At 70.4% G+C, this 57,093-nt stretch carries 50 protein-coding genes and 1 rRNA gene (1 of these 51 only partly in view); 25 read left to right on the top strand and 26 right to left on the bottom strand.

All coding sequences use genetic code 11. The features are described from left to right. Positions 1-1,446, bottom strand: partial view of an ABC transporter permease subunit gene (locus tag KME78_RS58850; RefSeq protein WP_219538964.1) — the 5' portion only. It extends 1,203 nt beyond the left edge of the window; 1,446 of the gene's 2,649 nt are visible here — the first part of the coding sequence; its start codon is at positions 1,444-1,446; its stop codon lies beyond the left edge, outside the window. Continuing rightward, positions 1,443-2,687, bottom strand: coding sequence for an ABC transporter substrate-binding protein (locus KME78_RS58845; protein ID WP_219538962.1), 1,245 nt, complete (start codon positions 2,685-2,687; stop codon positions 1,443-1,445). The genes KME78_RS58850 and KME78_RS58845 overlap by 4 nt, the downstream gene beginning before the upstream one ends. 146 nt (positions 2,688-2,833) lie before the next feature. Here KME78_RS58845 and KME78_RS58840 point away from each other — a divergent pair, with 146 nt between their 5' ends. The 3 genes from KME78_RS58840 to KME78_RS58830 are packed head-to-tail and all read left to right on the top strand — an operon-like array spanning position 2,834 to position 4,842. Next, positions 2,834-3,922 (top strand): alcohol dehydrogenase catalytic domain-containing protein, encoded by a 1,089-nt coding sequence (locus tag KME78_RS58840; protein ID WP_219538960.1) that lies wholly within the window; start codon positions 2,834-2,836, stop codon positions 3,920-3,922. Positions 3,923-3,958: 36 nt separating this feature from the next. Beyond that, positions 3,959-4,471, top strand: coding sequence for a cupin domain-containing protein (locus KME78_RS58835; RefSeq protein ID WP_219538958.1), 513 nt, complete (start codon positions 3,959-3,961; stop codon positions 4,469-4,471). Next, entirely contained in the window at positions 4,468-4,842 is a 375-nt protein-coding gene (locus KME78_RS58830; RefSeq protein ID WP_219538956.1) for a VOC family protein, read from the top strand. The genes KME78_RS58835 and KME78_RS58830 overlap by 4 nt, the downstream gene beginning before the upstream one ends. 60 nt (positions 4,843-4,902) lie before the next feature. Here KME78_RS58830 and KME78_RS58825 read toward each other — a convergent pair whose 3' ends face one another. Then, on the bottom strand, positions 4,903-7,113 hold the full coding sequence (locus KME78_RS58825; RefSeq protein WP_219538954.1) for an MMPL family transporter: 2,211 nt from the start codon (positions 7,111-7,113) through the stop codon (positions 4,903-4,905). 96 nt (positions 7,114-7,209) lie between these two features. On the opposite strand from KME78_RS58825, the gene KME78_RS58820 reads away from it, so the two are divergent. After that, positions 7,210-7,737, top strand: a complete 528-nt coding sequence (locus KME78_RS58820) for a TetR/AcrR family transcriptional regulator (RefSeq protein WP_246654845.1) — start codon at positions 7,210-7,212, stop codon at positions 7,735-7,737. Positions 7,738-7,746: 9 nt separating this feature from the next. Here the strand turns inward: KME78_RS58820 and KME78_RS58815 are convergent, their stop codons facing one another. Next, positions 7,747-8,802: an ROK family transcriptional regulator gene (locus KME78_RS58815; RefSeq protein ID WP_308127562.1), complete on the bottom strand. Its 1,056-nt coding sequence runs from the start codon at positions 8,800-8,802 to the stop codon at positions 7,747-7,749. 142 nt (positions 8,803-8,944) lie between these two features. Here KME78_RS58815 and KME78_RS58810 point away from each other — a divergent pair, with 142 nt between their 5' ends. Continuing rightward, on the top strand, positions 8,945-10,171 hold the full coding sequence (locus KME78_RS58810; protein ID WP_219538951.1) for a Gfo/Idh/MocA family protein: 1,227 nt from the start codon (positions 8,945-8,947) through the stop codon (positions 10,169-10,171). An 18-nt stretch (positions 10,172-10,189) separates the two neighbouring features. Here KME78_RS58810 and KME78_RS58805 read toward each other — a convergent pair whose 3' ends face one another. The 3 genes from KME78_RS58805 to KME78_RS58795 all read right to left on the bottom strand — a co-directional run bounded on the left by KME78_RS58805 (position 10,190) and on the right by KME78_RS58795 (position 13,569). Next, a complete protein-coding gene (locus KME78_RS58805; protein WP_219538947.1) occupies positions 10,190-12,211 on the bottom strand; it encodes a serine/threonine-protein kinase in 2,022 nt (673 codons plus the stop codon). A 110-nt stretch (positions 12,212-12,321) separates the two neighbouring features. Beyond that, a complete protein-coding gene (locus KME78_RS58800) occupies positions 12,322-12,717 on the bottom strand; it encodes a hypothetical protein (RefSeq protein ID WP_219538945.1) in 396 nt (131 codons plus the stop codon). A gap of 42 nt (positions 12,718-12,759) precedes the next feature. Further along, positions 12,760-13,569: a TIGR03619 family F420-dependent LLM class oxidoreductase gene (locus tag KME78_RS58795; RefSeq protein WP_219538944.1), complete on the bottom strand. Its 810-nt coding sequence runs from the start codon at positions 13,567-13,569 to the stop codon at positions 12,760-12,762. A 95-nt stretch (positions 13,570-13,664) separates the two neighbouring features. Between KME78_RS58795 and KME78_RS58790 the strand changes: the two genes are divergently transcribed. After that, entirely contained in the window at positions 13,665-14,912 is a 1,248-nt protein-coding gene (locus KME78_RS58790) for an LLM class flavin-dependent oxidoreductase (RefSeq protein ID WP_219538942.1), read from the top strand. Beyond that, on the top strand, positions 14,909-15,778 hold the full coding sequence (locus KME78_RS58785; RefSeq protein ID WP_219538940.1) for a TIGR03619 family F420-dependent LLM class oxidoreductase: 870 nt from the start codon (positions 14,909-14,911) through the stop codon (positions 15,776-15,778). The genes KME78_RS58790 and KME78_RS58785 overlap by 4 nt, the downstream gene beginning before the upstream one ends. Before the next feature lie 23 nt (positions 15,779-15,801). On the opposite strand, the gene KME78_RS58780 is transcribed toward KME78_RS58785, so the two are convergent. Further along, positions 15,802-16,356 carry a TetR/AcrR family transcriptional regulator gene (locus KME78_RS58780; protein WP_219538938.1) on the bottom strand — a complete coding sequence of 185 codons (555 nt, stop codon included), beginning with the start codon at positions 16,354-16,356 and terminating at the stop codon, positions 15,802-15,804. 193 nt (positions 16,357-16,549) lie between these two features. Between KME78_RS58780 and KME78_RS58775 the strand changes: the two genes are divergently transcribed. From KME78_RS58775 to KME78_RS58765, 3 genes are all read left to right on the top strand, one after another. Next, on the top strand, positions 16,550-17,080 hold the full coding sequence (locus KME78_RS58775; RefSeq protein ID WP_219538936.1) for a hypothetical protein: 531 nt from the start codon (positions 16,550-16,552) through the stop codon (positions 17,078-17,080). A gap of 81 nt (positions 17,081-17,161) precedes the next feature. Continuing rightward, a complete protein-coding gene (locus KME78_RS58770) occupies positions 17,162-17,974 on the top strand; it encodes a HipA family kinase (protein ID WP_219538934.1) in 813 nt (270 codons plus the stop codon). Continuing rightward, the gene (locus tag KME78_RS58765) at positions 17,971-18,348 is read left to right on the top strand and encodes a DUF3037 domain-containing protein (protein WP_219538932.1); all 378 of its coding nucleotides are present in this window, start codon (positions 17,971-17,973) and stop codon (positions 18,346-18,348) included. The genes KME78_RS58770 and KME78_RS58765 overlap by 4 nt, the downstream gene beginning before the upstream one ends. A 70-nt stretch (positions 18,349-18,418) precedes the next feature. Here KME78_RS58765 and KME78_RS58760 read toward each other — a convergent pair whose 3' ends face one another. The 5 genes from KME78_RS58760 to dxr form a co-directional block, all read right to left on the bottom strand. Next, the gene (locus KME78_RS58760) at positions 18,419-20,170 is read right to left on the bottom strand and encodes a M14 family zinc carboxypeptidase (RefSeq protein ID WP_219538930.1); all 1,752 of its coding nucleotides are present in this window, start codon (positions 20,168-20,170) and stop codon (positions 18,419-18,421) included. Positions 20,171-20,188: 18 nt separating this feature from the next. Then, positions 20,189-21,031 (bottom strand): GNAT family N-acetyltransferase, encoded by an 843-nt coding sequence (locus KME78_RS58755; RefSeq protein WP_219538997.1) that lies wholly within the window; start codon positions 21,029-21,031, stop codon positions 20,189-20,191. A 36-nt stretch (positions 21,032-21,067) separates the two neighbouring features. Next, on the bottom strand, positions 21,068-22,696 hold the full coding sequence (locus tag KME78_RS58750; protein ID WP_308127561.1) for an alpha/beta hydrolase: 1,629 nt from the start codon (positions 22,694-22,696) through the stop codon (positions 21,068-21,070). A gap of 270 nt (positions 22,697-22,966) precedes the next feature. Then, complete coding sequence (ispG, locus tag KME78_RS58745) at positions 22,967-24,118, bottom strand: flavodoxin-dependent (E)-4-hydroxy-3-methylbut-2-enyl-diphosphate synthase (RefSeq protein ID WP_219538928.1); 1,152 nt, start codon at positions 24,116-24,118, stop codon at positions 22,967-22,969. A gap of 79 nt (positions 24,119-24,197) precedes the next feature. Next, positions 24,198-25,391, bottom strand: coding sequence for a 1-deoxy-D-xylulose-5-phosphate reductoisomerase (dxr, locus tag KME78_RS58740; RefSeq protein ID WP_308127560.1), 1,194 nt, complete (start codon positions 25,389-25,391; stop codon positions 24,198-24,200). Between the two features lie 335 nt (positions 25,392-25,726). On the opposite strand from dxr, the gene KME78_RS65665 reads away from it, so the two are divergent. Together KME78_RS65665 and KME78_RS58730 are read left to right on the top strand one after the other, a co-directional pair. Continuing rightward, entirely contained in the window at positions 25,727-26,011 is a 285-nt protein-coding gene (locus KME78_RS65665; protein ID WP_246654844.1) for a trypsin-like serine peptidase, read from the top strand. Positions 26,012-26,246: 235 nt separating this feature from the next. Then, positions 26,247-27,314 (top strand): trypsin-like serine peptidase, encoded by a 1,068-nt coding sequence (locus tag KME78_RS58730; protein WP_246654843.1) that lies wholly within the window; start codon positions 26,247-26,249, stop codon positions 27,312-27,314. Between the two features lie 2 nt (positions 27,315-27,316). On the opposite strand, the gene KME78_RS58725 is transcribed toward KME78_RS58730, so the two are convergent. Further along, positions 27,317-28,744 carry an aldehyde dehydrogenase family protein gene (locus KME78_RS58725; RefSeq protein WP_219538923.1) on the bottom strand — a complete coding sequence of 476 codons (1,428 nt, stop codon included), beginning with the start codon at positions 28,742-28,744 and terminating at the stop codon, positions 27,317-27,319. A gap of 231 nt (positions 28,745-28,975) precedes the next feature. On the opposite strand from KME78_RS58725, the gene KME78_RS58720 reads away from it, so the two are divergent. Then, complete coding sequence (locus KME78_RS58720) at positions 28,976-29,614, top strand: TetR/AcrR family transcriptional regulator (RefSeq protein WP_219538922.1); 639 nt, start codon at positions 28,976-28,978, stop codon at positions 29,612-29,614. Here the strand turns inward: KME78_RS58720 and KME78_RS65660 are convergent. Next, positions 29,559-31,454: a PucR family transcriptional regulator gene (locus KME78_RS65660; protein ID WP_246654842.1), complete on the bottom strand. Its 1,896-nt coding sequence runs from the start codon at positions 31,452-31,454 to the stop codon at positions 29,559-29,561. The two genes, KME78_RS58720 and KME78_RS65660, sit on opposite strands and share 56 nt — an antisense overlap. A 90-nt stretch (positions 31,455-31,544) precedes the next feature. On the opposite strand from KME78_RS65660, the gene gabT reads away from it, so the two are divergent. Both gabT and KME78_RS58700 read left to right on the top strand, forming a co-directional pair. Continuing rightward, positions 31,545-32,873 carry a 4-aminobutyrate--2-oxoglutarate transaminase gene (gene gabT / locus KME78_RS58705; RefSeq protein WP_219538921.1) on the top strand — a complete coding sequence of 443 codons (1,329 nt, stop codon included), beginning with the start codon at positions 31,545-31,547 and terminating at the stop codon, positions 32,871-32,873. 209 nt (positions 32,874-33,082) lie between these two features. Further along, the gene (locus tag KME78_RS58700; protein WP_219538920.1) at positions 33,083-33,283 is read left to right on the top strand and encodes a hypothetical protein; all 201 of its coding nucleotides are present in this window, start codon (positions 33,083-33,085) and stop codon (positions 33,281-33,283) included. 34 nt (positions 33,284-33,317) lie between these two features. Here the strand turns inward: KME78_RS58700 and KME78_RS58695 are convergent, their stop codons facing one another. The 4 genes from KME78_RS58695 to KME78_RS58680 form a co-directional block, all read right to left on the bottom strand. Beyond that, complete coding sequence (locus KME78_RS58695) at positions 33,318-34,526, bottom strand: saccharopine dehydrogenase family protein (protein ID WP_219538919.1); 1,209 nt, start codon at positions 34,524-34,526, stop codon at positions 33,318-33,320. A gap of 200 nt (positions 34,527-34,726) precedes the next feature. Further along, on the bottom strand, positions 34,727-35,821 hold the full coding sequence (locus KME78_RS58690) for an extracellular solute-binding protein (RefSeq protein ID WP_219538916.1): 1,095 nt from the start codon (positions 35,819-35,821) through the stop codon (positions 34,727-34,729). Positions 35,822-35,923: 102 nt separating this feature from the next. Then, positions 35,924-37,429 carry a CoA-acylating methylmalonate-semialdehyde dehydrogenase gene (locus KME78_RS58685; RefSeq protein ID WP_219538914.1) on the bottom strand — a complete coding sequence of 502 codons (1,506 nt, stop codon included), beginning with the start codon at positions 37,427-37,429 and terminating at the stop codon, positions 35,924-35,926. Then, complete coding sequence (locus tag KME78_RS58680) at positions 37,426-38,706, bottom strand: aspartate aminotransferase family protein (protein ID WP_219538913.1); 1,281 nt, start codon at positions 38,704-38,706, stop codon at positions 37,426-37,428. The genes KME78_RS58685 and KME78_RS58680 overlap by 4 nt, the downstream gene beginning before the upstream one ends. A 238-nt stretch (positions 38,707-38,944) precedes the next feature. On the opposite strand from KME78_RS58680, the gene KME78_RS58675 reads away from it, so the two are divergent. After that, positions 38,945-39,643, top strand: a complete 699-nt coding sequence (locus KME78_RS58675) for an alternative oxidase (RefSeq protein WP_219538911.1) — start codon at positions 38,945-38,947, stop codon at positions 39,641-39,643. On the opposite strand, the gene KME78_RS58670 is transcribed toward KME78_RS58675, so the two are convergent. Beyond that, complete coding sequence (locus KME78_RS58670; RefSeq protein WP_219538910.1) at positions 39,640-41,088, bottom strand: MFS transporter; 1,449 nt, start codon at positions 41,086-41,088, stop codon at positions 39,640-39,642. The genes KME78_RS58675 and KME78_RS58670 overlap by 4 nt on opposite strands. A gap of 55 nt (positions 41,089-41,143) precedes the next feature. Between KME78_RS58670 and KME78_RS58665 the strand changes: the two genes are divergently transcribed. Genes KME78_RS58665 through KME78_RS58650 form a run of 4 tightly spaced genes read left to right on the top strand, consistent with a single transcriptional unit; the run spans position 41,144 to position 46,215 of the window. Next, positions 41,144-41,845 (top strand): TetR/AcrR family transcriptional regulator, encoded by a 702-nt coding sequence (locus KME78_RS58665; RefSeq protein ID WP_308127559.1) that lies wholly within the window; start codon positions 41,144-41,146, stop codon positions 41,843-41,845. 13 nt (positions 41,846-41,858) lie between these two features. Further along, positions 41,859-43,481 (top strand): AMP-binding protein, encoded by a 1,623-nt coding sequence (locus KME78_RS58660; protein WP_219538907.1) that lies wholly within the window; start codon positions 41,859-41,861, stop codon positions 43,479-43,481. A 58-nt stretch (positions 43,482-43,539) separates the two neighbouring features. Further along, on the top strand, positions 43,540-45,156 hold the full coding sequence (locus tag KME78_RS58655) for a PucR family transcriptional regulator (protein ID WP_219538905.1): 1,617 nt from the start codon (positions 43,540-43,542) through the stop codon (positions 45,154-45,156). Between the two features lie 33 nt (positions 45,157-45,189). Then, positions 45,190-46,215 carry a methyltransferase gene (locus tag KME78_RS58650; protein WP_219538903.1) on the top strand — a complete coding sequence of 342 codons (1,026 nt, stop codon included), beginning with the start codon at positions 45,190-45,192 and terminating at the stop codon, positions 46,213-46,215. Between the two features lie 40 nt (positions 46,216-46,255). Here KME78_RS58650 and trpS read toward each other — a convergent pair whose 3' ends face one another. After that, positions 46,256-47,218, bottom strand: a complete 963-nt coding sequence (trpS, locus tag KME78_RS58645) for a tryptophan--tRNA ligase (RefSeq protein WP_219538901.1) — start codon at positions 47,216-47,218, stop codon at positions 46,256-46,258. A gap of 205 nt (positions 47,219-47,423) precedes the next feature. Next, the gene (locus tag KME78_RS58640) at positions 47,424-47,573 is read right to left on the bottom strand and encodes a hypothetical protein (RefSeq protein ID WP_219538900.1); all 150 of its coding nucleotides are present in this window, start codon (positions 47,571-47,573) and stop codon (positions 47,424-47,426) included. Between the two features lie 199 nt (positions 47,574-47,772). On the opposite strand from KME78_RS58640, the gene KME78_RS58635 reads away from it, so the two are divergent. Further along, the gene (locus tag KME78_RS58635) at positions 47,773-49,251 is read left to right on the top strand and encodes a phosphodiester glycosidase family protein (RefSeq protein ID WP_219538898.1); all 1,479 of its coding nucleotides are present in this window, start codon (positions 47,773-47,775) and stop codon (positions 49,249-49,251) included. A 27-nt stretch (positions 49,252-49,278) separates the two neighbouring features. Here the strand turns inward: KME78_RS58635 and KME78_RS58630 are convergent, their stop codons facing one another. Next, a complete protein-coding gene (locus KME78_RS58630; protein WP_219538896.1) occupies positions 49,279-50,217 on the bottom strand; it encodes a LysR family transcriptional regulator in 939 nt (312 codons plus the stop codon). A 72-nt stretch (positions 50,218-50,289) separates the two neighbouring features. On the opposite strand from KME78_RS58630, the gene KME78_RS58625 reads away from it, so the two are divergent. Beyond that, positions 50,290-50,688 (top strand): RidA family protein, encoded by a 399-nt coding sequence (locus tag KME78_RS58625; RefSeq protein WP_219538894.1) that lies wholly within the window; start codon positions 50,290-50,292, stop codon positions 50,686-50,688. A gap of 119 nt (positions 50,689-50,807) precedes the next feature. On the opposite strand, the gene KME78_RS58620 is transcribed toward KME78_RS58625, so the two are convergent. Continuing rightward, positions 50,808-50,987: a hypothetical protein gene (locus KME78_RS58620; RefSeq protein ID WP_246654841.1), complete on the bottom strand. Its 180-nt coding sequence runs from the start codon at positions 50,985-50,987 to the stop codon at positions 50,808-50,810. Between KME78_RS58620 and KME78_RS58615 the strand changes: the two genes are divergently transcribed. From KME78_RS58615 to KME78_RS58605, 3 genes are all read left to right on the top strand, one after another. After that, the gene (locus KME78_RS58615) at positions 50,977-51,156 is read left to right on the top strand and encodes a hypothetical protein (RefSeq protein WP_246654840.1); all 180 of its coding nucleotides are present in this window, start codon (positions 50,977-50,979) and stop codon (positions 51,154-51,156) included. The genes KME78_RS58620 and KME78_RS58615 overlap by 11 nt on opposite strands. Positions 51,157-51,343: 187 nt before the next feature. Then, a complete protein-coding gene (locus tag KME78_RS58610; RefSeq protein ID WP_219538892.1) occupies positions 51,344-52,048 on the top strand; it encodes a GNAT family N-acetyltransferase in 705 nt (234 codons plus the stop codon). 369 nt (positions 52,049-52,417) lie between these two features. Next, a complete protein-coding gene (locus KME78_RS58605; RefSeq protein WP_219538890.1) occupies positions 52,418-53,596 on the top strand; it encodes an amidohydrolase family protein in 1,179 nt (392 codons plus the stop codon). Here the strand turns inward: KME78_RS58605 and KME78_RS58600 are convergent. Together KME78_RS58600 and rrf are read right to left on the bottom strand one after the other, a co-directional pair. Next, on the bottom strand, positions 53,568-56,711 hold the full coding sequence (locus tag KME78_RS58600) for an NACHT and WD40 repeat domain-containing protein (protein WP_219538888.1): 3,144 nt from the start codon (positions 56,709-56,711) through the stop codon (positions 53,568-53,570). The two genes, KME78_RS58605 and KME78_RS58600, sit on opposite strands and share 29 nt — an antisense overlap. 308 nt (positions 56,712-57,019) lie before the next feature. Next, positions 57,020-57,093 (bottom strand): 5S ribosomal RNA (gene rrf / locus KME78_RS68485); the annotation flags it as partial.

The raw sequence follows: 57,093 nt of genomic DNA, 5'->3' as shown, positions 1-57,093 counted from the left end.
CCCGACCAGCCCGATCAGCGCGAGCAGCAGCACCACCCGCACCCGCGGATCCGAGGTGTCGGCGAACCCGAAGCCGAGCGCGGGCAGCGGCCAGCCGATCGTCCCGTTGCTGAACGCGTCCACCTGGAACAGCACCTGGTCCGCCAGCAGGGCCAGCGCCAGCGTGGCGAGCGTGAGCACCCGCCCGCCGAGCCGCAGCGCGGGCAGCGCCACCAGCATGCCCACCGCACTGGCCGCCAGCACCCCCACCACGATCGCCACGACCAGCGGCCACCCGGCCGAGAACGCCCACCCGCAGGTCAGCGCCGCCATCGAGGCGAAGGCGGCCTGCGCCAGGTTCACCATGCCGCCGATCCCGGTCACCACCACGAACGAGCAGAAGATCAGCGCCAGCACGAGCCCCTGCGCCGCGCGGTCCACGTAGTACTCGGGACCGGCGAAGGTGAAGACGAGCAATGCCACCAGCCCAAAAACCCACGGCAGCCGCCGTCGCCACGCGGGCACCCCGGCCAGGTGGTCGGGCGGCGGCGCGTCCTCGGCCGCGCTCCCGGCCACCCGGTCCCGCGACCTGTTCAGCAGCACCAGCCCGGCGAACAGCAGGATGACCGGGACCGCCGTCCGCAACCCGGTGATCTCCTCGAGGAAGTCGGTGTACCCGGCGACGAGGTTCTGCACCACGCCGAGTGCCAGCCCGGCGGCGAACGTCCACGGGATCGACCGCAGCCGCCCGAACACCGCGGCCGTCGCCGAGGCGAACAGCAGCACGGTGTAGGCGGTGGCGTCGAGCCCGAGCACCGGTACGGCCAGCACCCCGGCGAGCCCCGCCAGCCCCGACCCGAGCATCCAGGCCAGGGCCGAGGTGGCGTCCACGTCGATGCCGCGCAGCGTGGCCAGCCGCCGCCGGTCGACGGAGGCCCGCATACGCAGCCCGTACGGCGTGAGTCTCATGAACGCCCACAGCCCGGCGGCGACCACCACCGAGAAGCAGAACGTGATGAGCTGGTCGGTGTCCAGCCGCGCGCCGAGCACCTCGAACCCGAGCACCGGATGCGGCCCGAGACCGCGCGGCAGGGTGGTGCCGTCGGCCCTCGGCAGCCCGAGCAGGTCCACGACGAGCAGGCCGAGCGCGGGCAGCGCGATCGTCAGGCCGATCGTGCCGACGATCTGCGCGGTCTCCCCCGCCTGGGCGAGCCCCCTGAACATCAGCAGGTGCAGCAGGTAGCCCAGCGCGGGCGCGAACACCCCGGCGGCCAGCAGCGCCGCCAGCCAGGCGGGCAACCCCGCGGCCAGGTTGAGCTGGTAGAACAGCAGCGCGGTCAGGAACCCGACGGCGCCGTGGGCGAAGTTGAACACCCCGGTCGCCGCGTACGACAGGGTCAGGCCCGACCCCATGACGGCGAAGATCGCACCGGTGACCAGGCCGCTGAGCAGGTAACCAAGGATCATTGGAGCGGCACGTTGTCGAAGCACTTCATGCTCTTGGCCACCCGGAAGGCGCCGCCCTCCAGCTTGACCAGGGCGCCACAGCCGTTCGGCTCGCTGTGGTCCTTGGGGTACTGGACCCGGCCGAAGCCGGCGTTCTCGTAGGTGTACGAGCCGTTGCCGGTGGCCAGGAACTTCTCCCTGGTCAGGTCCTTGCCGGTCTTCTTCAGCATGTCGAGGAAGATGTCGGCCGCCCAGTAGCCGATGGCCATGTGCTGGGTGAGTGTGGCGCCGGGCGACACCTTCTCGACGTCGGCCTTGAACGCGGCGATCTCCGGCGCGTTCGACTCGAACGGCTCGAACATCGGCGCGGCCACCACGCCCTCCAGCGCCTGCGCGCTCGCCGGGTCCTTGAGTATGGCCGGGTCATAGCTGGTGGCGTCGGTCAGCACGCCCTTGTACCCGGCCCGTTTCAGCGCCGAGTAGAGGCCCACGTTGAACTTGGTGCCGGCGATGATCGACACCAGGACGTCGGGCGCCTTGCCGCCGTTGGATGTCATGATCTTGTTGACGTACGGCAGCCAGTCGGGCGGCGGCGCCGCGGCGGGCAGGCCGGAGTTGAGCCCGACCAGCTTGAACCCCGCCGCCTGGAACGACTGCGAGATCGTGGTGCCGCCGTACTTGCTGCCGCTGGAGTCGGTGGTCTGCACGTACACGGTCTTGCCGCTCGCACCGCCGAGCAGGTCGGCCATCTGGCTGCCCCACCAGGTCTGCGAGCCCGCGCCCTTCTTGGGCGCCAGGCAGCCGCTGTAGCCGAACCCGGTCTTCGTGCCGCACCACTGCGGCCCGGTCGCCCAGCCGAACCACGGCACGCCCTGCTGCTCCAGGAAGGCGGCGCCGCCGAAGTTGGGCGCGTGCACCGGCACCAGCGCGAACACCTGGTCCTTCTGCACGAGCTTCTTGGCCGCGGCGTCGCCCTTGGCCGCGTCCTGGTTGTCGTCCTCCGCGCCGACGAACTCGATCTTCCGCCCGTTGACGCCGCCTTCGGCGTTGGCCCGCTCGAACCTGGCCTTCGCCCCGATCTCGGCGTCCTTGGTGGAGTAGCCGCTGGCGCTGGTCTTCGTCAGCACCCCGCCGACCTTCACGCTCGTGTCGGTCACGCCCGCCGTGCCCCCGCCCGCGCTCTTCTGCTGGGCCGCGCACCCTGATAACAGCATTGCCGCCGCCAGGATCGCCGCACTCCGCCGCTGATGTCGTCGCACCATCGTTCTCACCTTTGTACGGCAAGGCGCACAGCTCTTTGGCCTAGCGCTCGCTTGGTTTTTGGTCAGCGTAAATTTGCCCGCCAGGGGTGTCAACGGTGCCGAGCAATCGCTTGCTCACAATCACCCGCCCGGCTAGCGTGAAGCGCATGCTCATGCGCGCGGCCGTACTGACCGGCTTCCACCAGCCCATGGAGATCCGCGAAGTGGAGATCGCCGACCCCGGCCCCGGAGAGGTGCGCGTACAGATCAAGGCGTCCGGCGTCTGCGGCTCCGACCTCAAGGCCATCGACGGCAAGAGCCCGGTCGTCCACAAGCTGCCGTTCATCCTCGGCCACGAGAGCGCCGGCATCGTCGAGAGCGTCGGCGCCGGGGTGACCGCCGTCAAGCCGGGCGACCACGTGATCGTCTCCATGAGCGGGCCCTGCGGCAAGTGCCGCAACTGCGGGGCCGGCCGCTTCCACCTGTGCTCCGGCCCGGCCAGGATGACCGCGATCATGGGCGGCGAGCCCAGGATCACGCTCGACGGCCAGGAGACCCGGCGCTTCATCGGCATCGGCGCGTTCGCCGAGTACGCCGTGGTCCGCGAGGCCACCTGCGTGAAGATCTCCGAGGACGCGCCCTTCGCCGCGATGTGCCTGCTGGCCTGCGGCGTCATCACCGGCGTCGGCGCCGTCCTGAACGTCGCCCAGGTCACGCCCGGCTCCAGCGTCCTCGTGGTGGGCTGCGGCGGCGTCGGCCTCAACGTCATCCAGGGCGCGGTACTGGCGGGCGCGACCACGATCGTCGCCGCCGACGTGGCCGACCAGAAGCTCAAGCTGGCCGAACGGTTCGGCGCCACCCACACCCTGGTCCCCGCCGACCTCCCCGCCCAGGTCGGTGAGCTGGTCAGGGGCGGCGTCGACTACGCCTTCGACGCCACGGGCGTCCCCGGCGTGCTGGCGAGCGCGTTCGCGGCGACCGCGCCGGGCGGCACCACGGTCATGGTCGGCAGCCCGCCCGCGGGTCATCCCGTCGAGCTCGACCCGGCCCTGCTGTTCTCCTCACGCCGCCTCATGGGCACCCAGGGCGGCGACGCCGCCCCGCACCGGGACCTGCCGATGCTGGCCGGCCAGTTCCTGCGCGGCCGCCTCGACCTCAACGGCCTGATCACCGAACGGGTGGCGTTGGAGCAGATCAACGAGGCCGTCGAGCAGGTACGGCAGGGCGCGGTGGCAAGAACGGTGGTCGTCTTCTAATCTCGCATTCCACAAGGAAAAGCGAGGAGTCACGAAATGTCCTACCCAGATGCCCGCTACTTCGGCGACGCCGGCGAGGCCAGCGGCATCCTGCGCGCGGCCGACACCCCTCCCGACCTCCGGATGTACGCGCCCGGCGCCAACCCCCGCGGCACCGACGTCCACTACCTGAGCACCGGCGCCACGACCAACGGCGCGTTCGGCCTGTACCGCTGGGAGATGGGCACCCGCCCCGGCGGCGCCGGAGCGCACTTCCACCGGACGATCACGGAGTCCTTCTACGTCCTGTCCGGCACCATCCAGCTCTACAACGGCAAGCAGTGGGCGGACGGCAACCCCGGCGACTTCCTGCACGTGCCGGAGGGCGGCGTGCACGGGTTCCGCAATGAGTCCGGCGCGCCCGTCTCGATGCTCATCCTGTTCACCCCGGGCGCGCCGCGCGAGGCGTACTTCGAGGAGCTCGCCGAGATCGTGAGCACCGGCCGGCAGCTCACCGACGAGGAGTGGACGGACCTGTACCTGCGCCACGACCAGTACATGGTCCCATGACGCCACATTTCGCGCTCTCCGCCACCGTGCTGGAATCCACGGACGCCAAGGCCCTGGCGGTCTTCTACCAGCGGCTCCTCGGCTGGCAGATCGACGATGACGAGCCCGGCTGGGTGACGCTCCGTCCCCCGCACGGCGGTGGCGCCGGGCTGTCGTTCAACACCGACCCGGACCACGTCCCGCCCGTCTGGCCCGCCGGCCCCGGCGACCAGCGGATGATGATGCACCTCGACATCGAGGTGGACGACCTCGACATCGCGGGCGCCCACGCGGTGGCGGCGGGCGCGACACTCGCCGAGTACCAGCCGCAGGATGACGTCCGGGTCTACCTCGACCCGGACGGCCACCCGTTCTGCCTGTGGATTCGCTAGCCCTCTCCCCCGAAGGACCCCAGCCACCACGGACCGTCACAGAGGCGGAGACCCGACGCTCTACCCAGCGGTGACGAGATCCTTGGCCGGCGCGGCGGCGGGCTCTTCCTCGTGCCCCTCCACCGACAGGTTGGGCAGCAGGCGGTCCAGCCAGCGGGGGCACCACCAGTTCGCGCGGCCGAGCAGCACCATGGTGGCCGGGACGAGGAAGCCGCGGATGATCGTGGCGTCCACGGCGACGGCCACGGCAAGCCCCACACCGAACGTCTTGACCATCGGATCCGGATAGGCGATGAAGGCGACGAACACCGCCACCATGATGAGCGCCGCCGAGGTGATCACCCGGCCCGTCGAGCCGAGCCCCTCGGCGACCGCGCGGCCGTTGTCGCCGTGCTTGAGGTAGGCCTGCCGTACGGAGGTCAGCAGGAAGACCTCGTAGTCCATCGACAGGCCGAACAGCACCGCGAACAGCATCAGCGGCACGAAGCTCTCGATCGGCACGCTGAAGAAGATCGTCTGGAGGTACGAGGCGCTCGACGGGGCGTCCATGCCGACCAGCCCGCTCCCCAGGCCGATGGAGAAGACCAGCGCCAGCGCGCCGAACGCGGCGCCCAGGGAGACGAGGTTCATCAGCGCCGCCTTGATCGCGAGCACCGGCGCGCGGAAGGCCAGCAGCAGCAACAGCGCGCTGAGCAGCACGACCACGCCGATGACCAGCGGGGTCCGCTCGGCCATCCGGTCGCCCGCGTCCACCATGGCGGCCACCTTGCCGCCCACGTTCAGCTCGACGCCCGGCACGGAGATGGCCCGGACGTCCCGCACCACCTCGGCGGAGCGGCTGTCGCTCGGCGCGTAGTCGGGAATGACCTGGATCATCACCGAGCGGCCGGAGGTGTTGAGCTTCGCCGCGGCCACGTGCGCGGTCCCGTCCACCGCGTCGATCTCCCGCGAGAGCCGGTCCACGATGGGGTCGGTGGCCTTGGCCACCTTGCCGGGGAGCGTAGCGACGACGATCAGCGGGCCGTTGCTGCCAGGTCCGAACCCGGTGGTCATGAGCTCGTACGCGCGCCGCGAGTCCGACTCCCGCGCCTCGTACCCCGCGTCGAGGGGCCCGAGCCGCAGCGCGAGGGCGGGCGCGGCTAGGGCGCCGAGCACGAGCACGCTCGCCAGCAGCACCCGCCACGGCCGCCGCGCCACCCACACCCCCAAACCGCCCCATCCTGACCCCTCGGCGCGCTTCCTGCCGAGGAACGGGATGCGCAGCGCGTTGATGCGATGCCCGAGCAGGCCCAGCAGGGCGGGCACCAAGGTGACGGAGGTGAGCACGGCGGAGACGACGGAGACGCCGGTGATCCACCCGAGCGTGCTCAGCAGCGGGAAGCCGCCGAACATCAGCGCGCTCAGCGCGATGATCACCGTGCCGCCGGCGAACACGACCGCGCCGCCCGAGCTCGCCACGGTACGCCGGACCGACTCCTCGACCGGCACGCCGGACTCCAGCAGCCGGCGATGCCGCGACAGCAGGAACAGCGCGTAGTCGATGCCCACGCCCAGCCCGATCATCGTGGCCATGATGCCCGCCTGCTTCGGCACGTCCACGACGTACCCGAGCAGGCCGATCACGCCCAGTCCTGTGACGACGCTGACCAGCGCGGTGAAGATCGGCACCAGCGCCGCCGTCAGCGTCCCGAACGCGAAGACCAGCACCAGCAGCGCGCACACCACGCCGATGATCTCGCTGGGCCCGGTCTTGATCTCCTTGTCGGCCGGGGTCGAGCCGTCCGCGGCCACGACCTCCAGCCCGGCGGCCCGTGCCGGGTCCGCGGCCTTGGACAGCGCCTGCGTGGTCTCGGCGAGCTTGGTGGTGTCGTTCCCCTGCAGGCGGATGGCGATGAGCCCGATGCTCAGGTTCGCGGCGATGCCGCCCCGCCGGTACGGCGAATCGACCGCCACCACGTGCGGCACCGTGCGGATGCGGTCCACGGCCTGCTCCACGGCCGCCTTCTTGGCCTTGTCGATGAGCAGGCCCTTGTCCGAGTAGACGACCAGCTGCACGGACCCGCCCGCGGCGAACCCGGGGCCGAAGCCCGTGAGCATCAGGTCGTGCGCCCGCTGCGCGTCGGTGCCAGGGATGGTCGCGTCGTTGCTCACTGGACTGCCGAGCGCCAGGCTGCCGCCCATCAGTCCGGCCGCCGCGATCACCCATAACGCCAGCACGATCACCCCATGCCGCGCGCACCAGCCGCCCAGTCGTCCCAGAAAGCGCGTCATCGCCAGCTCCCCCAACTCGACGGCCGTCCTGTACGGTCGTACAGAGATACGTTAAGACAGGAAATATCCGAAGGCTGTAGATCAGTGGGAAATGAGATGATGAACACAGCCGACGACACCCGCTCCCGGATCCTGGCCGCCGCCAGGGAGCTGTTCGCGGTCCACGGCTACGCGGCCACCTCGCTGGCCGACATCGCCGCCGCCGTGGGCCTGACCAAGACGGCCGTGGCCTACCACTTCCACCCCAAGGACCGGCTGGCCGCCGAACTCACCGCGCCGGCCGGCGACGACATGTGCGTCCTGCTGGACACGGACTTCGCGGGCGACCGGCAGGCCTTCGTCGAGGCGCTGGCGACCTTCGTGGTACGCCACCGCATGGTCATCCGCCTGCTGATGGAGGAGATCGTCGGCGCCGACGACGCGCTGCCGGGCTCGCCGGGCGAGGCCATCAGGCCGTTCAGGGACGAGATCTTCGCCAGGCTCGCCGGACCGGACCCCGACGCCGCGGCGCGGGTCCGCGGCTGGGCCGTGATCGGCGCCCTGCAGTGGGGCGTCGTGCAGACGATGGACCTGCCGGAGGAGACGGTACGCGAGCTGCTGGTCCGCACCGCGCTGGCCATCTAGAGGGGCCGTCTAGAGGCCGAGCACCTCGCGTTCGACGTGGTCGAGCGCCAGGCGTACCCCGCCCAAGGCGACGGACTCCGCACTGAACGTGGACGCGACCACCTCCGGCGCGCTCACGCAGAGCTCGGCCAGGTGCCGGCGGAGCGGGCCGAGCAGCACGTCGCCCGCCCGCGAGTAGCCGCCGCCGATCACCAGCAGCTCGGGGTCGAGGCTCAGCACCAGCGCCGAGGCGCCGATCGCCAGGTTCTCGGCGTAGTGGTCCACCCGGCGCAACGCCCCGGCGTCACCCGCCCGCGCCGCCGCGAACACCTCGGCCGCGCCGCCCTCCTTGACCAGCTCCCGCGCGGCGTCCTCCCAGCCGACCTGGCGCAGCGTGCCGATCTCGCCCGCGGCTCCCGACCGCCCGGCGTGCAGCCGTCCGCCGATGAGGATGCCGGCGCCCGGCCGATGGCCGACCAGGATGTAGACGACGTCGGAGGCGTGCTGGGCGCTGCCCCGCCAGTGCTCGGCGAGCGCCGCCAGGTTCGCGTCGTTGGCGGCCAGCGCCGGGCCGCCGAACCACCGCCCGGCCAGCCCCGCCAGATCCACGCCCGTCCACCCAGGCAGCGTGAGCGACAGCGACACCCGCCCCGAGCGGTCGACGATGCCCGGCGTGCCGGCCGACACGGCCAGCACCCGCGCCCGGGAGACGCCCGCGCCGTCCACGCAGGCCAGTGCGGTGCGGCGGGCGGCCTCCAGCCGTTCGGGCGCGGCGGCGTCCTCGGAGACGGCGACCTGTTCGCAGGCGACGACCTCGCCGTTGAGGTCGGCCACCGACACGACGATCTTCTCGCCGCCCACCTCGGCGCCCACCACGTAGCCGGCGTCCGCCCGGAACCCGAACCGGCGGGCGGGCCGCCCCATGACGCCCTCGTCCGGAGGGATCTCCCTGATCCAGCCCCGGTCCTTCAGCTCGTCGAGCACCGTCTCGACGGTCTGCCTGGACAGCCCGGTGATCCGGCCGAGCCGGGTCAGCGTGGACACGCCCTCGCGCCGCAGGGCCCTGAGCGTGGCCTGGGTGTTCACCTTGCGCAACAGTGAAGCGTCGCCCGGCCGGAGGTCGGTCAACTTTCGCGACCCTTTCCCATAACTTCCCTATTGACGGCTAACTGCCCGGATCCTAGCATCGGCCGGACATACGGTAACTAGTTACATAAGTGGAGGCGGAATGATCACGCTGGCCGTCGTCGGCGCGGGCTCCCGGGGGACCTCCTACGCTCGCCATGCCGTCGAGTCCGGCGGAGCGCGGGTGGTGGCGGTGGCCGATCCGGTCGAGAGCCGCCGGGCCAGGCACCCCGGCGCGGCGCAGTACGCGGACTGGCGCGAGCTGGCGGCGCTCCCCCGGCAGGCGGACGCCGTGATCATCGCGACGCAGGACGCCGATCATGTCGAGCCCGCGGTGCGGTTCGCCGAGCTGGGCTACGACATCCTGCTGGAGAAGCCGATGGCCGTCTCCGAGGACGACTGCCGGACGATCGTGGCCGCCGCCGAACGCTCCGACGCGATCTTCGCCGTCTGCCACGTGCTGCGCTACACCCCGTACACCCGCACGCTGAAGGCGCTGCTCGACTCCGGCCGGATCGGCGAAATCGTCAGCATCCAGCACCTGGAGCCGGTCGGCTGGTGGCACCAGGCGCACTCCTACGTACGCGGCAACTGGCGCAGGTCCGACGAGTCGACGTTCATGCTGCTCGCCAAGTCCTGCCACGACCTCGACTGGCTCGTACACCTCACCGGCAGGCAGGTCGCCAAGGTGTCGTCGTTCGGCGGCCTCAAGCACTTCAGGCCGGAGCACCGGCCCGAGGGCGCGGCCGACCGCTGCCTCGACTGCGCCGTCGAGGACACCTGCCCCTACTCGGCCAAGCGCGTCTACCTGCCGCTGGCGGGCAGGGACGTGTGGCCGCTGAACGTGGTCACCGACGACCTCTCCGAGCACGGCATCCTCCAAGCGCTCCGGACCGGCCCGTACGGCAGGTGCGTGTACGCCTGCGACAACGACGTGGTCGACCACCAGGTGGTGAACCTGGAGTTCGAGGGCGGTGTCACCGTCTCCTTCACCATGACCGCCTTCACCCCCGCCCTGCGCCGGCAGACCCGGATCTTCGGCACCCACGGCTCGATCGAGGGCGACGGCGATCGGCTCGACGTCACCGACTTCCGCACCGGCGAGCAGGAGACCGTCGACACTCGGCCGGTCGGTGACGGAACAGCGGCCGGCGGGCATGGGGGCGGCGACAAGGCGCTGGTCGACGCCTTCCTGACCGCGGTACGCACCCGCGACCGCGCGCCGATCCTCTCCTCGCCGAGCGAGAGCCTGCACAGCCATCTGATCGCCTGGGCGGCCGAGAGATCCCGCCTGGAGGGCGTGATCGTCACCCCCTCGGGAGAGAGCTAGCCATATGCGGGGCGGCTGTCACTCCGGGGGCTGAGAGGTTTCCGAGGTGGTGACCGTCGGTGTGGGCTCGGTGGGATCGGGGTCGCTCTGGCCCGCGACGCCGACGGTCACGACCACAGTGGCGCCCGGCTTGGCGCAGCTCCCCGCTGCCACGCTCTGCGCCAGCGCCACGTCCACCTGCTCGTCGTCCGTGACCACCTGCGTCTTGAAGCTCGCGGTGAACCCGGCCGCCTGGAGCGCGGTCCGAGCCGCCGCCTTGGACTCCCCGGCGACGGCCGGCACCGCGGCCCCGTGGCGGGCGAGAACCAGCGCCACTTTCGTACCACCGGAGACCCGGCTGCCCGCCCCCGGCCGGCTGGACAGCACCTGCCCGTCCGGCCGGTCGGAACAGGTGCTCGAGGTCTCGCCCACCACCAGCCCGGCACCGGTCAGCGCCGCCTCCGCCCGCTCGCTCCCCAGCCCGACGACCGCCGGAACCGCCAGCCCCGCCGACACCTGAAGCGAGACCGTGCTCCCCCGCGCCGCCGTGACCCCACCGGCGGGACTGCTGCTCACCACCTTGCCGATCTTCTCCCGCGAGTCGACCTGTGTGACCGCCCCCACCGCGAACCCGGCCCGCTTGATGGCCTTGATCGCCGTCGACTGCTCCATCCCGGCCAGCGCCGGCACCCGCACCACGGCGAGCCCGGCGGGCGGAGACTGCGTGGCCGGCAGATGGCCGCCCAGCGCCCGCTCTCCCCGCTTGGCCGGCGACCGGCCGAGTTCGGGCGCGGTCGCGGTCGAGGGCGGTCCGGTCGTCACGACGGACGGCCGCTCGACCGCCTGCGGACGTACCTGATTTTCGTCCCTGACCGTCGGCAGCAGTACGGCGACCAGCACGGCGCCACTCACCAGGAGCGCGGCGGTGACCGCCAGCGCCGCCCGGCCCACGGCCTGGCGCGTGCGCCTCCCTGGCTCACCCCAGGGTCCCCGGGAGGAGCCGGCGCCATCGTATGGCGGGCCAACGTCCTCGGCGCCGTCCCACCGCACGTCCGGCTCCCCGGAGTCCTGCCGGGGGACGATCGGCGGCCAGGAGGTGCCGTCGTCCGGCGAGGCGCCGCGCAGCCGGTAACCGGCCGGCGCCCCCGTCGCCTCGGGCTCGGCCATCGGCAACCGGTTCGCCGCTCCGTGCGCCACCGACGGAGCAGGCAGCGCCCGCAGGATGTGCGGCGGCGGCGAGCGCAGCACCTCCGGCGGCACGAAGTCGTTGTCGCCCAGTAACGCGAGCAGCAACTCCCGGCTGGCGGGCCGGTTCCTGGCGTCCTTGTCCAGGCACGCCATCACCAGCTCCCGCAGCCGCCCGTCCAGCCGCCCCAGCTCCGGCGGCGCGGTCAGGATGCGGTGCAGCACCGGCGCCACCGAGTCCTGCCCGAACGGCGCCGACGCGTTGGCCGCGAAGCACATCGTGGCGCCCCACGAGAAGACGTCCGCCGCCCCCGTGAGGGCCGAGGCGGTGATCTGCTCCGGCGCCATGTACGCGGGCGTGCCGACTCCCCGCCCGCTCACCGTGGCCGCCGCGTCCAGCGCCCTGGCCAGCCCGAAGTCGATCACCCGTGGCCCGTCCGGGCCGAGCAGCACGTTCTGCGGCTTGAAGTCGCGGTGCACGATGCCCGCGCGGTGGATCGCCGCCAGCGCGGTGATCGTGCTCACGGCGAGCCGTTCGAGCGCCGCGCCCCGGCGCGGACCGGTGATCGCCACCTCGCGCTGCAGCGACGGCCCGTCGACGTACTCGCTCACGATGTACGGCCGGCCCTCGTCGAACCCGGCGTCCACCACCTGGGCCGTACAGAACCGCGCCACCTGCTTGGCCAACTCCACCTCCCGCAGGAACGCCAGTTTCTCGTCCCCCACGGGTCCGTGCAGCAGCTTGACCGCGTAGACGTCCTCGATCCTCGTCCCGAGGTACACCACGCCCTGGCCGCCCTCACCCAGACGCCCGGACAGCTCGTAGGCGCCGAGCCGCCGCGGATCCCCCGTTCTGAGTGGCTGTGCCGTTGGCACGGGGCTGCCTCCCCTCGCCGCCACCCACCGTTTCCAAGTCCACTGAAGGCAACGGACGCGGGAGAGTCAACGGTGGCCGCCGCAATGCCGCCTGACCGTGACACATGCCGTCAGGAATGTCGCGAGAGCGTGCCTGAATAGGTGATGTCCGTGTCACCCTGACGTGTCATCTTGATGGCCACTTGGTCCAGCTCTTGCGTCGGGAACACCCTCAGCATCCCCGGAACGCACCCTTCGCCCTTGACCCGGTCGAGCGTGAACACGAGCCGGCTCCTGGTGGGCTCGAGCCGCCCCGAACACCGCAGCCCCACACCCCACTTCAGGGCCGAGCCCTCGTCCGACAGCTCCATGGCCACCGGGAAAACCGGCTCGGTGCCCGCCGACCCCGTCCACTGTCCCGCCAGCCCTGGGCTCTGCGCCCCCCGCAGCCAGAGCACGAACCCGGCCACCCCCATGACCAGCCCGGCACCGGCCACGACCACCTGCCACACCCGCGCCCGCCGCATCGCCTCGACCTTGTCTGGGAGGCCTCCGAGATTACGGCAGACTCAGATGAGCCGGGCGTACTCGTCGAGCAGCGGCAGGATCTCGTCGGCCGAGCCGCTGGGCAGGTTGGCCACCGACTCCTCGATGCCCAGCTCGGCGTAGTAGTCGAGCTTCTCCCTGGTCGGCAGCGTCCCGAACGGGATGACCTTGGCCATCGGCCGCTCCGCCTTGTCGCAGGCCTCGCGTAAGGCGGGCAGCGCGGCCTTGACGCCCTTGCCGCCGATCGGGATCCAGCCGTCGGCGTACTCGGCGACGTGCGCGAACAGCTTCGGGCCCGCCGCGCCGCCGATGTAGACGGGCGGCTCGGAGATCGGCTTGGGCCATGACCACGACGGCTCGAACCCCTCGAAACCGGCCACCTCGTCCCGCCACAGCTTCCGCATGGCCAGCACGTTGGCCCGCGCGACCACGCGCCGCCTGCCGTACTCCACGCCGTGGTTCTCGATCTCCTCCACGTTCCAGCCGAAGCCGACGCCGACCACCACACGCCCGCCGGAGAGGCGGTCGAGGGTGGCGATCGCCTTGGCGGTCACGATGGGGTCGCGCTGGGCGGCGAGCAGGATGCCGGTGCCGACCACCAGCCGTTCGGTGGCGGCGGCGGCGAACGAGAGCGCGACGAGCGGGTCCAGCGTCCGCTTGTACTCCTCGGGCAGTTCCTCCAGCCCCATCGGGTGCGGCGTACGCCGCGAGATCGGGATGTGGGTGTGCTCCGGGACGTAGAGGGAGTGGAATCCGCGCTCCTCGGCAGCCTTGGCCAGGTCCACGACCGGCATGGCCAGATCCGTGGTGAACATGGTGACACCAAGCCGCATACGACTCTCCTTGACGTCAACCAAGCGATTGCTCGGCTAAGATTTCTAGAGTAGCTTGCCGGACAGAGAAGCGCCCCGCGGAAAGAGGTCTCCTGGTGAAGTTTTCCATCTTCCTGAATCCGCAGATTCCAGGCTCCGGATACGCGGCCGAGGAGAACGCCAAGGCCAAGCGGCCCATCGGGCGTGACACGGAGTCGTACCAGAAGCTGCTGCACGAGGTGCGGGAGATCGCCGTCCACGCCGACCGGATCGGCTTCGACGCGCTGATGATGACCGAGCACCACTTCCACTCGGAAGGCATGGAGTTCTCGGTCAACCCGCTGATGTTCCTCACCGACCTCGCGGCCAGGACCGAACGCATCCTGCTCGCGCCGCTCGGCATGGTGCTGCCCGCCTGGGACCCCATCCGGGCGGCGGAGGACGTGGCGCTCCTGGACCAGTTCTGCAAGGGGCGGCTCCGGCTGGGCGTGGCCAGGGGCTACCAGAACCGGTGGATGAACGTGCTGGGCCAGCGCTGGCACGCGGCGGCCGCCCGCTCCGACGGCTCGGCCTCCGACACGCGGAACTTCGACGTCTTCGGCGAGGTCCTGAAGATCATGAAGATGGCCTGGACCCAGGAGACGCTCCGCTACAAGTCCGACGTGCTGGACTACGAGATCCCCTACCCGTTCGACGGCATCGAGGGCTGGCCGGCCCTGGAGTGGACAAAGACGTTCGGCGCTCCTGGTGAGATCTCGGACGACGACAAGGTGCAGGCCGTCTCGGTCTGCCCGAGGCCGTACCAGAACCCGCATCCGGAGTTGTGGCAGCCGTTCACGATCTCCGACCGCTCGGTCATCAGGGCCGCGCAGGAGAACATCCTGCCGTGGATGTTCACCCCGAACCCCGACGACCACGCCGCCAAGGCCAAGCTCTACCAGGAGGAGTCCGCCAGGCAGGGCCGCGACTACAAGCTGGGCGAGCACACCGGCATCCTCAAGATCGTCGGCATCGCGGAGACGACCGAGGAGGCGATCAACACCTTCGGCCGGAGCATCCCCAAGGACTTCGCCGCCTTCTTCGGCCCGTTCGGCTACCTGGAAGTGCTGCGGAAGAAGGAAGACGAGAAACACAAGCCCATCTCCCCCGAGAAGGGCGACGCCAAGCGGATGAACGACGTGGAGATGGCGCTGTTCGGCACCCCCGACGACGTCAAGCGCGGCATCCAGCGGATGCTCGACCGGATGCCCGACCTGGAGTGGTTCGGCCTCTACATGCAGGGACAGCAGGGCGTACTGCCGCTGGACACGGTCAAGCGCAACCTGGAACTGTTCGCCACCAAGGTCATCCCGGAGTTCCAGTGAAATTCTGGCTGGGCGCCTCGTTCGCCGACACCGACCAGTTCGTCGATCTGGCCAAGGCGGCTGAGAAGTGCGGGTTCGACACGCTCACCCTGTCGGACCACCTTTTCTACGCCGACTTCGCGACGCCGTACCCCTACTCGAAGTCGGGCAAGCCACGCTGGACCGCCGAGACGCACTGGCCGGACGTGTGGGTGACGATCGGCGCGATGTCCGCGGTGACCAACACGCTGCGCTTCGCGCCGAACGTCTACATCGCCCCGGCCCGCGATCTGTTCACCGTGGCCAAGCAGGTGTCCACGGCGGCGGTGCTGTCGCGGGACCGCGTCACCTTCGGGGTGGGCGTCGGGTGGTGCGCGGAGGAGTTCGCCGCCACCGGCCAGGACTTCCACACCCGCGGGCGGCGGCTCAACGAGATGATCCCGGCGCTACGGGAGCTCTGGAGCGGCCGGAACGTCACGATCGACGGGCTGCCCGAGCTGTCCATCTCGCCCACGCCCGCCGAGCCGATCCCGGTCCTGGTGGGCGGCGACAGCGAGGCGGCCCTGCGCCGGGCGGCCCGGCTGGGTGACGGCTGGATCGGCAACCGCATCTACACCGAGGAGCAGCTCGACACCGTCCTCGGCTCGTTACGGCAGCTGCTGGACGAGTACGGCAGGACCGGGCCGTTCGAGATCATCGCGCCGCTGGCCGTGCTGCCGGACGCCGACACCTTCCGGCACTTCGCCGCCAAGGGCGTCACCGGGACGATGGCCGCCCCGTGGTGGCTCGCCACCGCCGAGGAGAAGGCGCGGTACGGCGAAGGCAGCCTCGAACTCAAGGTCGCCACCATGGAACGGTTCGCTGAGGAGGTCATCGCGAAGATGTGACCCCGGCCGCGACGAGGCCGGGGCTATGAGGGGGCGGTCGCGGGCAGGCCCAGCTCGGCCATCGCCAGGTCGACCAGGGCGCCCGGCACCTCGTCCACCGCTCCGATGCGCATCAGGGCGGCCAGGCCGAGGTAGGTGCCGTAGGCCGCCAGCACCCGCCTGCGCGCCTCCTGCTCCGGCTGGCCGAGCTCGCGCAGGACGTCCCGCATGTACCTCAAGCGGCGGTCACTCACCCGCCGCACCACCTCGCCGACCAGCGGATCGTCCGCCTCGCTGATCAGCCGGAACGAGATCGCCGCATCCTGCTCGTCACCGAAGGCCAGGTCCAGCAGGGCCCGCATCCGCGCCACCGGCTCGTTGAGCGTGTCCAGCCGGGCGATGACCTGCTCGGTCTCGTCCTCCCAGCGGGCCAGCGCCGCCTCGACCAGCGACCGGCGGTTGGCGAAGTGCCAGTAGAAGCTGCCCTTGGAGACGCCGAGCCGTACCGCGACCGGCTCCACCGCCACGGCGCCCAGCCCGCCCTCCGCGAGCGCCACCAACGCGGCCCGCGCCCAGTCGTCCGGACCCAACCGCTCCACGACCCCACACCTTTCCTCGCTCGACCACGCCCGTCCAGGGACGCCCGTCCACCGCGCCGCACAGCCGCTCGCTCCGCACCGCATGAAACCTTCGCCCCGCTCTGACAGCCTGCCATACGGCGGCGTATAGTCGCTTCCATACGGAACCGTATGGCAGGCCGCGAAGAAGGTCGCCGAGACCGAGGAGCCCCCCATGCCGACGCTGGTCGACGACTTCATCCCCCGCCCGGACGCGGCGGAGCGGCACTCGATCGTGATCAACGCCTCCCGCGACCGCGTCTGGCAGGCGCTCACCCACCTCGGCCCGCAGGACATCCGCCTGGCCAAGCCGCTGTTCGCCGTCCGGCGCCTGTTCTCCCGCACCCCCTCCGACCAGCAGAAACAGGCCAGGCCCACCTTTACGCCGCTGGCCGAGGAGCCGATGCGGGAGATCGTCCTGGGCACGATCGGGCAGTGGTGGCGCCTGGGCCGCGCCGAGCACACCCCGACGATCGGTGACGCGGACGACTTCCGCGCCTTCGACCGGCCCGGTTACGCGAAGGGGACGTTCAGCTTCCTGCTCGACGACGCGGGGCCGGGGCGCATCCGGCTAGTCACCGAGACCAGGGTGATCGCCACCAGCCCCGACGCCCGCCGCGCCTTCCGCCGCTACTGGATCGTCATCCGCCTGGGCAGCGGCCTGATCCGGCGCATCATCCTGGCCGCCGTCCGGGCCCGCTCCTGACCGATCGGCGTAACGCTGTTCGCGCCGGTCGGGGCGCCGGGCTGGCGCGAAAGTGGTCTCAACGGACGATAATCTCGTGTCGTGCTTGATGAGATCGCGGCGACCCGCTACGTGACGCCGCTGCGCGAAGGCGGATCACTACCGGGCGTCGTCGAGGCCGATGATCTCGGCACGTACGTGGTGAAGTTCCGGGGCGCGGGCCAGGGCCGCCGGGTCCTGGTGGCGGAGATCATCTCTGGTGAGCTGGCCAGGCGGCTCGGACTCCGCACTCCCGAGCTCAAGCTGATCGACCTCGACCCGCAGATCGGCGTCCGGGAGCCCGACGAGGAGGTGCAGGACCTGCTCAAGGCCAGCACCGGCCTCAATCTGGCGATCGACTTCCTGCCCGGCGCCCTCGGGTTCGAGCCGCTGGCGTGGACGCCCGACTGGATGTTCGCCTCGCGGGTGGTCTGGTTCGACGGCCTGATCCACAACGTCGACCGCAGCTGGCGCAACCCCAACCTGCTCATCTGGCACCGCGACATGTGGCTGATCGACCACGGCGCGGCGCTCTGGTTCCATCACAACTGGCCGACGGCGGACCCGCGACGGCCGTTCGACGTGGGGGATCATGTGCTGGCGCCGTTCGCCACCGACCTCGAGAGCGCGGCGGCCGAGCTGTCCGCGAAGATCACTCCCGAGCTCCTCGAAACCGTGACCGCCCTGGTGCCCGACGAATGGCTCGACGACGAGCCGGGCTTCGACTCGGCGCAGGCCGTACGCGATGCCTATGTCGACCACCTGCTCCGCCGCGCGCAGGGACCGCACGAGTGGCTGAGACGGCCCGACACACCGACCGGCAGACCCGCGGGGCCGGGGTCCGTCGGCGAGTTCTGGCGGGGAGGCGACCGATGAGCCGGGACGTCTACGAGTACGCGGTGATCCGCGTGGTGCCACGGGTCGAGCGCGGCGAGCTGATCAACGTGGGCGTGCTGCTCTACTGCCAGCCGCGCGGCTACCTCTGCGCACGGGTCGCCCTCGACGCCGACCGGCTGCGCGCGCTCGACCCGGCCGCGGACGTCGACGGTGTCCGGCAGGCGCTCGGCGCGTACGAGCTGGCCTGCGGCGACGAGGCGGGACCGCTGACCGGGGAGTCGCTCGGCGGGAGGTTCCGCTGGCTGACGGCGCCGCGCAGCACGATCGTGCAGACCGGCCCGGTCCACGCCGGTCTCACCGCCAACCCCGACACCGAGCTGGCCAGACTCTTCGACAAACTGGTCCTGCTCTGACCGATCAGTTGCGCGCCCAGATCCCGGCATGCGTGAACTTCGCCACCAGCAATGCGAGAAGCGGTGGAGCTCAGGCCTGGATCGGAGCCTCGTGGATGCGCAGGATGGGATACATCGCGTACCGCGTGTCCCACGAGGTGTGCCGGCGTTCGAAGAATTCGCGGCGTGCCTGCGGGTCGGCCGCGAAGGCCGGGTCTTCGGCCAGTCTGCGCCGGAACTCATCGGCCAGTGCCGGGTCCTGCTCCAGGATCTGGTGGGCGAAGATTTCGGTGACGTAGGGCTCGACGTATTCCTTGAGCTCGTAGTGGCTGTTGAAGAATCCCCAGGCCGCGAGCGAGTCGGGCGCCTGCGGCTCCAGCAACGTCATCAGCAGTCGTGCTCCGGGCTGCGCGATCGGCACGAACAAGCCGCCGGCCGGTAGCGACTGCGGCTCGGCGCGCCACGCGCCCTGCAGCGCGAGCCGCGTCCGACCCTCGAACGGGACCGGCGAGAACCGCACGCCGGTGGCGCGGAACACCTCGGTGTCGAGGCGGTCGACGTTCCGCTCGAGGATTCGGCAGACCAACCCGTGCAGGGCGAGCTTGTCGGCGATCAGCGGCACGTACTCCCTGGGCACGAGGTAGCCGCCGCGCGGCGCGCGCACCACCAGCGACGGCAGCACGTCGCCGTAGTACGGGACGCGCCAGATCTGCGGGGTCGTGGGGTCGTAGACGGTGACCGGCTCGCCGGAGATCGGTGACAGGTCGCGGGTGTAGGCGTAGCCACGGAAGTCGAGGGTGGCCGTTTCGCGCTGATCGACCGCGACGTCCAGCACGATCTCCTGACCACCCAGGGCGCGCCGGTCCGCTTCGAGCGCGGCCGCGTGCCATGGGGCGCCGTGCGCGGCGAGGAGTTCGGTGAGGCCGATGATCGCGTTGCGGCTGACCCGGGTGCGGGTGGCGTAGTCCTTCCAGGAGTGGGTTTCCACCAGCACGGTGTACCGGTTGCGGGTGGGGAAGTAACCGGTGGAGTAGCGCGGTGAGTAAGCGGTGACGTGGAACCCCGAGGCGGGGTCGTCGGCTACGACGAGGTCGGGGTAGAACGGCAGCGCCAATGAGCCTTGCGCGTTCAGTTTGTCGATGAGCGCGGCGCGTAGTGCGATGCCGGTGGCGTGGAGTTGTGGATCGCCGAGCTGGATGGGTTCGACCTGGATGGAGACATCGGGTTCGAAGTCCGCGCCGTTGGTCACGTGCATGTCCACGGTGACCAGTGGATCCCAGTCGCGTACCAGCGCCAGCAGGGCTTGCATCTCGGGCGCGTCGGCTTTGGTGTAGTCGCGGTTGAGGTTGAGGTTGTGCGCGGTCGCGCGCCACCCGGTCTCCTCCGGGCCGATCTGGTTGGGGCGGTTCCAGCGGCCGGTCCGCTCGTGGCCGTCGGCGTTGAAGGCGGGCACGAACAGGATCGCGACGCGTGCCAGCGGATCGCCCTCGGGCGGGCGCATCTCGATGTGCGACCCGCCCTCCACTTCGGTCAGTGGGTCGCCGCCGAGCAGTTCGCGGAGCGCGGCGAAACCCGCGTCCTTGCCGTCGCTTTCGCCCGGGTGGATACCGGCCTGGACCAGCAGCAGCGGGATAGCGCGCTCCCGGAGCGTCTCAGGTGTGAACGCGCCGCCGCGCGAGACCAGCAGGGCCCGCAGGGGGCGTCCCTCGGCCGACTGCCCGTAGACGAAGCTGCGCACCGCTTCAGGCCAGCGTTCGGCGAAGGCCGCGCACAGCGCTTCCACTTCCTCCAGCCGCCCGGTCAGGCGGAACTGCGACTGCTCGGCGAGGGTCTGCAGGATCATCAATGGCTGGGCTCGCTGCTAGAACAGTACGGACATGAACGTGTCGACTTCGTGGAAGCCCACCTTCCGGTAGACCGCCCGCGCCGAGTGGTTGAAGTCGTTGACGTACAGCGAGACCACAGGCGCGAAGCAGTCCAGAGCGGCGTCCACGACCGCGGCCATGCCGGCCACCGCATGCCCCTGGCCGCGTAGCGCGGGATCGACCCACACGCCCTGGATCTGGCAGGCGTGCGGGGTGACCGCGCCGATCTCCGCCTTGAACACCACGCGCCCGTCGTCGATGCGCGCGTATGACCTGCCGATGCGGATCAGCTCGGCCACCCTGGTCCGGTAGAGGGCGCCACCGTCGCCGAGGTTGGGCGAGACGCCCACCTCCTCGGTGAACATCGCGACGCAGGCCGGCAGCAGGGTCTCGAACTGGTCCGGGCGTACCCGCCGGACCAGCGGATCGGCGGGGACGGGCGACCTGCGCGAGGTGGCCATGACCGGCTGCGCCCAGCGGATCGTGCGCGCCCGGCCCCAGTACGGCTCCAGCCGCTCCCACAGCAGCGAGACCGCGTCGGCGGGACCCACGATGGACGAGCAGCGGCGGCCCTGCTTGCGAGCGCGGTCGGCGAACGCGTGCACGGCTTCGGGACCGGCGTTGACCGGCACCATGTTTGCCCCGGCATAGCAGAGCGAGACGAGCCCGCCGCGCGGCCCGAACCCCCACATCTGCCCGCCCAGGCGCGCCGGATTGAGTCCGACGGTCCGCACCCGGGAGGAGACGAAGACGTTGGCGACCGGGTCGAGGTCGAGCAAGGCGAGGGCCTCGTCCCGGTCGCTGTCATCGAGCACACGCGACGCCGATGTACGCAGCATCACATGGTCAGACTACGCGAACGACCACCGAATAGCTCATCTGGACAGGAGCTCGGTGAGCCTTTCGTGACCAAGTGGACCAGCTGCCGCCATATGGGCCGTGGGCTTGGGCGCCGGCAGCTTCTGACACTCGGCTCCCTGCCGTGGCACCGTGCCGTCGAGCAGGTAGGCGACCAGGTGGCGGTCCACGCACTGGTTCCCGGCCAGCGAGGCCCCGTGGTTGCCGCCCGCGTCGACGACCATGCGGGCGCTCGGGAACAGCTTGCGCATGTTCAGGGCGCCCTGGTACGGCGTCGCGGCGTCGTCCTTCGACTGGATCATCAGGATCGGCGGCAGCTTCCGGGACGCGTGGATCGTGACCGGGGTGCCACCGGGCACGCTCCAGAACGCGCACGGCGCGTTGTACCAGGCGTTGGGCCAGGTCAGGAACGGCGCCTGCTTGTGCATCCGCGTCATGTCCGTCCGCCACTTGGTCCAGGACCTGGGCCATTGGACGTCGCGGCACTGCACGCTCAGGTAGATGGCGTAGCCGTTCTCGTCGTCGGCGTCCTGCTTGCCGTACTTGTTGAAGACGTCGACCAGCCCCTTCGGATCGCCCTGCCGCACGTACTTGGACCAGGCGGCGGAGAGCTCGGGCCAGATCCGGTCGGTGTAGCCGCCCACGGTGAAGGTGTCGTCGAGCTCGCTCGGGCCGACCACCCCGCCGGCCGGGCGGTCGTGCAGCCGGGAGCGCATCGCGTTCCAGGCGAACGAGGTCTGCGTGGCCGAGCCGCCGAGCTTGTAGACGGCGTTGTTCTTGGCGGTCCAGGCGAGGAACTCGTGGTGCCTGCTCTCGAAGGCCTTGTCCTGGGCCAGGTTGGCTTTGTACCAGATGCCGGCCGGGTCGACCGTGCTGTCCATGACGAGGTGCTTGACCCGGTCGGGGAAGAGCGTGGCGTAGACGGCGCCGATGTAGGTGCCGTAGGAGTAGCCGAGGAAGCTGATCTGCTGCTCGCCGAGTGCCGCGCGGATGGTGTCCATGTCCCTGGCGGTGTTCTCGGTGGTCAGGTGCGGCAGCAGCCACGCCCACAGGTCACCGCACCCGTTGGCGTAGTCGGTGGCCCGGCCGAGCAGCACCTTCTCGTCCTCCTGACCGCGCGGTATCGCGTCCGGCCTGGGCGGGGCGTAGTAGGTGCCGGCGTCGACGCAGTGCATCGAGGGCTCGCTGTTGCCCACGCCGCGCGGGTCGAAGCCGATGATGTCGTAACGGTTGGCGACCTTCTGCGAGAGCGCCGCCGACACGTACTCGGCCAGCGACCGCCCCGAGGCGCCCGGCCCGCCCGGGTTCACCAGCAGGCTGCCCAGGTGGTTGCCCTCGCGCGGCACCTTGGCCTTGATCCGGTTGAGCGCCAGCGTGATCGACTGCCCCAGCGGCTCGCGGTAGTCGAGCGGCACCCGCACGGTGGCGCACTCGACGCCGCTCACGGCGGGCGCGGACCTGCTGGTGACCGCCCCGGAACCGGCCGCCTCCGCCTTCGCCGAGGCCGGCGCCGGACAGGCTCCCCACTCCAGCGGCGACCCGACCGCACTCCCCGTGGCCTCGGCGGTCCCGGCCATGGCCCCACCGGGTCCCAGCACCGGCACCAGCATCGCCAACCCGACGACAACCCTTACGACCCGCTTCACACGGCCTCCCCTTCAGTAGGAGGACCGATGCTCCCGCAAGTAACCAAGTCGTGACGCTGGGTATGGCTAAATGCTTACCATTCTGTAATCACCCAATTGCACGCCGTAATAAGCGGCCGGCAGGGGCTCCGGGTTTTCCACGCCACTGGCCAAGAATGCGCACGTCACGGCGCCGCACCACCTCCGCCGGAGGAGCGTGCCCCTGGACAGGGCTCAGCCCGGTCGGCGTCTGGGGCCAACCGGGCTGAGCCGTAAAATATGGGCTTAAAGTCAGCCGACGACTACCTCAGGATCGCCGTCGAGGGCGATGCCCATTTCGTCGGCGATGCGCAGGGCTTCGTCGATCAGCGTCTCGACGATCTGTGACTCGGGGACCGTCTTCACGACCTCCCCCTTCACGAAGATCTGCCCCTTGCCGTTGCCCGACGCGACGCCCAGGTCCGCCTCGCGCGCCTCGCCGGGGCCGTTGACCACGCAGCCCATCACGGCCACCCGCAGCGGCACCTTCAGCCCTTCGAGGCCCGCCTGCACCTGCTCCGCCAGCGTGTAGACGTCCACCTGCGCCCGGCCGCACGACGGGCACGAGACGATCTCCAGCCCGCGCTCCCGCAGCCCCAGCGACTCCAGGATCTGCGCACCGACCTTGACCTCCTCGACCGGCGGCGCCGACAGCGAGACGCGGATGGTGTCGCCGATGCCCTCCGCCAGCAGCGCCCCGAACGCGACCGCCGACTTGATCGTGCCTTGGAAGGCCGGACCGGCCTCGGTGACGCCCAGGTGCAGCGGGTAGTCGCACTTTCCGGCCAGCAGCCGGTACGCGTTGATCATGACGACCGGGTCGTTGTGCTTGACCGAGATCTTGATGTCGCGGAAGCCGTGCTCCTCGAACAGCGAGCACTCCCACAGCGCCGACTCGGCCAGCGCCTCGGGGGTCGCCTTGCCGTACTTCTGCAGCAGCCGGGGGTCGAGCGAGCCGGCGTTGACGCCGATGCGGATCGGCACACCGTGATCGGCCGCGGCCCGCGCGATCTCGCCCACCTTGTCATCAAATTTCTTGATGTTGCCGGGGTTGACGCGCACGGCCGCGCAGCCCGCCTCGATCGCCGCGAACACGTACTTCGGCTGGAAGTGGATGTCGGCGATGACCGGGATCTGCGACTTGCGGGCGATCGCCGGCAGCGCGTCGGCGTCGTCCTGAGACGGCACGGCCACCCGGACGATCTGGCACCCGGCGGCGGTCAGCTCGGCGATCTGCTGCAAGGTGGAGTTGATGTCGGCGGTCACCGTGGTGGTCATCGACTGCACGGAGACCGGCGCGTCGCCGCCGACCGGGACACTGCCGACCATGATCTGGCGGGAGTGCCGGCGTTCGGCGAGGGGCTTGGGGCGGACCGCGGGGATGCCGAGTGCTACAGGAGACATTTCAACCCTTGAGTTTCGGTAACGGTATCCAGTGTAGGTAGCCCGTGGGACTGCCGGGCTGTGAGCTCCGTCCCAGGTCTCATCCGGCGGCCACGCTCCGTACGAGCTCCGTCGCGCGGGCACGTGCCCAGGCGTCGGCGGCCAGCACCTCCTCGACCGAGTCGGCGGGGGTCACCCGGTGCTCCTCAACGACCTTGGCGACCGTGTCGACGATCCCCAGGAACGGCAGCCCGCCCCCGATGAACGCCTCCAGGCACGCCTCGTTGGCGGCGTTGTAGACGGCCGGCGCGGTGCCGCCCTCGGTGCCGACGTGCCTGGCCAGCGCGACGGCAGGGAACGCCTTGTCGTCCAGCGGCTCGAAGGTCCAGGTGTGGGCCAGCGTCCAGTCGATGGCACGCGCGGCGCCCGCGATCCGCCCGGGGTGGCCGAGCGCGAGCGCGATGGGCAGCCGCATGTCGGGCGGGCTGGCCTGGGCGATGGTGGAGCCGTCGATGTACTCGACCATGGAGTGGATGATCGACTGAGGATGCACCACGACCTCGATCCTGTCGAAACCGATGTCGAACAGCAGGTGCGCCTCGATCACCTCCAGCCCCTTGTTGACCAGGGTGGCAGAGTTGATGGTGATCATGGGCCCCATCGACCAGGTGGGGTGCGCCAGGGCCATCTCGGGCGTGACGTCCAGCAGCTCGGCGCGCTCGCGCCCCCTGAACGGCCCGCCGCTCGCGGTGATCACCAGCCGCCTGACCGCCTCGGGACGGTGACCGTCGGGCCCGGCGGCCCACAGGCACTGCTGCACGGCCGAGTGCTCGGAGTCGACGGGCAGGATCTGCCCCGGCGCGGCCAGCCGTTTGACCAGCGGTCCGCCGATGATCAGCGACTCCTTGTTGGCCAGGGCGAGCGTCCTGCCCGCCTCCAGCGCGACCAGCGTGGAGGTCAGGCCGAGCGCGCCGGTGATGCCGTTGAGCACGGTGTCGCACGGCCACGCCGCCACCTCCGCGACCCCTTCGGGGCCCGCGAGCACCACCGGGCTCGCGCCGCGCGCCGCGAGCGCCTCTTTCAGCGCGGGCACGGCCGTGGCGTCGGCCACGGCCACCACCTCGGCGCCGTACGAGGCCGCCTGCTCGGCCAGCAGCCCGGGATTTCCGCCACCGACCGCGAGCCCGGCGACTCTGAACCTGCCCGGGTCGGCGCCGATGACGTCGAGCGCCTGGGTGCCGATCGAGCCGGTGGAGCCGAGGACGACGACGGAGCGGAGGGTGTCAGCATGCACCCGTCCATTGTCCCCGCTGCCGGAAGCGACCGGACACGCGGCTCCGCCGTCCCAAAATCCAGCAATGAATGGGGCGCCAGATAGTCGAGTCCACCAATGCCCAAATATCGCCATATCCGTATTCGCAAATCCCGAAAAATTGGGATATTGAGGCCGCTACCTTCCGAGCTCAGATCCGGGATTTCGGGAGGTACGCCAGCCGCCGACTCCACCTCCGAGCAGCAGGCCGTCCTGCGGTACTGGACCCCGCAGAAGGCGGCGGCGCGGTCACGAAGACGACGGGCCGCGTCTTCTTCACCTACCAGGGGCGCAACGCCTCCTGCTCGGGTTCGGCCGTGACCAGCGCCAACAAGAGCGTGCTGACCACCCCGCAGTGGAACGCGAGCGAGGACATCGACTTCGACGTAGCCGCCGCCGTCGTGGCACCACTGCAGGGCAGGGCGCTGACCGACGCCGTGGGCGGCCAGGGCGTGGCGTTCAACCAGGCCAGGCGGCAGCGGATGTACGCGTTCGGCTACCCGGCGGCGGCCCCGTACGACGGCGCCAGGCTGATCTATTGCAGCGGCCGCGCATTCGACGATTTCCTGATGTCCAAAGATCAGGCCCGACCTGCGACATGACCGGCGGTTCGAGTGGCGGTCCGTGGTTCCAGAATTTCACCGGAACGACGGGCCTCGGTACCCAGAACTCCGTCAACAGTTTCAAATACAGCTTCGCCCCGAACTTGATGTTCGGCCCCTATTTCGGGGCAGAGGCCCAAGCCGTCTACCAAGCCGCCCAGAGCACCAACGCCCCCTGAGGGTATTCACCGAAAGTAGTCACAAGGACACATCTAGTGGTGCACACTCGGGGGTCATGACCCTGAGCACCCCCTTGCTGACAGGTGTGCCGCTCGTCGCGGGACTGATGGGCCCCGCGCTCATCGGCGCCATGCCCGTCCAGCACCACCACGCCGCCCCTGCCATCACCAAGCCGATCGTGCACACGGCCAAGCGGATGGAGGTGGTCGAGCACGTGGCCGCCCGCACCCCCGCCGAGCAGCGGCGCGTGCTCGACTACTGGACACCGGCCCGGATGGCCGACGCCCTGCCGATCGACATGCTCGGCATCGTCACCAAGGGCAACGGCCTGCTGAACAACCTCGCCGACAAGACGGGCATCACCGCGGCACCCGGCCTGACCGGCGGCAAGGCCAAGCTCCCCACCCCGCGCCTGCAGTCGGCCAGGCCCCAGACCACCACGTCCGGCTCCCGCTGGCTGACCGGCGGGGCGGTGACCCGCACCACCGGCCGCGTCTTCCTGACCGTCGGCGGGATCGACTTCGTCTGCTCCGCGAGCACGGTCCAGAGCGCCAGCAGGGACCTCGTGGTCACGGCCGGTCACTGCGTCAAGGACGGCACCGGCGAGTGGGCGGCCAACTGGCAGTTCGTGCCCGGCTACCGCACGGGCGGCGGGCACCCCTATGGCCAGTACGCGGCCCGCCGCATGTTCGTCACCGGCCCGTGGGCGCACTCCGCCGACGACAGCTATGACATGGGCATGGTGGCCCTGACGACCGCGGACAGCCAGCACGTCACCGACGTGGTGGGTGCCCAGCGGATCGCCTTCAACGTCCCACGTGGCGGCCAGACGTTCGGCTTCGGCTACCCGGCCGACCCGCCGTACAACGGCGAGCACCTGGTCTACTGCGCGGGCCGGCTGCGCGGCGACCCCTACAAGCAGACCCGTGACCAGGGCCTGGGCTGCGACATGACGGCGGGCTCCAGCGGCGGCCCGTGGCTGTCCGGCTTCGACCCGGCCACGGGCATCGGCGAGATCACGTCGTTGAGCAGCTTCAAGTACAGCGACGACCAGCGCACCATGTACGGCCCGTACTTCGGTGACGCCGCCAAGGCCCTCTTCGACACCGCCCAGCGGGCATAGGACTAAAGCGACAGTCCGGTCAGCACCATGACCTTCTCGTACGTGTAGTCCGTCATCGCCGAGTGCAGGCCCTCACGTCCGATGCCGGAGTCCTTCACGCCGCCGTACGGCATCTGGTCCGCCCGGTACGACGGGACGTCGCCGATGATCACGCCGCCCACCTCCAGTTCCCGGTTGGCCCGGAAGGCCGCGTCCAGCGACCGGGTGAACACGCCTGCCTGCAGCCCGTACGCGGAGTCGTTGACCATCGCGTACGCCTCGTCGATCGACGCGGCGGGCTGCAGGACCACGACGGGCCCGAAGACCTCCTCGCGCAGGACCTTCGCGTCGTGGGGCACGTCGGCCAGCACGGTCGGCGCGATCGTGGCGCCTTCGCGGGTGCCGCCCGTCAGCACGCGGGCACCCGCGTCCACCGCCTCCCGGACCCACTGCTCGACGCGTTCGGCGGCGTGCACCGAGACCAGCGGCCCGACCTGCGTCTTCTCGTCGGCCGGGTCACCGGTCACGAGCCCGTCGACGGCCGGGAGCAGGCGCTCGACGAACTCGTCGTAGACGGGCCGCTCGACGATCACCCGCTGCACGGCGATGCAGCTCTGACCGGCCTGGTAGTTGGAGAACAGCGCCACCCGCTGGGCCGCCCAGTCGAGGTCGGCGTCGGCCAGCACCACCGCCGCGGCGTTGCCGCCGAGCTCCAGCGTCACGTGCTTGCGCGGGATCTGGTCGGCGATCGCGTAGCCGACCGGCGCGGAGCCGGTGAACGACACCACCGGCAGCCTCGGGTCGAGCACCAGGCCGGAGGCGCGCTCGTTCTCGACCGGCAGCACGGAGAACATCCCGGCGGGCAGGTCGGTCTCGGCCAGGATCTCGCCGAGCAGGAGCGAGGTGAGCGGCGTGGCGGGCGCGGGCTTGACGATGACGGGCGCGCCCACCGCGATGGCGGGCGCCACCTTGTGGGCCACCAGGTTCAGCGGGAAGTTGAACGGCGTGATCGCGAGCACCGGACCGTACGGCACGCGGGACACGTACGCCAGACGGCCGGCGGCGGCGGGCTCGGTGTCCAGCCGCTGCACGTCGCCGGACCAGCGGCGGGTCTCCTCGGCGGCGAAGCGGAACGTGGCGATCGCCCGCGAGACCTCGCCGCGCGCCCAGAAGATCGGCTTGCCGTTCTCGGCGGTGATCAGGTGGGCGATCTCGTCGGCCCGCTCCGAGAGGCGGCGCGAGACGTGGGCCAGCGCTTCGGCACGCACGTGCACGGGGAGCGCGGCGGCCTGCCCGGCGACCGCGTGAGCGGCCGCGATGGCCTCCTCGACCTGGCCGTCGGTCGGCACGGAACAGCGGCCGACCTCGCGCCCGTCGTGGGGATTGGTCACGGTGAGCTCGGAGTCTCCGGTGGCGGGGCGGCCCGCGAGCCAGAAGGTACGCACGTCCATGTTCACGACGTTATGCCACTACGGAGATCGGGGACCTACACCAGCGTGCACAAGACTCTCACCAGACCGCACCGTTAAGTACAACCTCCCTTGCCTACCCAGGATGTAACAGAAGTAGACCTAATTCGGGATGTTTACCATGCAGAGCGGTTTGAACGTTCTCTCGGCTGGCTAAGCATTGTGTGCGGGTCCCTCAGCGCGGCGGGCCCCCGAGCAGAAAGGCGTGGCCCCATGACCTCCTCGGCGCCGCTCGGGCTCCAAGGGGCCTACTTGCTCGGTGAGCGGGCCACCCACGACGAACTGCGTTCGCGGCTCCTCGACGTCGCGGTGAACCTCCTGATGAGCGATGGTCCAGAGAGTCTCACCATGCGCAGAATCGCCACGGAGGCCGGCTGCACGACCACCGTCATCTACACGATGTTCGGCAACAGGGAAGGGCTGGCGGAGGCCCTCTACCTGGAAGGATTCGAGCGCTTCCGGCGGTTTCTGGACGCGGTCCCGCACCGGCGCGACGCGCTCGAGAACCTCACCGCGCTCGGCCCCGCCTACCGGCAGGCGTGCCTGGCCGAGCCCGGCTACTACAGCTTGATGTTCGAGCGGGCGATCCCCGGGTTCGAACCCAGTGAGCGGGCCAGGACCTTGGCCCGCGCGGCGCTCAACATCCTCGACCGGGTGATCGCCGACTGCATCTCGGCCGGGTACCTCATCCCGACCCAGCCCCGCAAGATCGCCGACGCGCTGTGGGCCGCCGCCCAGGGCGCGATCAGCCTGGAGCGCGCCGGTCACCTGCGTGACGGCCGCACCTACGAGGCGGTCACGATGGCGACGATCTGCTGCTATCTGGTGCACCCGCCGAAGCCGAAGCTGTAGCCGCCAGCGCGATCCAGAGTTCGGCGCGCACGCCAGGATCGTCCAGATCACGGCCCAGTAGCTCAGTGACCCGCTTCATGCGGTAACGGAGCGTGTGGCGGTGGATGCCGAGCCGCTGGGCCGCCGCGTCCCAGTGCCCGTTGCTGCCGAGGTAGGCGCGTAGCGACTCGATCAGGTCGGGCCGCGACCCGTACCTGGTGAGGGGCGCGAGCAGCGCCGACGCGAACGCCTGGGCGGTGGCCGGGTCGAGCAGGCCCAGCAGCCCCTGCCCGGCGAGGTCGGCGAACCTGACGAGGCCGTCGTGGCCGCTCTCGAACGCCCGCCGGGCCTGGTCGAGCGCGCCGGGCAGCTCACCGTACGGGCCGGGCGAGCTCATCCCGACGGTCCCCCCGACGAGCCCCGCCACCTTCTCGGCCTCCCCCGCCCCCACGAGCACCACCACATCCGCTCCAGGACCTTTCAACCGCTCAACGGCACTCCGCCGGTCGGCGAGGCTGTGCGAGTCGAGGGGACTACGCCGGTCGAGGCCGCTACGCGAGTCGGCAGGACTGCGCGAGCCAGCGGCACTCCGCCGGTCGGCGCCGCCGCGCGAGTCGGCGGGACCGCGCGGATCGGCTTCGGCGAAGTGGGCGGTCGACGCGTGCTGGGCGTCTTCGGTGGGGCGGGAGGCGACGGCATGCTGGCCGACTTCGGCGATGCCGGTGGTGGCGGCATGCCGGCGGGGTTCGGCGAGGCCGGCGGTGATGGCGTCGGGGTCGGTGAGGCGGGCGGTGAAGGCGTGGGGCTCCAGCGCTTCGAGCGCGTCGCCCGCCATCGCCAGCACCACCACCGGCTCCTCCGGCAGCCGCTCGCCGAGCGGCGCCAGCACCGCCCGCGCCCGCTCCTCGCCTGCCCGCTCCTTCGCACCGGCGAGCAGCAGGCCCAGAACGGCCGAACGCACCCGGCGCTCAGCCTCCCGCTGGGCGCCGCCCTGCTCGACGGCCAGCGTGAGCAGGGACCCGGCCGCGTTGATGACCGTCTGCGTGACGGGCGAGAACGCCCGGGACGCCCCAACGGCGAAGAACCCGCGCGGCCGCGGCCCCCCACCAAGCGGCTGCACAACGACGTGCTCATCCGGCCCGGAGAGCGCCAGGCTCGCAGGCAGCCGCCCACTCGTAGCACCCTGCCGCCCGCCCAGAGCACCTTCCCGACCGCCCGAAGCACCCTTCCGGCCGCCCAGAGTGCCTTCCCGCCCACCCGAAGCGCCTTCCCGCCAGATACCGTGCTCGCCGCGCAGGCGGGCCAGTTCGCGGGCCGCCTCCTCCGCCTTGGAGCCGTGGGTGGCGTGCCGTACCTCGGTGTTCTCGTCCAGCAGCGCGGCCCAGCCGCCGATCTCCTTGGCCAGCCGGTCGATGACCGCGTACGGGCCCTCGGGCAGCAGCGCGGCCCGCGTGAGGCGGCCCTGGGCGGCGAAGGCGCGGGTGATCTCCTCGTACTGCTCGGCGGCGAGCAGCTCGCTGACCGCCTTGCCGACCGCGATGAACGGCGTCTCGCGCGGCACCTCCAGCAGCGGCAGCCCGGCCGCCGTGGCCGCCGCCAACAGGGCGGGTGGCACCTCTTCGTGCGAGAGCCCGACGCCGAGGGCGAGCCCGGCCACACCACGCGCCACGAGGCGGGCGACATAGTGGGAAAAGTCGCCTTCCAGGCGCATACCGGTGGTCAGCAGCAGCTCGTCGCCCTCCAGGTAGGGCGTGGGGTCCTCCAGCTCGCTGACGGCCACCCAGCGCACGACCGAGTCCAAGGTCCCGACCAGCGGCCGCAGCCCTGTCCGTCGCACCACGGTCCGCAGCGAAGGCGCCATACGAGTTGTCCATTCTGGCAAAGACGGGCACCCTCAGTGTGCCATATCGACGCATCGGGCCTGGTCGGCGCGCGGCGTACCGTCAGACATATGAGCATTCCGCAGGAGCGTCGTCTCGTCACCGCGATCCCAGGCCCGAAGTCGCAGGAGTTGCTGGCGCGCAAGCAGGCCGCCGTGCCGCCGGGCATCGGCACCGCGCTGCCGATCTTCGTGACCCGCGCCGGCGGTGGCGTCGTCGAGGACGCCGACGGCAACTCGCTGATCGACTTCGGCTCCGGCATCGCCGTGACCAGTGTCGGCAACGCCGCCCCGAAGGTGGTCGAGCGGGTCCAGGAGCAGGTCGCCGAGTTCACCCACACCTGTTTCATGGTCACCCCGTACGAGTCGTACGTGCAGGTCTGCGAGAAGCTCAACGAGTTGACCCCCGGCGACCACGAGAAGCGCACGGTCCTGCTGAACACCGGCGCCGAGGCCGTCGAGAACGCCGTCAAGATCGCCAGGCACGCCACGGGCCGCCAGGCGGTCGTCGTGTTCGACCACGGCTACCACGGCCGCACGCTGCTGACCATGACGCTGACGGCCAAGAACATGCCCTACAAGCAGGGCTTCGGCCCGTTCGCGCCGGAGGTGTACCGGGTGCCGCTGGCCTACCCGTACCGCTGGCCGACGGGCCCGGAGAACTGCGCGGAGGAGGCCGCCGCGCAGGCCATCGACATGATCAACAAGCAGGTCGGCGCGGAGAACGTCGCCGCCGTGGTGATCGAGCCGATCGCGGGCGAGGGCGGGTTCATCGAGCCGGCCAAGGGTTTCCTGCCGAGGATCGCCGAGTTCTGCCGGGCCAACGGCATCGTGTTCGTCGCCGACGAGGTGCAGACCGGCTTCGCCCGCACCGGCCACCTGTTCGCCTGTGAGGACGAGGGCGTCGTGCCCGACCTCATCACCACCGCCAAGGGCATCGCGGGCGGCCTTCCGCTCGCCGCCGTCACCGGGCGCGCGGAGATCATGGACAAGGTGCACCCCGGTGGCCTCGGCGGCACGTACGGCGGCAACCCGGTCGCCTGCGCGGCCGCGCTGGGCGTGCTGGAGACCATCGCCGAGGAGGACCTGGTCGCCAAGGCCCGCCGGATCGGCGAGATCATGCTCCCCCGCCTGCACGCGATGCGCGAGCGCTTCGACGTGATCGGCGACGTGCGCGGCCGTGGCGCGATGATCGCGGTCGAGCTGGTCGAGCCGGGCACGAAGGAGCCGAACCCGGCCGCGCTCGCCGAGGTCGTCCGGCGCTGTCACGCGGAGGGCCTGCTGGTGCTGACCGCGGGCACGTACGGCAATGTGCTGCGTTTCCTGCCGCCGCTGGTCATGCCCGAGCACCTGCTTGAGGAGGGTCTCGGCATCCTGGAGAAGGCGTTCGCCAGCCTGTAGGAAAAGCGTACGAACCGGGCATCCAGCTTGCGGCTGGATGCCCGTTTTTGTAGGTGTACGGGGCGTGGAGCGGGTAGAGAATTCACCCGGGCTTGACGCTCCACTAGACGATCAGGAGCGCGACCGGGGTTATAACGGATCCGGTAGACGACTGGCCCACCGCAGCTGGGAGCGTGATGAACTGGGGTCCGACAGGAACGGCACAGGACATGTTGACGTTCGACCCTGATGGCCTGAGCTGCGCGCAGCTCGACGGAGACGCGTGCGTCGTCTGCCACAAGAGGTGGCCGAGGCCGCGGGTGCGTGTCGGGCGCTTCCCCGACGACGCGCCCGTTATGGCCTGCGCCGACTGCGCCGACGCGCTCATCCCCGCGCCCATGGCCACGGTGGTCGCCTTCCCCTCTCGCTGAGCGCTCACGGATATAAGGCGCGGGGCCGCACGTCCTAGGCGGCGGCCTCGCGGATCCGCCAGGGCGAGCCGTACTCGGTCAGCAGGTCGAGGAACGGCACCGCGTCGAACGCCTCGGGCCCGAGCACGCCCGTGCCCTTCCAGACGCCGCTCGCCAGCAGCTCCAGCGCGACGACGGGGTGCACGGCGGTCTGCCAGACGACGGCCTGCGAGCCGTACTCGCTCATCGACCAGGCGTTGTCGACCACGTGATAGAGGTAGACCTCGCGAGGAGCGCCGTCCTTGCCGGTGCCCTTCACCCACGTGCCCGCGCAGGTCTTGCCGTGCATCCGGTCGCCGAGGGTGGCCGGGTCGGGCAGGCTCGCCGCCACCAGGTCGCGGGGCGCCACGTCGGCACCGCCCACCCTGATCTTGTCGGCGCTGTCCAGCCCGAGCTTGCGCAGGGTCTTGAGCACGCCGATGAACTCCTCGCCGAGCCCGTACTTGAACGTCACCCGCCTGGCCGGGATCCAGCGGGGCACGAGCAGCACCTCCTCGTGCTCGACGTTCACGCACTCCACGGGCCCGATGCCCTCGGGAAAGTCGAACACCTCGGGCTCGCTGAACGGCTCGGTCGTGTGCCACCCTCCGTCCTCCCAGACGACGGGCGGGTTCAGGCACTCCTCGATCGTCGTCCAGATGGAGAACGTCGGCGCGAAGTCGTAGCCGTCCACGACGAGGTTCGAGCCGTCCCTGACGCCGATCTCGTCGATGCCGTCGAACAGGTGGTCGGCGGCGTAGCGGGCGAACACGTCGGCCAGTCCCGGCTCCACGCCCATCCCGACGAGCGCCAGCCGGTCCCGCGCCTGCCACTCGCCGTCGCGGGCGAACTGCTCGTCGCCCAGCTTCACCCCCGGCTGCTCGTACGGCCGGCTGGAGTGCGGCCTGGACAGCGACATCGCCATGTCCAGGTAGTCGGCCCCGGCCGCCAGCGCCGCCTCGAACAGCGGCATCGTGAACCGCGGATCGACGGCGTTGAAGAGCACGTCGCACCGGTGCTCCCGGAGCGCCGCCTCGACCCCCGCCCGATCGGCGGCGTCGAGCCCGATGGCGCTGAACCGGGGATCGTCCACGCCGTCGACGGCCCGCGCCGCCCGGTCCTGTTGGGAGTCGGCGACCACGATGTGTTCGAAGAAATCTCGGCGCGCGGCGATGGACACGACAGCGGAACCGACGCCGCCGGCCCCGACCAGAAGGATTCTCATGACCCGACCTTACTCACTGACTGGTCATTCAGTCGAATTTTCGCTGATTGGCCATTCAGTCAAAATCTCGATCAGCCGACCGGGAACAGCGAGACGCCCCGGAGCGGGGGGAAGGCCCGGGGCGTCTCTGCAGGCGCGGCCCAGCGGGGGGACGGGGCGCGCCCGCGGCACAGGTCACGTATGGGTTGGCATCCCCCGGCTCACTTCACCAGTGCACCCCACCGTTTGGTCCATGCGAGGTCGTAATCAGTGCATTCCCCCTCAGATCCCTCGCAATCCCCCGGAGGCCGGACGGCGAAGGCGACCCGGTCGAGCCACTTCGGCTTGTCGGCCCCGTACGCGTCGCACATCTGCTTGGCCCGCCCCTTGCACGCCTTGGGGTTGGCCGGCGCCAGCCCGACCCAGGCGGCCGCGTCACGCTGGGCCGGCGCCGCCGCCATCCAGCTCAGCCAGCGGTAGGCGCAGTCGGTGTTGGGGATGTTCGCGCCGAGCATCCAGGAGTCGAGCCACCCGGTCATCTCGCGCGCGGCGACCGCCTTGATCGGCTTTCCGGCCTTCTGCAGGAGCAGGCGATAGTACGGCGTGGCCTGGGCGTAGTCGAGCGAGCCCGTGGCGAAGCCCTTGACCAGGTCGAGCGGGTTCTTCCAGTAGGTGCGGTCCTTGTGCTCGCCCAGCAGCGCCACCGCCCGGTCGAGCTGGCTCTCGGTCAGCTCGAAGGGGTCGTCCACACCGCTGTCGGTGAGCGCCGCGTCGGCGATGGTCAGCGGGCTGTCCTTGAGCGCCACGTGGTCCGACTGGAAGACCTTCTTGAGGTCGGCGCTCTTGACCCTGGTCGAGTCGTAGAGGAACTCGTGGTAACCCCACAGGTACGGCACGCCGTAGATCTTGCTCGACACCTTGGTCATGTCGCGGAAGCGCTTGGAGAGGTCGTCGTAGCCGGTGACCTTGGCCGGGTCGATGGGCTGCACCTGCTTGGCTTTGATCATCGTGGCCGCCAGCACCGGACCCGCCGAGATCACGTCGTAGGGGCGCGCGGCCACGGCGCGGTCCATGTCGTCGGCGGTCTGCACGGTGTCGAGGCGGGCGATGCGGCAGCCGGTCGTCTTCTCGAAGTCGCCCACCCAGTTGACCCTCGGGCTGGTGCCGCCGTATTCGGCGTAGCCGCGATAGGTGAGGATCTGCAGCGTGCCGTCGCCCTGCGTCGGGCTCGCCGACGGGGTGGGGGTAGGGCTCGGGCTGGGTGTCTTCTTCGGTGTCGGGCCCGCCGCGCCCATGCTGGCGACCAGAGCCGTCATGGCCAGCGCCATGGCAGGTATACGGCGATCCACGATGCCCCTCTCATCCGTGTGCTGGAGTTTATCGGGCACACGAAGAGAGGGGCGCCTGGTGGACGTCGGTTACCCGTTCGTGGGGAAGCCCAGGTTCACGCCGCCGTGCGACGGGTCGAGCCAGCGCGAGGTGACGACCTTGCCGCGGGTGTAGAAGTGGACGCCCTCGGTGCCGTGCACGTGCGTGTCGCCGAACAGCGAGGACTTCCAGCCGCCGAAGCTGTAGAACGCCATCGGCACCGGGATCGGCACGTTGATGCCGATCATGCCGACCTCGACCTCGTTCTGGAAGCGCCGGGCCGCGCCGCCGTCGTTGGTGAAGATCGCGGTGCCGTTGCCGTACGCGCCGCCGTTGATGAGCGCCAGCCCCTCCTCGTACGAGCCGACGCGGACGATCGTGAGGACCGGCCCGAAGATCTCCTCGGTGTGCACCCGCGAGCCCGCGGGCACGTGGTCGAGCACGGTCGGGCCGAGCCAGAAGCCGGGCGACTCCAGCGCCTTGCCGCCGCCGAGCAGGGTCGTCTCGCGCCCGTCCACGACGAGCTTGGCGCCCTCCTCGACGCCGAGGTCGAGGTAGGAGGCGACCTTGTCGCGGTGCGCCTCGGTGACGAGCGGCCCCATCTCGGACTTGGGGTCGTCACCCGGGCCGATCACCAGCTTGTCGACGCGCTCGACGATCTTCTGGACGAGCTCGTCGCCCACCGGATCGACGGCCAGCACGACGGAGATCGCCATGCACCGCTCACCGGCCGAGCCGAAGCCCGCCGACACGGCCGAGTCGGCGACCAGGTCGAGGTCGGCGTCGGGCAGCACGAGCATGTGGTTCTTGGCTCCGCCGAGCGCCTGCACCCGCTTGCCGTGCCGCGTGCCGGTCTCGTAGACGTACCTGGCGATGGGGGTCGAGCCGACGAAGGAGACGCCGCGCACGTCGGGGTGCTCCAGCAGCCGGTCGACGGCGACCTTGTCGCCCTGGACGACGTTGAAGACGCCGTCGGGCAGCCCGGCCTCCTGCCAGAGCCGCGCCATGAGCAGCGACGCGGACGGGTCCTTCTCCGACGGCTTGAGCACGAACGCGTTGCCGCAGGCGATCGCGATCGGGTACATCCACATCGGCACCATGGCCGGGAAGTTGAACGGCGTGATGCCGGCCACCACGCCGAGCGGCTGGCGCAGCGAGTAGGAGTCGACCCGGGTCGAGACGCCCTCGGAGAAGCCGCCCTTGAGCAGGTGCGGGATCCCGCAGGCGAACTCCACGACCTCCAGGCCCCGGGCGACCTCGCCGAGCGCGTCGGAGTGCACCTTTCCGTGCTCGGCCGAGATGAGCGCGGCCAGTTCGTCGCGGTGGGCGTACATCAGCTCGCGGAAGCGGAACAGCACCTGTGCCCGCTTGATCAGCGACGCGTCGCGCCAGGCGGGGAAGGCCGCCACGGCGGCGGCCACGGCCGCGTCGACGTCGGCGACCGACGCCAGCGCGACGTTCCCGCTGACCTCGCCGGTCGCCGGGTCGAAGATCTCCTGTGTCCGGCTGTCGCCGTCCGCTGGAACTCCGTTGATCCAGTGCTTGACAGACTTCACTGCGTTACTGCCTCTGCGTTGATGACTTCCAGTGCGTGCACGATGATGCTCAGGCCCTCCGTGGCCTCTTCCACGGTAAGGGTGAGCGGCGGCGCCATGCGGATGGCGGTGCCGTACAGGCCGCCCTTGCCCGCGAGCAGGCCCGCCTTCTTGCTCTCCTCCATGAACCGCGCGGCCTGCGCGGGGCTCTCCAGCTCGACGGCGAACATCAGGCCCTTGCCGCGTACGTCCCGCATGATCGGCAGCCGTTCGGCCGCCGCCCGCAGGCCGTCCATGATGATCTTGCCGGTCCTGGCGGCGTTGGCCTGGAGATCGTGGTCGAGCACGTAGTCGAGCGTGGCGTTGGCGGCGGCCATGGAGATCGGGTTGCCGCCGAACGTGGCCAGGCCCACGGCGGGCAGGCTGTCCATGAGGTCGCCACGGGCCACGACACCGCCGACCGCGAACCCGTTGCCCAGCCCCTTGGCGAAGGTCATCATGTCGGGCGTCACGCCGTGGTTCTGGATGCCGAAGAACGCGCTGCCGGTGCGGCCCCAGCCGGTCTGCACCTCGTCGGAGATGAACAGGATGCCCTGCTCGTCGAGGACCTCCTTGTAGGCGGCGAACAGCCCGTCGGGGGCCATCGTGAACCCGCCCACGCCCTGGATCGGCTCGGCGATCAGCGCCGCCACGTCGTTGGAGACGGCCGTGGCCAGCACGTGGCGCAGGTCGTCGACGCAGGCCGCGATGTAGTCGGCGTCCGAAAGACCCTTGAACTGGGCGAGCTGCCGGTCGGCGCCGTGCAGGAAGTGCACGTTCAGCGGGGAGAGCGAGTTGTTCTTCCACGACCGGTTGGACGTGACGCTGATCGCGCCGAAGCTGCGGCCGTGGTAGCTCTGCCGCATGGCGAGCACCTGGTCGCTCTTGCGCGCGTACGTGGCCAGCAGCAGCGCGGTCTCGTTCGCCTCGGTGCCGGAGTTGGTGAAGAAGACCTTGGCATCGGGGATGCCGGAGAGCCTGGCGATCTTCTCGGCCAGCTCGATCTGGCCGCGCAGCAGGTAGACTGTGCTGGTGTGGACGACTCCCGTGGCGAGCTGGCGTTCGACGGCCTCGCGTACCTCGGGCACGTCATACCCGATCATGTTGGTGAGGATGCCGGCGAAGAAGTCCAGATAGCTCTTGCCATCGGCGTCGACGACGCGGTTGCCCTTGCCGCTGACGATCTCGATGGGCTCGTTGTAGTTGAGTGCCACCCAGTTGGGGATCACTGCCCGGTGGCGGGCGAGAAGCTCCGACATGCTATGAGTATCCCGGTTTGTCATCGCGCCACCCGCCTTCAACCTGTTGGCATGCCACAAAATCCCCTTACATGGTGTCACATGCCCTAGGGGATCTCCCGTGCGCCTGCGGGCGTACGGCCGCCTTGATCAGTACGCCACGGGAGGCACGGCGATTGCCCACTGGCGGCCGACGACCGGCCACCCCCCGCTCCCCCACCATCGAGTCATCACCAGGAACGACTCAGGGAGAGCGGACATGACCATCACCGTCGACCACCGGCCCGACGTCCATCCGGGCCCGCCGAAGCTCGGCCGCGCCCAGTTGCTCCAGGCCCAGCGGGACACGCTCGACACCCCGCGCATGGAGTACAGCGTGCTGGCCAAGATGATGTTCAAGCCCGTCGACCTCATGTACGGCAAGCAGGGCTCGTTCACCAAGTTCGCCATGCTGGAGATCATCGCCCGGGTGCCGTACCAGGCGTGGGAGCGGATGGGCTACTGGGCCGTGCACCGTCACGCGGGCCGCTCGGGCCTGGCCAGGCGGGTCTTCGAGCGCATCGTGGAGGCCCGCGCCGACCAGGACAACGAGCAGTGGCATCTGCTGATCATGCAGGACCTCGTCCAGCGGCACGGCCTCAGGCAGAACTGGCTGCTGCACAAGGCGGCGCCCTGGCTGATCGCGTTCTTCTACTACCATGTGTCGTGGGTGTTGTTCCTGGTCAGGCCCGACTGGAGTTACCGGCTGAACGCGGAGTTCGAGGACCACGCGGAGCACGAGTACATGACGTTCGTGGCGGAGAACCCGGACCTGGACTTCATCCCCGACCCGGGCACGTACGCCGCCGAGTACGGCCGCTACCGGTCGGTGGCCGACCTGCTGCGGCAGGTCGGCCACGACGAGCGGACCCACAAACTGGACAGTCTGGAGGCCATGCGCGAGCCCCGCGTCCGCTAGACCCGGGCGGGCTCGGTGGTCTCCACGGGAGCGGGCGGTCGCAGCACCGCGAGCGCGAGCAGCGCGGCCGCCACGCAGAACCCGGCCCCGACCCAGCAGCCGAAGTGCATCGCGTCGGTGAAGGCCGCGCGGGCCGGCGCCACGATGCCCAGCTTGAAGGCGCCGCCGATCGACTCCCTGGCCGCCTCGGGCGCGTCGGCGGGCATCGCCGAGGTGAACACCCCGGCCAGCACGCTGCCCAGGATGGCGATGCTCATGGCCATGCCGACCTGTTGCACGGTGTCGTTCAGCGCGGAGCCGACGCCCGCGTGCTCCATGGGGATCGCCCCCATCAGCGACGCGTAGGCCGCGGGCCCGGCGAGACCGCCACCCACCCCCATGACCAGCAGGCCGGTGAGCAGCGGCAGGTAACCGGAGGTCGTGGCGAGCACGACGAACCCACCGGCCATGACCACCAGCCCGGCGGCGATCAGCGTCCGGTTGCTGACCTTCTGCCCGAGCGCGGCGCCGAGCCCGTTGAAGACCGCCGCCGCGACCGCGTACGGCAGCAGCGCCAGACCCGCCCGCATGGGCCCGTACCCCAGCACGAACTGCAGGTACTGGGTCAGCATCAGCATCACGGCCCCGGCCCCGAACGACATCAGCAGGATGGAGAACGACGCCCCGCTGAAGTTGCGGTTCCTGAACAGCTCCAGCGGCAGCATCGGGTGATCCGAGCGCCGCTCCCAGATGACGAAGGCGCCGAGGAAGACCACGGCGATCGCGATGCCGATCGGGTTCCACTCGCGCTCGATGATGACGTACACGGCCGCCGTCAGCCCGACGATCGACAGCAGGACGCCCACGGGGTCGATCTTCCGCCCGGCGCTGCGGGTCTCGGGCATCAGGGTAACGGCGGCGATGATCGCGACGGCCGCGATGGGGATGTTCAGCAGGAAGACCGAGCCCCACCAGTAGTGGTCGAGCAGGAAGCCGCCCAGCGTGGGCCCCGCGATCACGCCCACCATGGCGACGGCGCTCCACGCGGCCATGGCCTTGCGCCGCTCGCCCTCGTCGAAGACGGTCATCAGGATGGACAGCGTGGACGGCATCAGGACCGACCCGCCGACGCCCATGAGGGCCCGCGCGCCGATGAGCTGCCACGGCTCGGTCGAGAGCACGGCCAGCAGCGACGCGCCGCCGAAGAACGCCAGCCCGACGATCAGGAAGCGCCGGCGCCCGAACCGGTCGGAAAGGCTCCCGGCGGTCAGTAACAGCCCGGCGAAGGCCAGCACGTACGCGTCGATGATCCACTGGATGTCACCCGGGCTCGCGCCCAGATCCTTGATCAGCTTGGGGATGGCCAGATTGAGGACGGTGTTGTCCACGACCAGCACCAGAAGCGACAGGCAGAGTACGACGAGAATCCACCAGCGGCGGGGGTCTCGCACAGTGTTCGATTCCACTCGCACACTGTACGACAGGACTCGTACAGCGTGCGAGTGGATTTATCCTGGAGGTGTGACCAGCAGGCAGTACAACTCCGTGTGGTTCCGCGAACCGCGCAAGGCGGCCAGCCCCGGCCGCAGCCGCGAGGAGATCGTCATGGCCGCCGTGGAGCTGCTCGACGCCGAGGGCCTGGCCGGGCTGAGCATGCGCAAGCTCGGCGCGAAGCTCAGCGCGGGGGCGACCAGCCTCTACTGGTACGTGGCCCACAAGGACGAGCTGCTGGAGCTGGTCTACGACGAGGTCTGGGGCGAGATGATGGTCCCCGACCCCGAGGTGATGGGCTGGCGGGAGACCTGCTCGGTCATGTCCCACAGCATGCGCCAGGTGATCCTGCGGCATCCGTGGTCGGCCGACCTCATCGGCCGCATGCCCGCGCTGGGCCCCAACGCGCTCCGGGTCACCGACCAGATGCACAAGGCGTTCAGGCTGGCCGGATTCACCGGGCTGGACATCGACTACGCCAACTCGACGCTCACCGCCTACGTGTTCGGCATGACGATCCCCCAGGTCGCCTGGGACGCCGCGGCGAAGGACCACGACTACGACCAGGACCGTCTGCGCGAGTTCGTCGCCAAGGCCGCCGCCGGCTACCCCGAGCTCGTGGAGCGGATCAACGCCGTCGATTACGACAATCCGCAGGTGATGCGCGAGGTGAGCTTCGACTTCGGCCTCGTGTCGGTGCTGGACGGCCTTGAGAGACGGCTGGGGACGTAGCAGGATCCGGGGCATGAGCGATTTCCGCGCCGCACGCGACCTCCTTCTCGGAGCCGACTATCCGACGGCCCGCCGCGAGTTCCGCTGGCCGGAGCTGACGGAGTTCAACTGGGCGCTCGACTGGTTCGACGGCGTGCTGGCCGCCGAGACCCCCGACGCGGTCGCGCTGAAGATCGTCGGCAGGGTCTCCTACACCTTCGCCGAGCTGTCCGCCCGGTCCAACCAGGTCGCGAACTGGCTGCGCGAGCAGGGCGTACAACGTGGCGATCGCATCCTGCTCATGCTGGGCAACCAGGCCGAGCTGTGGGAGTCACTGCTGGCGGCCATGAAGCTGGGCGCGGTCATCATCCCGGCGACCACGCTGCTGACCGCCAAGGACATCGTCGAGCGCGTCGAACGCGGCGGCGTCTCCCACGTGATCGCGAACGCCTCCGACGCGGGCAAGTTCGACGACGGCGGCTACACCAGGATCGCGGTCGGCGACGCCTACGGCTGGCTGCCCTACGCCGAGTCCCGCGAGGCGGCCGAGCACTTCGCCCCCGACGGCCCGACCAGGGCCGGCGACACGCTGCTGCTCTACTTCACCTCGGGTACGACCTCGCAGCCCAAGCTGGTCGAGCACACGCACGCCTCCTATCCGGCGGGCCACCTGTCGACCATGTTCTGGATCGGGCTCAGGCCCGGCGACGTGCACCTCAACGTGTCCTCGCCCGGCTGGGCCAAGCACGCGTGGAGCAACGTGTTCGCGCCGTGGAACGCGGGTGCCACCGTGCTGATCCACGACTACCAGCGCTTCTCCGCCGTGGCGCTGCTGGAGGTGCTGCGCGACGAGCGGGTCACCACCTTCTGCGCGCCGCCGACCGTGTGGCGGATGCTCATCCAGGAGGACCTGGCGGCGTGGCGGCTGCCGCTGCGCACGGCCGTCGCCGCGGGCGAGCCGCTCAACCCGGAGATCATCGACCAGGTCGCCAAGGCGTGGGGGTTGACGATCAGGGACGGCTACGGCCAGACCGAGACCACCGCCCAGATAGGCAACGTGCCCGGCGAGCCGGTCAAGCCGGGGTCCATGGGCCGGCCGCTGCCCGGCTACGACATCGTGCTGCTCGACCCGATCACCGGCGAGGCAGGCGACGACGGGGAGATCTGCCTGCCGCTGGCCGACCGCCCCCTCGGCCTCATGTCCGGATATGTCGGTGGATCTAGTGATGCGATGAGAGGTGGGCACTACCACACCGGTGACGTCGCGACCCGTGACGTCGACGGCTACATCACCTACGTCGGCCGGACCGACGACGTCTTCAAGGCCTCCGACTACCGCATCTCGCCGTTCGAGCTGGAGAGCGTACTTCTGGAGCATGAGGCCGTGGCGGAGGCGGCCGTGGTGCCCGCGCCCGATCCGGTGCGTCTGGCGGTGCCCAAGGCTTATGTGACGCTGGCCCCCGGGTTCGAGGCGGACGAGGCGACGGCCCGCTCGATCTTCGAGCACTCGCGGCGCGAGCTGGCCCCGTACAAGCGGGTGCGCAGGCTGGAGTTCGGTGAGCTGCCGAAGACCATTTCCGGCAAGATCCGGCGGGTGGAATTGCGGGCGCAGCAGCCCATCCGGGAGTTCCGAGAGGATGAAATGGGCTCGCCATGAGCAGTCTGTAAATGGGTGCCTATCCGATCTTACAGGCTGATCGGCTAGGCTCGGGCGCGTGCTGCCCACCATCGCCGACGTCCTCGCGCTGGACACCGTCCGTCGCGGGAGCCCGCGCGTGGTCGCGGGCGGCGACCGGCTGGACACCAAGGTGCGGTGGGTGCACGTCGGCGAGATCGCCGACCTCGCCCACCTGCTGCGCGGCGGAGAGCTGGTGCTCACCACCGGAGTGGCCCTGCCCGAGGACCCCCAGAAGCTGGCCGACTACATCGGCGAGCTCTCGGCTGTCGGCGCCTCCGGGCTGATCGTCGAGCTGGGCCGCAGGTTCGTCCGCGAGCTGCCCAGCGCGGTCGTCAAGTCGGCCGAGGAGCACGGCCTGCCGCTGATCGTGCTGACCCGCGAGACGCCGTTCGTGCAGATCACCGAGTCCGTGCACGCGCGGATCATCGACATCCAGCTGGAGGAGCTGCGGGCCTCCGAGCAGCTGCACGAGGTCTTCACCGAGCTCTCCGTCGAGGGCGCATCGCCCGCCGAGGTGCTCGCCCAGGTGGCCCGGCTGTCCAACCGCCCGGTCCTGCTGGAGAACCTCGCCCACCAGGTGCTCGCCTGCGAGTCCGCGGGCCGCGACACCGGCGCGCTGCTGGCCGGATGGGAGTCCAGATCACGCGCGGTCGCGCCGGCCGAGCGGACCGCCTACGACGCCGCCTCCGGCTGGCTGGTCACCACGGTCGGCGCGCGCGGGCAGGATTGGGGCAGGTTGATCCTGCTCTGCGAGAGCCCGCCGTCGCCCCGTGACCTGGTGCTCGCCGAGCGGGCCGCCACCACGCTCGCCCTGGGCCGCCTGCTCGAACGCCACCAGGAGTCCCTGGAACGCCAGGCGCACGGCACCATCATCACCGGCATCCTCACGCACGCCTACGCCGATCCGGACGAGGCCGCCGCCCGCGCCCGCGCCGTGGGCGTGCCGCTCACCGGGCGCAAGCTGGTCAGCGTCGTCATCCGCCCGACCGACCCCATCGAGCAGGCACTCGACGGGCAGGCGCAGCTCGGCGAGCTGGCCGAGGCCACCGCCGCCGCCTGCCGCGACGCCCGGCTGCCCGCCCTCGTGGGCGCGCTCGACCAGGACCGGGTCGGCGTCCTGCTCCCCCTGCCGCCACGCTCGGGCGCCGAGGCCGCGCTGACCGCGCTCGCCGAACGGCTGCGCATGCTGTGGAAGCCCGGCGCCGCGTTCGTCCTGGCCTCGGGCTCGGTGGTGGAGTCGATCAGGGACGTACGGCGCAGCTTCCTCGAAGCCGAGCAGGTGGCCGACGTGGCGGTCCGCCAGCCCGACGGCCGGCCCTTCTACCGGCTGCCCGACCTGCGGCTGCGCGGGCTGCTTCACCTGCTGCGCGACGACGCCAGGCTGCAGACGTTCGCCGAGCGGGAGCTCGGACCGCTGCTGGCGCACGACGCGCAGCGGGGCGGCGACCTGACCCGCATCCTGCGCATCTACCTGGACGCGGGCCGCAACAAGGCGGTGGCCGCCCAGAAGGCCCATCTGTCGCGGCCCGCCTTCTACGACCGGCTGCGCCGCCTCGAACGCATCCTCGACACCGACCTCGACGACGTCGAGTCGTGCCTGTCCCTGCACGTGGCGCTGCTGGCGCTGGAGTCGTTCCGCAGGGAACACAGGTAACATTTCCGCCCCTCAGCGGCTTACCGTCGCGATGTGCCCTTATTCAGCAATCCCCTGGAAGCGGCGGCGCACCGCCTGTCGATCCTGCCCCCGATGCTCGACTACTTCGGTGTCATGGGCCTGCACGCGCTGATCGCGGGGATGCGGCTCGGTCTCTTCGACGCCCTGCGCGGCGGGCCCGCGAGCGCCGCCGACCTCGCCGGCTCGCTCGGCCTGGACCGGCACGCGACGGACGTGCTGCTGCGCGGCCTGACCGGGCTCGGCTACCTGCGCGCGCGAGGCGGCCGCTACCGGCTGACCCGCACGGCGCGGATCTGGCTCACCACCGGCTCCCCCGCCTGCCTGGCCGAGGGGCTGTACTTCTGGGAGCGCACCGCCTGCGTGATCTGGCCGCAGCTCGAAAGCACCGTACGGGACGGGTCGCCGATCACCTCCCTGTACGCCCTGACCGAGAGCGAACCGGAGCTGTCGCGCTCCTTCCAGGCATGGACCGCCGCCGTGGCCGGCCGCCAGGCTCCCGCCACCGCGAGCGCCATCCCCGTCCCCGCGGGCGCGAGGCGGATGCTCGACGTGGGCGGCGGCCATGCCCGCTACAGCGTGGAACTGCTCCGGCGCCACCCGGACCTGCGGGGCACCGTGATCGACCTGCCCCAGGCCCTCGAATCGGCCGCCGCCCACCCCCGGCTGACGCTGCGGGCCGGTTCGTTCCTCGACGAGGATCTGGGCGGCGGGTACGACGTGGTGCTGCTGTTCAACGTCATGCACTGCCTCGACGACCAGGAGGTGGCCACCCTGCTGGGGCGGCTGGCCAAGGCGGTCAACCCCGGCGGCACGATCGCGATCGGCGACCAGTTCGGCGACAGCGTCATGCCCGGGCGGGCCAGCCGGACCCTGGTCGATCTGCTCCACCTCAACTACCTGGTGGCGGGCGGTGGCAGGCTCCGCGGCTACAAGGAGGTGGCCCGCCTGCTCAAGGCGGCGGGCTTCACCAGGCCGCGCCACCGCCGCCCGCTGAGATCCCCGGCCACGGAACTGGCCATCGCCAGAGCCCCCCGTTAGAAGCCCATGGCGTTAGCAGCCCACCGTTAGCAGCCCATCGTCAGAAGCCCATCGCGGCCCGCACCTCCCCGAGGGTGACGATCGCCCGCTCGCGGGCGCGCTCGTTGCCGTCACTCAGCACCTGCCTGGCGTCGGCCTCCGAGTACTCGCCACGGCGCTTCCTGATCGGTCGCAGGAACTCGTTGACCGCCTCGGTGACCAGCCGTTTCAGCGCGGCGGCACCACCGTTGCCGATCTCGTCGGCGATGGACTCGGGCCGGCGGCCGAGGCAGAGGCCGGCCAGCGTGAGCAGGTTCGACACTTCCGGCCGGTTCGTCTCGTCGAAGGTGATGAGCCGCTCCGCATCGGTGCGGGCACCGCGGATCAGCGCGGCCGTCTCGTCCTCGGTGGCGGACAGGGCCACGGAGTTGCCCCGGCTCTTGCTCATCTTGCCGCCGTCGAGGCCCTTGAGCAGCGGCTGGGCACCCATCATGGCCTCCGGCACCGGGAAAACGGGACCGTAGCGCTCGTTGAAACGCCGCGCCACCAGCCGCGTCATCTCGACATGCGGGAGCTGGTCCCTGCCGACCGGCACCAGCGTGCCCTTGCAGAACAGGATGTCGGCCGCCTGGTGCACCGGATAGGTGAACATCAGGCCGTTGACCGCCTGCTGCGAACTGTGCGCGATCTCGTCCTTGACGGTCGGGTTGCGCCCCAGCTCGGCCACCGACACCAGGCTGAGGAACGGCAGCAGCAGCTGGTTCAGCTCGGGGATCGCGCTGTGCTGGAAGATCGTCACCTTCGCGGGGTCCAGCCCGATGGCCAGGTAGTCGAGGAGCAGAGAGGTGATGTTCCCCTGGATGGCGCCGGGCAGATCCCGGTCGGTGATCACCTGGTAGTCGGCGACCAGCACGTACATGGGGTGGACGTCCTGCAGGGCGACGCGGTTGGCCAGCGTGCCGAAGTAGTGGCCCAGGTGGAGCGGCCCGGTCGGGCGGTCTCCGGTGAGCACGACGTGGTTCATCACGGGTTCCTTTCTTCAGGTCATGCCGCCCTGAAGAAGAACCCGCGCCGGGCCCGTCCTGAGGACGGCCCGCGCATGCGGAGATCAGCGGCCGTCTGTCGGCCGCCACCACATGCTGACGCGTGTCATGCCACTCATCATAGGCGCAAGCCGCACAGAACCCCAGAAGCTGTGCGGCTTTCGCCGACTCGTACTCGACTCGTACTCACTCGTGAGGATCGCGCGTCACGTCGGCGCGGGACCGATCCTCGGGGCGGGCGTACATCACCCACCCGCGGGGACGGGTGACGAACGCGCCCAGGATGAACCCCAGGACCACGCTCGCGATGATCACAATGAGGATGCTCAGCCCCATAACGGCTGCCTCTCGGACTGGTATGCCGCACGGGTCGCGGCCTACCGCACGGTAACGCCGCCCCCACAGTACGCGCAGGAAAACCTCCCGAGGGATGTCAATCTTGTAACCTCTCCGACCGTTTAGCGTGTTTGCCTGCCTACACGACCATGATCTCGCCAGGATAGGGCGGTTCCTTTGTCCGCCCTCTGGAGTTTTCATGTCTCGACGCACCCTCGCCGTCGGTCTTTCGATGGCCACGGTCCTCACTGGGACGGCCGTACCCGTCGCAGCCGCCGAGCGGGTTTCGGTGACGTTCCCCTCGGCCAAGTTCCCCCTGGGCGTACCGGCCGTACCGACCAAGACGATGACCAGCGTGGCGCCCGGCATCGACTTCTGGGACGTGAAGTCGGGTACGTCTACCGACGGCTACACCGTCACGGTGCTGATGCCGAGCGGCCGCGACTACGGCATGCAGCAGACGGCCGAGGCGAAGGTCGCCGAGGTCGAGGCCACGGGCGAGACGGCGAGCCTGCAGAAGGTCGTGCGCCCGAAGGTCGCCGACGCCGAGGCCCAGACCGTCTACATGGTGCGGGTCGGGCTGTGGAAGTTCGAGGAGAAGGACAAGGCCGCCGAGACGGCCAAGAAGCTCAAGGACGCCGGGATAAAGGCGAAGGTCGACTACCTCGGCGACGACGGTATGAAGACCACCGGCCCCTGGGACGTCAAGGTGGTCATGATCGACGCCAAGACATTCCGTGGCTCGTACGCCGCCACGCTCGGCACCAGCGTCGCCAAGCGCGAGACCGTCTCCTCGATGGCCAAGGCCGGCCAGGCACTCGCGGCCGTGAACGGCGGCTTCTTCAACATCCACACCGCCAAGAACCTGCGCGGTGAGCCGGTGGGCATCTCGGTGGTCGGCGGCAAGCTGCTCAGCGAGGCCGTGCCGGGCCGCTCCGCCGTCGTCCTCAAGGGTCGTACGGCCCGCATCACCGAACTCAAGTCGACCGTCACCGCGATCGCCCAGGACGGCCAGAAGCTGGTGGTCAACGGCGTCAACCGCGCCGCGGCGGCGGACGAGCTGGTCCTCTACACCGAGGAGTACGGCGCCAAGACGCCCGCCGACAACGGCGCCGACGCCGTGCTCGACGCCAACGGCAAGGTCGTGGCGCTGCGCGCGCCGGGCGCCGCGGTGGCGGCGGGGACGCGGGTCCTGCACGGTGTCGCCGGGGTCGCCGCCGAGTGGCTGAACGCGCACGCGGCCGAAGGCGTGACCGTCAAGGTCGACACCAAGGTCGTGGACGTACGGACCCGTAAGGCGCTCAAGCTGACGCCCGACCTGGGGGTGATCGGGGGCAATGTCGGCCTGGTCAGGAACGGGCACGCGAAGATCACCGCCAAGCTTGACGGCCAGGACTCCGTGAACATGATCCTCCGCCGCCACCCGCGCACGCTGCTGGGCACCACGCGCAACGGCAGCCTGATCCTGGCGACCATCGACGGGCGGCAGCCCGGCGTGACGGTGGGGGCCAGCTTCATCGAGGCGGCCCAGTTCATGCGCTGGCTGGGCGCCAAGCAGGCGGTCAACCTGGACGGCGGCGGGTCCACCGCGATGGTGGTGGGCAACAAGCTCGTCAACCGGCCGTCCGACGGGGTGGAGCGCGGGGTCGGCGACGCGCTGCTGGTACTGCCGAAGTAGCCCTCCCACGACGGGACGTGCCGTCGCTCACCCCGGCCCAGAACTGGGCGGGGGTGGGCGGCCCTGCCCGCCTCCAGAGAGCGCGCGGCCGACCTCCAGAAACCGCGCGACCAGCGGGTTCTCATCACCTGACCGCCAGCACATGGCGACCGTGGTGCGCGCGCCGTCCGGCTCGATCCGGCGATAGGCCACCCCCTTGAGCCGGATCCGGCGCACGCTCGCCGGGGCGAGGGACACCCCGAGCCCCGCCTCGACAAGCGCGGAGACCGTCGCCCACTCCACCGCGTACTGACCGATGCGCGGCTCGAACCCCGCCGACCGGCACAGACCAACGATCCGATCGTGCACCGTCGGCCCCGCCGCCCTGTTCAGCAACACGAACGGCTCCGCAGCCAGCGCCGCGACCGGAACGACCCGCTGACCGGCCAGAACATGACCAACCGGCAGAACCGCCACGAACTCCTCCGAAAACACCGGCTCGGCGACCAGCCCCGGATCGTCAGGCGGTTCCCGCAGGAGCCCGACGTCGATCGAACGCTCCAGGAGCGCGGCCGTCTGGGGGGCCGTCGTCATCTCCCTGATCTCCATCTCGACCGCGGGATAGCGCTCACGGTAGCCCCGCAGCATTCCCGGCAGAATCGTCAACGCGAGCGACGCCGCGAACCCGACCCGGATACGACCGGCATCTCCCCCACCGACCCGTCGCGCCGCCTCCAGCCCATCCGCGATCTCACCGAGCGCACGCCGCGCGGCAGGCAGCAGTTCGTGACCCGCCGACGTCAGGACGACCCCGCCGGGATTTCGCTCGAACAGCGGATGCCCGACCCTCTCCTCCAGCCGCCTGATCTGCTGACTCAGCGGCGGCTGCGCGACACCCAGCCGGTTGGCGGCCCGCCCGAAGTGCAGTTCCTCGGCCAGAACGGCGAACGCGTAGAGCTGATGCAGCGCGAGCTGAGGACGTTCCATACGCGCAGAGATATCATATCATCAGCGGCAGCGTCTTCGACATATCACCGCAGGTTGCCTACCGTTCTGCCTATGACAGAACGACGCGCGATCTTGAGTGGCTCCACTTTCGAGGAGCAGATCGGATATGCCCGGGCCGTGGTGGACGGCGACTGGGTCCACGTCTCGGGGACCACCGGGTTCGACTACGCCACCATGACGATCTCCGCCGACGTGGTCGAACAGGCCGAACAGTGCCTGCGCAACATCGGGACGGCGCTGACCGAGGCAGGCTGTACGTTCGCCGACGTCGTCCGGGTCCGCTACCTGCTACCCGATCGGGAGGACTTCGAGCCATGCTGGCCGACCCTGCGCCGCCACTTCGGCGAGATCCGCCCGGCGGCGACGATGCTCGTGTGCGGCCTGTCCGATCCCCGGATGCGCATCGAGATCGAGGTGTACGCGCGGATTCGCGGCGCGATTACCGGGTGAGCAGACGGCTCCGTCCTGTCGGCGGATGAGCTGTACATGCCGCGGAGCTGCCCGCCCTGGAGGGTCGGCTACGAGCCCCCGTCCTGTTCCGGGTGCGCCGCCACCGGGGGCTCGGCCGTTTACGGGAGGGCTGCGGCGATGCAGTCGAGGACGCGCTGAAGCCCGTACCGGAACTGGTCGTCGCGGCTCAGGTTTGGCTGGCCCGCCTCCATCACGATCTTGGTGAAGATCGGGTAGTTCCCGCTCTTCACCAGCCGGTTCGACATCGCCGTCATCGACCACGGGCAGGTGATCGCCACCGGCCCGCCCGACGAGCTGAAGGCCACCATCGGAGACCGCCTCGACGTCACCCTCGAAGACCCCGCCGCGCTGCCCGCGGCGATGACCGTCCTGAACACCCTCGCCGGCACCGACCCCACGCCGACGGGCGCCGACGGGCTCAGCGTCGCCCTGCCCGTCGCTGCGTGAGGACGGCGAACGCTCCTGGCATCTGCAGACCGGGTGGGGATGCCCGGTGGGCGTCCGGGGCCGGGCCTGGAGGGTTGGGGTGCACCGGCCGGTCATGAGCCATGTCCCCGTAGGATGACCGGCTGGACCTGACCGCCGTCCGGCCGGGGCCGGCGTCAACCCCGTACGACACGAGAGGCACAGCACCATGGCGAACCGGGACGCCACCGCACTCGATGACCCGGTGGGCGCATCGCTGCGCGGTCACCACGCGCACCTTGCCCGCCGACTCGGCAACGCTGTCACCTACCAGCCAGGAATCGCGACCTTCTCCGCGGTGAGCACCGACCCGCGCCCGGAGGAGTGGGCAGACCTCGCCCGGCTGCTCGGCCGGGGAGAGCTCGCCGACATGTTCAGCTCCGCAGCGACACCACCGTCGGGCTGGGAGCCGGTCTTCGTTCTCGCAGGTCGCCAGATGATCTGGAGCGGCAGCGGCAGGTCCGATCGCCCGCCGGCCGCGACCGGCACCGGCGTGGTCGAACTGGGCACGGACGACGTGCCCGAGATGCTCGACCTCGTCGAGCGGGCACAGCCGGGGCCGTTCTGGCCGCGCACCCGCGAACTCGGCACCTATCTCGGCGTCCGCGACAACGGCACCTTGGTGGCGATGGCGGGTGAGCGGCTCCGGCCCCCGGGATGGACCGAGATCAGCGCGGTCTGCACCGCCCCACAGGCACGCGGGCAAGGACATGCCGCCCGTCTGGTCGATGCGCTCGTCGCGCGCATCGTGGCTCGCGACGAACGTCCGTTCCTGCACGTCGCCGAGGCCAACACCGGCGCGATCACCCTTTACGAGCGGCTCGGCTTCGAGACCCGCAAGCCCGTGACCTTCCGGGGGTTCCGCACGCTGTGACCGCCTCCGCTGGTACGCGACGTCGGGGCGCAGCAGCCGGTCGCCCGACGTGGCCGTCGACCCCTCAGCGAAGATCACGTAGAGGACGCTAAGCACGCCGCCCAGCCGCTCCCGGCGCTCGGCGGCCGGCGGCCGGCGACCGGCGCTCGGCGGCCGGCGACCGGCGGCCAGCGGCCAGCGGCCAGCGGCCAGCGGCGGTTCGAATGGCATTCAGCGGCGTTTCACCCGCTCGGCGGTCAGCTGGACACCGGCGGCCAGGCGGCGGCGCAGCCGATCCAGCTCTTGGCACGTCTGCTGCAGGCGGCCGCGGGCGAACTTGAGTAGGGGCATACTCAGACGATCCCGGCGCGACAGCGCGATGGTGGTGGCATGCTCGCCTTACGCGCCCGCCGTCTCTTCGACGGCCAGGAAATGCGCCACGACCAGGTGGTGATCGTCAAGGACGGCCGCATCGCCGACGTCACCGCCGACGTCGCCACCGACGTGCCGGCGGCGGTCGACCTGGGCGATGCCACGCTGCTGCCAGGACTCATCGACTGCCACGTCCACCTGGCCTTCGACGCCGGCCACGACGTCGTGGCGATGCTGGAACCGCCGGGACTCCCCGACCGGATGCGGCAGGCCGCGCGGCAGCACCTCGCGGCCGGGGTGACGACCGTACGCGACCTGGGGGACCGGGACTACCTGGCGCTCGGGCTCGGGCTCGGGCTCGACGGGCCGGAAGTCCTCTCCGCCGGGCCACCGATCACCACTCCCGGGGGTCACTGCTGGTTCCTGGGCGGTGAGGCGGCGGGCGAGCAGGGAGTGCGCAAGGCCGTACGGGAACGGGCGGCGCGCGGCGTCCACGTGATCAAGATGATGGTGACGGGCGGCGAGATGACGCCCGGCACGCACTCCCACCTGCTCCAGTACGGCCTCGCCGAGCTGAAGGCGGCGGCCGACGAGGCGCACGCGCACGGCCTGCCGATCACCGGGCACGTCCACTGCGCGCAGGGGATCGCGCACGTCCTGGACGCCGGGTTCGACTCGATCGAGCATTGCTCGTTCTTCACCGAGGACTCCTACGCGGTGGACCACACCGTAGTCGCACAGCTGGCCGCCGCCGACGTCGTGGTGTCCCTCACAGTGGGGGTGGCGCCCAGCCCGGTGCCGCTGCCGCCGCGCATCCAGCAGCGGATGGCGGGTATGAGGGAGGCGCTGCGGGCCATTCAGGCCGCTGGGGTGGATTTCGTCATCGGGACGGACGCGGGCATCGGGCCGCCCAAGCCCCACGGAGTGCTGCCGTACGGGGCGGAGATGCTGGTCGAGAACGGGTACGCGCCCCTGGATGTGCTGCGGGCGATCACCTCGGCCGCGGCCCGCGTCTGCCGGGTGGGAGAACGCAAGGGCAGGATCGCGCCCGGGTTCGACGCCGACCTGCTGGCCGTGGCGGGTGACCCGCTGTCCGACATCACCGCGTTGCGGCGGCCGCTGGCCGTCTACCGGATGGGGAGCCGCGCCACAGGCAGGGTCGGACAGATCAACCAGACAGCTCCCACAATTGGATGATCTTTCCTGTGACGGTGGCGAACAGAGACCCGTCGGGGCTGAAGGCCCCCGCAGTGGACCAGTGGCCGCGCGGGAGCCGCAGGACCTCCCATACATCCGTGCCGTCCCCGACGTCCCAGAGCCGGACTTCGGAACCGTAACCGGCGGCGGCCAGCAGAGTGCCATCAGGGCTGAACGCGACGTGCCTGGCCTCCTCGTGCAGCGTGACGAGGACCGCGCCCGAGCCGGCGTCCCAGATGCGGGTGACGTCGGAGCCCGCGGTGGCCAGCAGGGTGCCGTCAGGGCGGAACGCCACGTCACGAGTCCACGAAAACCGTTCGGTATCCGATGCGGACAGCCGCAGAAGCGCCACGCCGGTCTCCGAATCCCAGATCTCCGCCTCCCAGGTCTGGCCGCGTCCCCAGGAACTGGAGGAGGCGGTGGCCAGGCGGGTTCCGTCGGGGCTGAAGGCGAGGCCGGGAGGGCCGGCGAGGTGCGCGATGCGCAGGAGTTCGGTGCCGTCCGTCACATCCCAGATCCGAGTGGTGACCTCGGTGTCACTGACGGCCAGGCGGGCGCTGTCAGGGCTGAAGACCATCGCCTGTACGCCACCATCGTTGCCGAGCTCCACGAGCTCGGCGCCGGTGGCGAGGTCGGCGATCCAGATCTTGCCGGCAGTGGCGTCGTAGTCCCTGAGGCTCAGGCGTTCCTTGGTGAGGGCGATCAGCCGACCGTCGGGACTGATCGCCGCCATCGGTCCCGTGCCCAGCAGGCGGGCGATCAGGCGGCTGCTGTGACGGAAGACGCGCTCCGGGCTGCCGGTGAGGTCCGCCAGCGTGGTCGTGCCCTCGCCGGTCCAGGTCAGGCGGGTGCCGTCCGGGCTGAACGCGAGGCCGCTGACCTTCTGAGCCGTCTCGATCGTACGCAAGGGCACGGGGGTGACCAACCGACCGGCACGGCGGGGCACGGGCGGCGGGGGCGCGATGGCCTGCCGGGGGGCGGTAGCCGGCGCCCCACGCCCGGCAAGATGGTCGTGGAACTCGGCGTGCCGGAACTGGTAGAGCGGCCCGACCGCGCGCAGCAGCCCGAGGCGATGCGCGTCGTCCAGGAACGCCATCAACCGCCGCGGCAGCCGCCCCTGCCGTGCCAGGCGGAAGGCGGCCAGCTCGTAGACCAGCCAGGCGTGGTGCCGCCCTGACACGAGCCCGTACGTCATGCCGGCCAGGGCCGCGACGGTGATCGCGACCGCTGTCTCGCCCACGGATCCGCCCGTCGCCCAGATCAGGACCCCGCCGATGATCGCGCCGAGCGCCCCTCCAGCGAGCAGCCGTACGAGGTTGAGCCTGCGGTCCGCGCGCCAACTCGTGAGCGGCGTGCTGGCCTGCCCGTCCATCACCGGAATCTCGGCCCACTCGGCCACCGCGTCCGTCATGAAGACGAGCAGCATCGCCGGCCCGAACACCACCGCCGCGACGAATGCCCTCACCAGCCCCTCTGTGAGCGCATCCCCCGTGACGAGGTTGACCACCGCCTGCACGACGCCCTCCGCCAGCGCGGACGCGAGCGCTATCCCGCTCGCGATCGAGAACGCGGACAGCAGCTTGTTGAGCAGCGAGAAGATCCGCCGCCCGATCCGCAGGTCGGCATAGCCGGGCCGGTCACGCGTCCAATACGAGTGGCCGGACTTTTCCCGATACATGATGATGATCCCCAGACCGCCGGCGAGGAACCACCAGGTGAAGCCGTCCAACGCCAGCGTGGCGAGGACCCCTCCCCATGCCACGCTCGCCACCAGCACCAAGAGCATGACACCCGGCCCCGGGGGCGGCCGGCGCATGGTCAAGCCCGCGAGCCACCACCAGGCGAAGTCCCTGACTCCGATGCTCTTGCCGCCCAGAGGTATGGCCTCGGCCTCGGCAGGGGTGCGGTCGAGCAGCGTGGCCAGGTAGCCGAGCCATTGGGTGACCTGTTCGGGCCGGTAGCGGCGGCTGGGCCGGAACAGATCGGCCTCGTCCTTCTCTGCGGGAGGCCGGGCCTCGATCAGCGCCGGGACGAGCCGGTCGAAGAGGTAGGCGCGGAGCTCGGCAGCGGTGGCGAAGCGGGCAGGGTCGAGCAGCCGGGACGGATCGGCGGCCGGTTCGTAGACGGTGCGCAGCAGCCACATCCCCAAAGGGCTGGACACGGTCTCGGAGAGCGGTGTCGACTCGTCGTCTCGCAGCCGGTCGAGCAGACGTTCCCAGCCGGGATGCCGAACGGTCCGTCCGAGGATGCCGTTCAGGTAGTCGGCGGCGGCAGCCGCCGACATGGGCTCCGCCTCGACCACGGCGGCCCGCCCCAGCGCCTGCGCGGCGGCGGTGTACTCGGCGGTACGGCTGGTGAGGACGAGCTGGGTCTCCACGGGGAGCGACCGGTTCAGCGCGGCCAGCGCCCCAGGTAACGAGGAGGCGGGCATCTCGTCCAGGCCGTCGAGGACCGGCACGATCTTGTCGTCGCGGACGAGCCGGCGCGCCATGTCGCCGCCGTACGTATGCAGCGCCGGATAGGTCTGCTCCAGCCGGGCGACCAGCCAGTCCTCGAAGAACGGATACTCCTTGACGTCCCAGCCACTCATCGTCAGCAGTACCGGCACCGGGCCGTTCTTGCTCTTCAGCAACTCGCGTAGGAGCTGGATCGCCAGCGTCGTCTTGCCGGCGCCGGGCCCGCCAAGCACGACCAGGCGGCCTCCTGACGCGCGGAACCGGTCGGCCAGCCCCTCGATCTGGTCACCCGATCCCGACCAGGTGATCTCCCCACTGATGCGCGGGCCATCGATGAAGCGCACCTCGTCGCGCAGGTTCCACCGGACGGGCATCGGGTCCAGCCCCAGCATCCGGGTGGCCTCGTTGCGCCACTGGTTGTTCACCATCTTCCTGAGGTCGGCGAGCGCGGGCTCCACCGGCGTGAGCTGGGCGACCTTCCTCGTGCCAAGTGCGCCCATCACGACAACCAGGCCGAACAGGCCGGTCAGGCCCCAGATGAGCGGCTTCCACCACCACGCGTCCACTTTGACGGTGTCGGTCGCCATGCTACCCACCAGGCCCAGCGCGACGCCCGCGGCCGCCAGCGTGGCCGGCCACATCGTTCGACGACGCCCCATGTGCACAAGCATCGGGGCTGGAGCCCGACTGGATCAACAACATTGATAGACCCGGTTGGCCGTCGTGCCGAAGACGTCCGCGATCTCCTCGGCCGATCGGCCGACGAGCACGTCCTGCCAAGTGGAGAGCAGCGTACGCAGGGCTGGCCCAAGAGCATACCGATCGGGAAGTTACCGCCTCACATGCAGCGCGGGGACCGAACAGCGGATGCGGCGTAACCGCACGCCAGGCGGTGAAATCCTTTTTAACTCCCCAACGCAGAAAGGGCCCCACGCGTCATGCGTGGAGCCCTTCCCGAACAAAGATTGTCCGGCGGTGACCTACTCTCCCACACCCTCCCGAGTGCAGTACCATCGGCGCTGGGAAGCTTAACTTCCGGGT

Source organism: Nonomuraea guangzhouensis (assembly GCF_019396345.1).
Classification (GTDB): Bacteria; Actinomycetota; Actinomycetes; order Streptosporangiales; family Streptosporangiaceae; genus Nonomuraea; species Nonomuraea guangzhouensis.
The sequence above is the reverse complement of the archived record's forward strand: the minus strand, read 5'-3'. Positions and strand labels throughout refer to the sequence as shown.

What these genes read in the sequence shown, in the direction of transcription:
- KME78_RS58845 (WP_219538962.1), bottom strand. Translation starts at nt 2,687, where the DNA reads ATGGTGCGACGACATCAGCGGCGGAGTGCGGCGATCCTGGCGGCGGCA.
- KME78_RS58840 (WP_219538960.1), top strand. Translation starts at nt 2,834, where the DNA reads ATGCTCATGCGCGCGGCCGTACTGACCGGCTTCCACCAGCCCATGGAG.
- KME78_RS58835 (WP_219538958.1), top strand. Translation starts at nt 3,959, where the DNA reads ATGTCCTACCCAGATGCCCGCTACTTCGGCGACGCCGGCGAGGCCAGC.
- KME78_RS58830 (WP_219538956.1), top strand. Translation starts at nt 4,468, where the DNA reads ATGACGCCACATTTCGCGCTCTCCGCCACCGTGCTGGAATCCACGGAC.
- KME78_RS58825 (WP_219538954.1), bottom strand. Translation starts at nt 7,113, where the DNA reads ATGACGCGCTTTCTGGGACGACTGGGCGGCTGGTGCGCGCGGCATGGG.
- KME78_RS58820 (WP_246654845.1), top strand. Translation starts at nt 7,210, where the DNA reads ATGATGAACACAGCCGACGACACCCGCTCCCGGATCCTGGCCGCCGCC.
- KME78_RS58810 (WP_219538951.1), top strand. Translation starts at nt 8,945, where the DNA reads ATGATCACGCTGGCCGTCGTCGGCGCGGGCTCCCGGGGGACCTCCTAC.
- KME78_RS58800 (WP_219538945.1), bottom strand. Translation starts at nt 12,717, where the DNA reads ATGCGGCGGGCGCGGGTGTGGCAGGTGGTCGTGGCCGGTGCCGGGCTG.
- KME78_RS58795 (WP_219538944.1), bottom strand. Translation starts at nt 13,569, where the DNA reads ATGCGGCTTGGTGTCACCATGTTCACCACGGATCTGGCCATGCCGGTC.
- KME78_RS58775 (WP_219538936.1), top strand. Translation starts at nt 16,550, where the DNA reads ATGCCGACGCTGGTCGACGACTTCATCCCCCGCCCGGACGCGGCGGAG.
- KME78_RS58765 (WP_219538932.1), top strand. Translation starts at nt 17,971, where the DNA reads ATGAGCCGGGACGTCTACGAGTACGCGGTGATCCGCGTGGTGCCACGG.
- KME78_RS58760 (WP_219538930.1), bottom strand. Translation starts at nt 20,170, where the DNA reads ATGATCCTGCAGACCCTCGCCGAGCAGTCGCAGTTCCGCCTGACCGGG.
- KME78_RS58755 (WP_219538997.1), bottom strand. Translation starts at nt 21,031, where the DNA reads ATGCTGCGTACATCGGCGTCGCGTGTGCTCGATGACAGCGACCGGGAC.
- ispG (WP_219538928.1), bottom strand. Translation starts at nt 24,118, where the DNA reads ATGTCTCCTGTAGCACTCGGCATCCCCGCGGTCCGCCCCAAGCCCCTC.
- KME78_RS58730 (WP_246654843.1), top strand. Translation starts at nt 26,247, where the DNA reads ATGACCCTGAGCACCCCCTTGCTGACAGGTGTGCCGCTCGTCGCGGGA.
- KME78_RS58725 (WP_219538923.1), bottom strand. Translation starts at nt 28,744, where the DNA reads ATGGACGTGCGTACCTTCTGGCTCGCGGGCCGCCCCGCCACCGGAGAC.
- KME78_RS58720 (WP_219538922.1), top strand. Translation starts at nt 28,976, where the DNA reads ATGACCTCCTCGGCGCCGCTCGGGCTCCAAGGGGCCTACTTGCTCGGT.
- KME78_RS65660 (WP_246654842.1), bottom strand. Translation starts at nt 31,454, where the DNA reads ATGGCGCCTTCGCTGCGGACCGTGGTGCGACGGACAGGGCTGCGGCCG.
- gabT (WP_219538921.1), top strand. Translation starts at nt 31,545, where the DNA reads ATGAGCATTCCGCAGGAGCGTCGTCTCGTCACCGCGATCCCAGGCCCG.
- KME78_RS58700 (WP_219538920.1), top strand. Translation starts at nt 33,083, where the DNA reads ATGTTGACGTTCGACCCTGATGGCCTGAGCTGCGCGCAGCTCGACGGA.
- KME78_RS58695 (WP_219538919.1), bottom strand. Translation starts at nt 34,526, where the DNA reads ATGAGAATCCTTCTGGTCGGGGCCGGCGGCGTCGGTTCCGCTGTCGTG.
- KME78_RS58690 (WP_219538916.1), bottom strand. Translation starts at nt 35,821, where the DNA reads ATGACGGCTCTGGTCGCCAGCATGGGCGCGGCGGGCCCGACACCGAAG.
- KME78_RS58680 (WP_219538913.1), bottom strand. Translation starts at nt 38,706, where the DNA reads ATGTCGGAGCTTCTCGCCCGCCACCGGGCAGTGATCCCCAACTGGGTG.
- KME78_RS58675 (WP_219538911.1), top strand. Translation starts at nt 38,945, where the DNA reads ATGACCATCACCGTCGACCACCGGCCCGACGTCCATCCGGGCCCGCCG.
- KME78_RS58660 (WP_219538907.1), top strand. Translation starts at nt 41,859, where the DNA reads ATGAGCGATTTCCGCGCCGCACGCGACCTCCTTCTCGGAGCCGACTAT.
- trpS (WP_219538901.1), bottom strand. Translation starts at nt 47,218, where the DNA reads ATGAACCACGTCGTGCTCACCGGAGACCGCCCGACCGGGCCGCTCCAC.
- KME78_RS58640 (WP_219538900.1), bottom strand. Translation starts at nt 47,573, where the DNA reads ATGGGGCTGAGCATCCTCATTGTGATCATCGCGAGCGTGGTCCTGGGG.
- KME78_RS58635 (WP_219538898.1), top strand. Translation starts at nt 47,773, where the DNA reads ATGTCTCGACGCACCCTCGCCGTCGGTCTTTCGATGGCCACGGTCCTC.
- KME78_RS58630 (WP_219538896.1), bottom strand. Translation starts at nt 50,217, where the DNA reads ATGGAACGTCCTCAGCTCGCGCTGCATCAGCTCTACGCGTTCGCCGTT.
- KME78_RS58625 (WP_219538894.1), top strand. Translation starts at nt 50,290, where the DNA reads ATGACAGAACGACGCGCGATCTTGAGTGGCTCCACTTTCGAGGAGCAG.
- KME78_RS58610 (WP_219538892.1), top strand. Translation starts at nt 51,344, where the DNA reads ATGGCGAACCGGGACGCCACCGCACTCGATGACCCGGTGGGCGCATCG.
- KME78_RS58605 (WP_219538890.1), top strand. Translation starts at nt 52,418, where the DNA reads ATGCTCGCCTTACGCGCCCGCCGTCTCTTCGACGGCCAGGAAATGCGC.
- KME78_RS58600 (WP_219538888.1), bottom strand. Translation starts at nt 56,711, where the DNA reads ATGGGGCGTCGTCGAACGATGTGGCCGGCCACGCTGGCGGCCGCGGGC.